Source organism: Undibacterium sp. GW821-FHT11H02, assembly GCF_058808015.1.
In genome coordinates, this window is the sequence record NZ_JBXARG010000019.1 from 57,672 (window position 1) to 104,969 (window position 47,298).

Genomic DNA, 47,298 nt, shown 5'->3' on the forward strand with positions numbered 1-47,298 from the left:
ACAGAGCGTTAATAAATTAATCAAGAACTAGGCTAGAATTGATCAGCTATTGGGATAGTGCCATCCAGCTTTGCCGCTGCGGACCCTACTAAGCTAACGACATTAACGAGGCTAGGCTATGAGTAGTTTTTTGGATTTTCAAATTGATGAACTTGAAGCACGCATACGATTTGCTGATGGCTTGCAGGCGGTCAGTAATAAGATACATGGGGCTGATCGGTTCGATCACATCTTGTCTGAATTATCGCGCGATATCTGCGATTTGTTTTCGTGTGATCGACTCACGCTGTATATCTTGGGCGACGACGCTAAAACCATACGTTCTATCATTACCACTGGCATTAATTCTAGCAAGAGCTTGACTTTGCCTATCAATAAACACAGCATCGCTGGCTTTGTGGCGCTCACAAAAAACGCTATTAATATTGCTGATGTACACGATCAGGCTGAGCTTGCGCTGATTGATCCCAATTTACGCTTTTGTAATAAAGTTGACCAACTCACTGGCTACCGCAGCACGCAAATGATGGCGGCGCCTATCTTACAAGCCGATGGCACTTTGCTCGGCGTCGTTCAATTAGTCAATCACGTCGCAGACAAGGCGTTTGTCAGCTTTGCGCAAGATGGATTGACTAGTTTATGCACTGTTTTGGCGATCGCCTTACGTCAACGTCTGAAGTCATTAGAGCAAGAACTCACCAAAACACAGCAAGCACCATCGTCCCCTTCGCGGAAAGAGGAGCTGATCACGCGTCGCAGTTTTGCCAAACAGTTGCAAAACCTGAGCAACCGTATTCACGCCACTGAGCACATCGATGACATTATGCTGGAATTGGCACCAAGCATTTGCGCTCTATTCGCCTGTAGCCGCCTAACGCTATATGCAGTAAGCGCCGATGGTAAAACGATCTTTTCTAAGATAAAAACTGGGATACGGTCGAGCAAGGATCTTAGCTTACCTATCGATACGCGAAGTATTGCGGGCAATGTTGCGCTCAACAGACTTGGTGTCCGCATTAATAATGTTTATGACGCCGAAGAACTCAAGCAATTTCAACGTGACTTAGTTTTTTGTCGCAAGATTGATGAAATTACTGGCTACACTTCACGTCAAATGATGGTGCAGCCTATACTCGATAGCGAACACGGCTCATTATTGGGCGTGGTTCAGCTCATCAATGATCATGTGGGTGGTGAATTCTCAGCCTTAGCGGAAGAAGGTCTATGTGATTTATGCGAGGCACTGGCAATCGCCTTCGCTCAACGTATGCGGGCACCGCCTATACGCTCGAAGTACGATGCGCTGATTGCCGATGGTGCAGTGTCTAGCGCGGAACTTGAGATGGCTATCGCTTGGGCGCGCCGCCATCAAATTGATCTTGAAACGGTGTTGATCGAGGAATTCAAACTGAGCACCACTGCCATTGGACGGGCGCTGGCACGCCATCATTGTGTGCCCTACGAAGCATACCGGAAAGATCTAGTGATACCCAAGGAGCTGCTTTGTGGCAGGCCCCGTAGCTTTTTTGAGAAATATGAATTTCTGCCCTTGGAGAAGGACGACATCGGCGTCACCATCGTGTGCTTAGATCCTGGAATGCTAGCAAAATGCGGCATGCTTAGGCGTCTATACCCCTACAATCAAGCCCTGCTTCACGTAACGAACGTAGGTGAATTTCATCTCTTTTTGGATCACGTTTGGCCACCTGCATAACGACGATGGTCTAAGAGAAAATCAGTACAACTAAGTATCAGACCACAGTACTGGCACAGCACAGTTTTGTCACACTCAATACTTGATAAAAATATCCACTCTGTGAACGGCTTGAACATACGCCCTAAGACTTGCGCCGATTGGCCCTCGGCCATTCAAGACCCAGCGTGTAAAGTTGAATTGAAGGCTGTAAATCTTGCCGCCTTCGCGGCTTAAAAAAACGCGCTGAAAGTCAGCGTATTTCCACTGCAAATTCAAACAAAAACAAAGTGAGTTATGGCTCGCTTCGTTTTTGCAATTTGATCTAAGTTCACAGACTTTTTAGACTAAATTGATCACGGCAATCATTTCGCCATCTTCATCTAATCCGATTTCCTTGAAACCAAAACTGGCATAAAAGGCCTTGGCGAGAGGATTTTCGGGATGATAGCAAATCGTGATGCGCTCTACATTCGGGATATGTCGGATTTCAACTAAGGCTGCTTGCATTGCGCGCCGCCCTATTCCTTGACCTTGATAGCGATGATCAATCATAAAGCGGTGTATGCCAGTTTGATGTGCGACATCACAATCCAAAGTGTTGTACATCAAAAACCCCACCAGTTCGTCGTCCGCATAAATCGCACGCGGATGATAATCGGAATCAAACTTCGATTGCGCGATCGAATAGACATTACTCGCCAGATAGTTCTCTTGATGCTTCAACAGTTGTAATTCTACGACGGCATCAAAATTGTCATAGTTCACTTCTTTCAATTCAATTTTCATCTTAATTCTTCACTCCCTAGATCATCAAATTATACGCCGCCTCTGTTCTCGTCACCGAACAGGGTGAAACCCTGGGGCTTGCAAATCGAAATCAGAACAAAGGAGCGGTCCCCAATTTCCACGATCTAGGTAGAAAACTCGCTCGTCAATTTAATCAAAATATCCTACAATCCAACACAAAATTCAGGTAAGAAAAATGTGCTTAGGCGAACAGAATCGCTGCTATTCCAACACCAAATCGATCAGCTATCGGGAGGAAAACATGGCCGTCATCACAGTTCAAAGTGAAAAAATTATCGCGCGACCGATTGCGGTAGTCCAATCCCAATTCGTGGATATGCAGCGCCACGCAACTACTGGCGTTCATGCCGATCTGGCCGTGAGCAATGTGCGCGCTCAGGAAGGTGGCTGTCGTTTTACTGGACGCCGGCGTGTATTCGGTTTTGTTCAAGAGGACGAGATGGAAGTGATGCGCGATGTCGCTGGCAATTCCACGCTGCGCAGCATTTCTGGTAGCAATGTGGGCCTAATAATTTCTCAACAATTTAAATCCGTCAATGCCGATCGCACGCGCGTACACATTACTGTCGACATGCCAGTGCGCGGTGCGCTTGTGCTACTCACGCCATTATTGCGTTTAGCTTTGAAACGTGATCTCGAAGTCGCCCTCGAAGAAGATCGACGTGATTTAGAGGAACATGGCTATGACATTGCGTAATAAGTAGGCAGCGAGGGCAATGTAGAAAAATCTGCCTTCTCGGCCCTGGTTTTAGGTATTTTTTTGGCGGTCGGGAATTTTGTAAAGGCTGATCAATTCACTGCTAACTTGTTGGTAACTATTTCGAAGCTAGTTTCTTACTTATTTGTTGTCTTCAACAAGCTTAGATCAAAGACATAAACCTCAATAAAGTCAAGATTGGCTATGTCCCTACAAAACGACGCATCTTCGACTGACTTCTCAGCTAGATACGAATAATAGAAATGCGGGTACAGCGGCCTAGCATAACATGGCAATAATTAAGTCAGCCCCCACAATTTATAAGCCCGATTATCGTTGATCCTATTCGTATTCATATAACCCGAAGAAACGAGGAAATTCTGCACCGCCTGACCATACCATTTTGCGATGATATAAATATTACCTGCCTGACCCTGTGCGTATAGAGAGCCATTCTCAAGTGAGACGTATTTGTTTGCCATGCCCGCCGTCGCTCCTGTAATCGCATTTTCGTAGGTCGCTCCGTGACGCGTATACAAATCTTCGATTACGGCATTTTTCCCTGGAAGCCACTCGTTAAAAAAACGATTCGCCCTATCTTGATCGCTTACCCTGCCATCGCCGCCAAAATAAGTATCCGGACTCACTACGGCGGCACCAAACGCCGCTTCAACATGATCCCGTCGTATGTCATAGCCTAAGTGAGTTTTCCACTTCCAGGGTTCCGCCTGATCTGGATTGGCAACATTTCCCAATCGGAGACAATGCTTTTTGAAATGTTCTTTCTTATTCTCGGCGACTCCACCGGCGTTTCCAGGCCCCCATGCCAAACCCGGTAAGGCCGCATCACGAGGATAGACGGCTCTTGCGGCTTGGACTATCTGTAATTGCAGGTCTTTTAAATCAAAATTATCGAAGTGATCTCCTTCAGTATGAATATCATCAGAAGTAGCACGTAAATCATCCACATTTGGCTGTCTGGTGGCGGATTTCAAGAGTTCGTAAAATCCCGTCGCCGCAGATCCCATTCGCCGCGCACCCGCAAGCTGACTCCCGGCGAGCGGCGAAATCGCTGCATGCACGGTATTCAATCGCGCTGATGACGCCTTGACGTTTGCCACCTTCAATTCTAATAAGCTGGTTCCAGCCATATTATTAAACCAAGATAAACGCCCATAACGATGCGCGAAATTGCCATCGTCGAATGCCAAAAATTCGACTAGACGTGTCAACCCAGCGCTTCTGCCTTCAGCTGCGGCAGCTAACCAGCCACTAATTTCCCCATTGTTTTGCGTAATAACTAAATTATCAGCTGCCGCTCGCGCAGGGTAAAGCCCGTCTAATTCTGCGGTCGCCTGACCAGCCAGATCACCGGTTTCCGCCGCAGTGACAATTGCGTGGTCGGCTCGTAATCCATCTCTTTTTGCTTTCGAGAATTTACCCACCAAATAGCTTGACAATCGATTGGCGGCATCGGCCGCTGCAAACAGCGCTGTCGTTTGTGGCGTAGCTATCCCTAAACCATTCAACAAATTCTTTCTGCCTTGAAAAGCTAGTTTGTGCGCCGCAAAGGCATTTTTTGATTGAGTCATTTCCAGCTTCATCGTATCGGTGATGGCCGACTTATAAAAGTCGCTACCATCCAAGGCTGTGTCCAATCTCATTTGAAGCGGTGCTATTTGCTGCAATTGCGCCAGCGATGCCGAGGCATTCATCATTGTGGATCGCAGGCTTAACTGCTGCTTTTGAGTGCTGCTATTCGCGCACTCCTGATGACGACGTTGCATTTGCATCGCAGGCCTATCATCGATCATGCTGAGCGGTGAATTACTGCGCGCTTGTGCAGAATGTTGTGCCTCCACATTCTGTGTCGTCTTCGCTGAAATGGGTATCGTTGTCTGCATATACTTGATCAATCACACGGGCACAAAAACTAAAGCAATGATGTTGCCTTCATTAAAAACAAGAGGCGTCAAATGCTAAAAGACCTAATCAAAACCGCGCCGCATCGGCAGCCACCGCGAGATTAAATAAGCCTATCGCGGCGCGCATCTGAGCTCGTCTGGTGGTGAGATTTCCCGGGGTTCTTCCGTGCGCAGATGTCTCTTCTGCGATACCTTGCGAGCCGCCACCGGCCGTGTAGGTGTAGGTATTAGCACTGTGGCCTCCAGTATTTACCGGCCCTGTCACAGTGCCATAGGTCGTCGCCATATCCACTAACATAGGATGAAATTCCCCCCATGTTAGTGCATTGGCATCGGCTGGGTCGCGCACTCTTGCATTGATATCGACACGAGCAGCAGCTCGTAGTCCCGCCATAGAATTGGTTAGGGTTACCACTTGTGGGGTCACATAAATATCTGCTTCCACTTGTTCAACAAATGCCTCAGCGGTTGGGAGCCCGGCAACCTGCGCGACTAATGCATTCCACGCGGTCGCTTCAAGATTGGTGAATTGGGTAACATGGGCTGCATAATATACAGTACGCTGTATAGAGGCATTTTGGATTCCTATGGAAGGTGCCAGCGATTCTTGTCTTGCAAGTTGAGTAGCTGCACCCGAATGGAGGCTTTCACCTGTTTGCATGGCCTTTGCCCCCATCACATCGGCTTCTGTTTCCAAGCCCACATCATCATTGATGGCAATCCCTTTTTTTAATTGCATAGTTGGTTTGACCCGACCTTGCGCCTGCTGTACTACGTGCCAGGCTTCATGGGGGACATGCTGTTCCTGTCCGGGTGCGACGTGTATCTCGCTGCCTTGCGCATAGGCATGCGCGTTCATTTGCGCGGGTTGTGGTGAGTTGTAGTGCACTTTGACATGATCCATGCTCATGCCTGAGAGTGATTCAATGCCAGACTTTAGTTGATTTGACAGGCCAGTATTATTGGGCTGAGCGTTTTCTTTTCGTTGAATTGCTCCTGAATCTGTTCCGAATTTACCCTGCAGCGGTTCTTCCTCTTCCACTCTTTGCACTGCGTCGAATTTACCTTGCAGTGGCTCTTCCTCTTCCACTCTTTGTACTGCGTCGAATTTGCCTTGCAGCGGTTCTTCCTCTTCCACTCTTTGTACTGAGTCGAATTTACCTTGCAGTGGTTCTTCCTCTTCCATTCTTTGTACTGAGTCGAATTTGCCTTGCAGCGGTTCTTCCTCTTCCACTCTTTGTACCGCGTCGAATTTGCCTTGCAGTGGTTCTTCTTCCTCAACGCGCTGAGTAAGCTCCGCTTTACCTGCCATTTTTTCCTGCAATAACATCAGTTGGCTAACTGCAGAACTATGACTCGCAGTGCTTTGCGCTTGGCGTTGTGCAAACTGACTGTCTCGGGTATCAAGCACGTGCGCCGCATTCTGTTTTAATTGAGTTGAGTTGCTCGCTTGATGAGAGCGCAATTGTTCTGCTCGCAGAGATGAACGTGTTTGCATGATGATTCCTTTCACTTAGATCTAGAGAAGGCTGACATTTTCAGATTGTCGCAATTAGCTGAGAAAATAAAACTCACATCGCAGCATCTGAATTTGTCGACGTCGTGCTTGTAAGGTAGATGAGTATAGCCACTTACAACTTACAATAAAACAGTTATTTTTTTACATGTAAATTTATGGAATTGACGCTGTCAATCTAGCTTTTACATGCCAATTCATCGAACAGGCACTCAATTCCTGGCATTCTTAAATACTCGACCCTAAGTGAGAAAAATTGAACACTATTTTCATACGTATAAAAAAAGCACGTAAAATACTTATTCCGCGATTTCAAACAATTCGTCATGAAATAGATCAAATTTATCGCTGCTTTAAGTACCGCAGGCACTTCCTTGGCTAGAAAAAATATTTGAACTGAACACAGTGAAATCATGCCAGTGATTGACAGCAGCATTGACGATGCCTTAATTAAAAAGATGTGAGCATGATGAAAACCCAGAACAGAATTTTTACGATGTTACTGATCAGCGTGTCCTTACTATTGAGCGCTTGCTATAACAAAACTGAAACGACCGAAGTTATACCCGCACAGCTAGAATTGGTATGGGAGCAGAGTATTGCCCCTGATAGCTCGCAGAATTTTCGCAACACTATTCCAACAGAGTTGGCACAACAATTGAGGCAAATTGGTGAATATAGCTCTTCCGTGCAGATCTCCTTCAATCAGCAAACCGCTAAAGCCGAATGTAAAATTCGTTTCTCAAAAGAGATCAAATCCACAGAAGTGGCTCGCTTGCTGCCTTTGCTGAAATCCATCTTCAAAGAAAAAGCGTTTCGAGCGATTTTTCATGGAGAGCAACAAAAGCACGTGACTCAAGTCAAATATGGTGTGTTCGGGCGCACGACCTCTGGGACTATCCATTCTTACGTCGTGCCATCGACCAAAATACTCGCACAAACAGTGCCAGCCGAGAGTAAACGCAGATTAAGCGCAGACTAGGCGCAACCTAAACGCAACCTAAGCGCAAACTCAAACCAAGCGGAAACTCTGATTAGTTGACACACCAATTTAACGGCCACATCCGTCCGGTTTCATTGAAATATTTTCGGTGACGCAAATGGCAGTGGAAGAATATTCCAATTGGGCTACACTATGTTTTTTCCTCACATAATGTTGCTCATGCCTGCTACCTCCACTCACCTCGCTCGCTCTTCTACATCCACTTCTCTGCAAGGGTCTGCACTGCGCCTTATGCGTCTGCCTGCCATTGCTGCACTCAGCATCAGTATCGCTAGCTTGAGCATAGCTGCTTGCTTTGCCGCGGATCAACCTAGTGCTATGGCGCAGCAAACGGCGCGCTATGCGGTGCAAAAGTATGAGCGAGATATGATCAAGACACTGGCGAAAATGGTGAGCTTTAATACGGTTGCCAACCCCGCCATCCCCTTTGAACAAAACTCGGAGCATCAGGGTTTTAAAAAATACTTGAAATCGGAAGCGGCGCGACTAGGCTTTGATTTCACAGATCATGGTTATATAGTCGTGATCGGTTTTGGCAAGGGCGGCGAGCGTGTTGGTGTCATCACGCACGGCGATGTACAGCCAGTCGATCCCACTAAGTGGAAACAGTCACCATTTCAACTCGATGCGAAAAGCGAGCCCGGTCGCTTATTAGGACGGGGCACAGAAGATGATAAAGGTCCGATCGCAAGTGGCTTGTACGCGATGAAGGCAATCAAAGACAAAACAGTGAGCAAGAAACTCGCATTGAACAAGCGCATAGAACTGTATATCTACATGGCAGAAGAGTCCGATTGGGCGCCGTTAGAAACCTTCTTGAAGACGCATACGCCGCCACAGATGAATATCACTTTAGACGCAGAATATCCCGTCGTGATTGCAGAAAAAGGTTATGGTACCGTGCAATTAACAGTACCACCGCAGCAACCAAGCATAGCTCCCAATGAAACCCATTTGACAGCCTTTGGCGGCGGTTTTTTTGGCAGCCAGATTCCAGAAGACGCCTACGCCAATATAGCCAATGCGACACCTGAGATAGAACAAGCGATCAAACAACGTGCGGCCAAGCAAGCCAAGATGCAGTACAGCTACCATTGGCAAGATCATCAATTACAGATCAAAGCGCGTGGCGTCTCGGCTCACTCTTCCAAACCGGAAGATGGTGTAAATGCGATCGCTATGTTGGCCGACGCACTCAATCTGCGCACGTGGCCAGAGAGCACCGCGGGCAGCATGGTGAATCTGATTAATGAATTAATAGGAACCAGCCTGTATGGCGAAAAATTTGGTACAGCGGCTTATCATGACAGTTTCATGGGTTCGATGAGTGTCGCCCCCACTGTCATCAAACAAACACCAGAAGGCATACAGCTAGGTATCAACATTCGTCGCCCTCAAGGAAAAGCAAGCGCACAATTGCAGCAAGAAATGCAAGCCGCACTCGATGCCTGGCAAACAAAGCACGTAGCCTTGCGCAATGTCACTATAGAGTTGAGTGATCCTTGGATACGCAAAGAGGTGCCACAATTGCCGACTTTGCTGTCTGTGTTTTCGCACTACACAGGAATCAAGAACGCACAGCCGATCTCCGTTGGTGGCGGCACCAATTCGCGCTTGTTTCCGAATGCCGTAAGCTTTGGCCCCACCATGCCTGGCAAAGTTTATTCAGGGCACTCGGAGCACGAGTTTATTTCTACCAAACAGTTGCTATTGAATTTGCAGATGTATACCGCGGTGCTGGTGGAATTGGCGAAATAATCACCATCCATGCGCACTGCAATTAACTAGGGTTGACAGGCGCAACCGATGTCTATGAAGTCCTCATTGATGTGCGTTGCGCTGCATTCTATTTTTTAATATTCTTTCTTTTTGCTTAATTTTTAGCGTTAGAATAGCCGCTTCTTTTGATAGCATTTTCTCTATGCGAGGCGATTCATGAGTTCGGCTGCTCTGACACAACAAGCGAAAGCAAACTCTGCATCAACAACCGCCCAACACAGCAGCCAATTAGCCACGCATCCGCAAGCAGACAGCACGATAGAAACTCACAGTGGGCTGTCCGACTTGCGCTCCTTCGCCATGACGCAGCGCCAACAGCAGCACGCGGCCAATCACAACGCGCAAAACCTGCAACTCAAATCCTTGCAGCACATGGTGCAAAACAGTGCGCGTGCAATGCAGCTCAAAAGCATGAATCCAACTGCGGTGCAGCGCATGGAGAAAGAGCAAACCTGGCAAGCCGAATCGCTAGATGAATCAATGCAAGCTGAGGGCTTGGTTGATGAGCCAAAAACACAGACCCCGAATAATACCGGGCTGCCCGACAATCTCAAATCTGGCATTGAATCACTCTCAGGCATGAGCATGAATCATGTCAAGGTTCATTACAACTCGTCGCAACCAGCGCAGCTCAATGCCCATGCCTATGCACAAGGCAGTGAAATTCATGTGGCGCCGGGGCAAGAGCAACATTTGCCACATGAAGCCTGGCATTTGGTGCAGCAAGCACAAGGAAGGGTAAAGCCGACCATGCAAATGAAAACGGGTGTACCGGTCAATGATGATCAAGGATTGGAGCATGAGGCAGATGTGATGGGAGCAAAGGCTCTGCAAACGAAATCCACATCGAGTCCCAGAGCTACCTCAAATAGCGACCGAAAAACACAAAAGAGTGGAAGCCCTTCCGCACAAGGTGGCGGCGTTACGCAGTTGCTCGGCAAAGCGGGATCCATAGCGGTTGGCGCCATAATTGGGACCATCGTTCCGGTACTTGGCACCATCATAGGCGGGTATATTGGCTATAGGCACTGGAAAAGAAAACAAAGACAAAACGCACAAACAGGTACTTCTGTTCCAGTCAGTACCCACATACAAGCACCTCCCGAAGAGATGGTCGCCCCTATGGAAGGGAAATCCTCAGAAGAACTCGAGGGGCAAAGAAGAATGTTGGAAGAAGAAGCAGCAGAATTTGAGCGTCAAAGAATAGCCTACCAAAAACGCAAGTATGGAGCAGAAATAGCCAGACCAAACGCGAAAGAACTTGGGGCACTCATCGATAGAGCACGAGGTGCTTACCTAGCGAAGAAGTATCAAGTAGCATTTGAACTGCTTAGCGATCGCGATGCGGCAGCGAGTATAGGTATCGATCTTCGCACAACGGAAGAAGCCGTGACATTAGATTCCGATACCAGTTACCGGGAAGTCGCGAACGCCTTGGCAACCGGCGAGAATATGATGTTTTTTCCTGGCACGAATAGAATCAATCTACGCATTCCTTTGCCAACTCAAGGCGATCAACGCCTCCAACTCGCGGAGGTTCCCGAGCTCGCCAATTTGATGCTACCCATGTATCTTGAAGAATATGTACACGCCCTCCAACATTGGACCCAAAGACATTTTTCAAAACATGCCGATGCATTCGCTAAAGAAACTGGCGCCGGCGACGATCCGGAACAAGATATGGATGAAGTCGATGTCATGGCACTTTTCCATGATTGGGGATTTGATATAGAAGGAATTGACTACGTTGGGCGATACAAAGAACGACAGGATTATTGGCAATGGCTGAATGCTAAAAAAGACTGAGTGTTTCCTCACGCCATGCAGTTGAGCCGATAAACTGAACTAGCTGTAAGTATGTCGTTCCTACGAGGGTAGAAATTCTTCGACGTAAATGCCCAGAGACACTAGGTGAAAATAGCAGTCCATCTTGTCGAGCATTTAATGGGCTCCATTACAACTTAGAGTTAGTTCTGACGTCGTTGAGGCAAACGCCATTCTGCAAAATCTATCAATATTAGCGCATAACTTGGGCATTGCAGCCCAAGCTAGTACGCCATGTTCTTCTAGGGCAAGGCTATTTTTAATATCGCATCGTCGGCAGTAACATACAGAGAATTTGATCCCAACCAGGTCATGCTTGTGATGTGATGCAGTCTGGTATTTTGTAATTTTCCAAGTTGCATTCCACACTGCCCAAGCATACCGGCGATCAAGGTTTCAACACCTGAAGAACTAATTTTATACAATGCGCAAGCATAAGAAGAATACACATTCCCTTGCTCATCGGCCAGCATCTTGTTACCCAAATAGCGACCGGCATTATTCAATTTAGTGACAGCACCTGCGGCTGATCGTCTGTAAATACCCGGATCACTACTAGGATCGCGGGCAAAATACAAATTGCCTTTACTATCGAAAGATAAAGCACTTACCGGCCCCATAGCTTCCATTCCAGATAATTTTGTCATACTCCCATCAGCGTGCAACTTATGCACAGCACCGCCATCCGCGACCAATAAATTGTCTTTACCATCGAAAGCGATATCGCAAACCCTCCATTCACTCGCGCCAGAAGGGCAATCTGCAATTTTTGTAGTTATCTTAGTTAGCTTACCTTCTGGGGAAATTTTCCATATGACATTTTCGCCAAGGGGAGTTGGTCGAACATAAGCACTACCCACCATCAACAGTCGATTAAAAATCCAAATGTTCGACTCGTTATCGACAACAAGCTGAGAAGGCGCAGTAAATGTTTCAGCGATTTGCTTATTGTCGACTTGCCCCCACCAAACACCCGGCGCAGATAATGTCGTGACTAGGCCGTCTGGGGATATCTTGCGTAAAGTCAGCGCATATTGTTTCCAAGCTTGTCCGTAAGAATCTAGACGGTCTGCTGTATCCTCCATGACATATAGATTACCTGCGCGATCTTTACTCATCGCGTACGGGCGCAGGAAACGTGCAGCATCGCCTCGTCCATCAAGGCGACTACCTCTTGGTTTTGAATCAAGCATGCCAGCGAAAACACTGACACGTCCCTGTGCCGCTACCCGAATGATTCTATCCTGATTAGGATCTGTCAGATAAATATTGCCCGCTTTATCTGCCGTTGCATCTGGCGTATCAAATTCAATGTTTTTGCCGGGAATGAGCTTGGCATCATTAATCGGCGTGAAACTCCAGTTACCGTCCATCTGTAATTTGTGTATGCCATTGCGATCCAAGACTGTAGGCAAACTCCCAGAGTTAGGAATGATACGGGCTGGAGATTCAAATTTCGCCGTGCTCAGCGTAGTAACCACACCCTCTTGTGTTATTTGTCGTAATTTAAATTTGCTACCAACGAGTTCCTGATCCAATACATAAATCATCTTATTGGGAAACACCACCATATTACTGATTGAGACAAATCTCGCGTCACTGCCGACACCATCTTGCGCTACTAAGGCCGGTTCATGACCAGCAAGTATCACGCCATTTTTGGCGACAACACCTAAACTTTTCTCGTAAAAATGCGGTGCACGATGATAGACATTGCCGTCAATATCGCGATTGGCAACTATCTCAGGTAACTCAAGGTAATCAATCGGGACTCTACGACCATCAGGGTAAATTAATTGAGCTTCGTCGGCCTGATTTGTAAACCTAAATCTGCCAGAGAAATAGCGCAACTTAATCCACAATTTGTATGACGAAGTGACTGAACTTAAAATTGGAGCAAAGCTACTGACCATCCCCTCTTTCGTCAAACGACGAATGCGATTATTTCCTTGATCCCATACATACAAATTGTCATCCGCATCCGCCACGATATCGCCAGGAAAAGCAAATCGTGCCGCATTACCTGCTCCATCAATCATGCCCCAACCACGAATCGCTCCTGCAAAGGCATACGCACCACTGGCGCTTGGGCGTAACACCAGCGTGATGGATTTACTCACAGAACCTACACTTGCGGTGACTTTGATATTCCTCACCGTGTCGACCGTACCTAGCGGTGGTGGGATGTATTCAACTGTATTCCCAGTGTTTGAACTAAGACTCCCCAGGCTGCCCTCAAGACTCCAGTTCGTAGGGCTACTGCTCCCGTTCACGTCCGCCGAAATCAATAAACTGGGCGCACCAGCCTCGACTTCAGGATTCACCGCAGTCACATTGATTTTTACAGGAGAGACTGAAGACGCCGACGTATCAGAACCACCTCCGCAAGCATTCAGAAACAAAACCATGGACAGACAGAAGATGCATCTCCAATTAATAAGGAAAGTCATTGCTTTCAAAATCGTAGCAGTTTGTAAAATCATAAACGAGTAATAGGAAGAGGATTATCAGGGGAAGCAAGATGCGGATCTATCAAAGTAAAATAACATCTACGCATTCATGCATCATATCATCGGAATTGTAATAATCTGCAGACTCACGCATCAAGGCATGCCACAAGCGGCTGATTGTTCTGGCTCGGAATCAATCCAAGCGCGCCTACAATTAGCTAAATGAGCGGTGCCGTTTTACTCCGAAGAAAATTGTATGTCATCGAATAACACAAGCAATAATATTGAATAGATGTAGGTCGCACTGCGCCGCCCTCAGCATAGGCGCGAGTTACCCCACGGGCTATCTCTAAGGAATGCGATTCATGCAGTGCTAGGCAAAATGTGCCTACGTTAAAGCATCGTTCGCTTTTATGGTTGAATAATGGCCGTAACCCGACGTCGCGCGCGTTCACGCATAGAACACTCACGCAAGGTGTCAGCGAGTGCTTCTAAGTTTCTAATGCCATACAAGTGCAGTTGCGAATAGCTGGTGTCGGACGACCTGAGTTGCAATATGCAATAGCCCATCAGACGCATGCCAAATGGAGAATTCAAGTCAAAATGTTCTATCGTGAAAAGTTCAACGTTATCTTTGACTTTAGAAAAAATACCGCGTTCTAGCTTCACCCTTTGTGTCGTGATTTCATAATGAAGTCCGCGCGCTTTGAACCAGTAATATAGGTAGCCAATACCGAGCGTCAGCACAACCGCTATCCATTGCCAAGCACTAGCAATAGTAGCGGGGTGTCCAGCAAACAGAATTTTCTCCGCATCATGTTCAGTATGAGCCACATATGCCTGTAAATCAGTATTGCAGAAGCGACATTTAATCGCGACCGCTTTGATGGTCTCTCCACAGACTGGACAGTCTTTGGTGTCGCGATTGTCTAGGGTGTCATTAGCGCTCATGGTGTCTATAGTCTCTTTGATTCAAAACAAAGTACATAGTCTGCCATAAAGTCCCCTTGATAGCTAATCAGAACTTATATTGCATGCCGACTGATGGGAAAATCGGCATTTGAGCTTCTGGTTTGCGCGTCTTATAGTCGGCACTATATTCATAGCGTCCCACATTACTGCGTGCATAGGCATTGATCAATTCCGCGTAGTAAGACAACTTATCGCTGTATTGATAATCGACCCGCAAATCTAAGCGATGATAAGCCGGCATACGTTCAGAATTGAGCGCACCAAAGAGAGGACGGACACGACCATCAGCATCCGTGCGTGTGCCTATGATGGGTGTGTCTGGATGTCCAGTGTGATAACTCCAACGCGCCCCGTATTGCCATTTTTCCGATGCTTTGTATTGCAGCACGGCGTTGGCTATCACCGGTTGATCAAAACCAAAGCTAAAGTTTTCTCCGGTCACATCATTACGACGCGTAGACTTCGAAACACTGAGCGAGACAAAACCAGACAATCCGTATCCCATTTCCTTTTTCACCAAGACTTCTAAACCACGTGCGCTACCGCTCGCGCCGTTGCGATAATTTTGTAGCGGATCACTCACCACGAAATTGTCAAAATCTTTGTTGTATAACTCAGCGCGCCATGACCATCCCTGTTCCAAATCTTGCGTCACACCGAACACGACTTGTTTGGAACGTATCGATTTCAAATACGGATTACCGATTTCACTCAGACTTTGCTCTCTCGATGGTTCTTGATGATGTCGGCCCAGGCTGACAGAAAATACAGTTTGTGGTGAATAGCGGTACTCAAGGCCTAGGCGCGGATCAAGCACGCTTTCCTTCAGATAATCGTCACGAGTAGCGCGCAAGCCGCCTGTAAGCGTCCATTGGGGCGACAAACTCCAACGGTCGTTCACATAGACCGCCGCGCTATTATCTCGTTGACTGCGCTTAGTACGCGAAATATCAGCACTGGTGGCATCACAATTCGGATCAAACTCTGTGCAACGTGGATTTTTAATATTCACGTCTAGGTCTAGTGTATTGGAGCTCAGATCAACACCTGCGGTGAGCTGGTGATGGTCAAAAATATTGGTCGTAACTTGCTCTTTCAGGTACTTGAGGGTAGACCTAGACGCATATGCACCCGCGCTGCCAATTTTGGTTTTTTGATGTGTGACCATTTGACCTAATGCGACTTGATTACTGGTCTTTGCACCAAGGTCTGACTCTAACACAACAGCCATGTTATTAAACGAACTGCTCTCAGCGCTCTTGCCTAGCAAAATTGGATCGTGTTGCACGTCGATGGAATCTTTTTTCAAATTAAATTTAACTCGGTCTTGCGCTGTAGAGAGATCAAAACGAAAACGATTCTTGCTATTGATGTTCCACAAGAATCGCCCTTGTACATCACTATAAGATGGGAAAGTAAAACTGGTACCTGCCTTTTCGTCCTTAATCTCTTTCACAAACAAATCGATCAGGCTACGACGTGCCGACAAAAAGAACGAGGTGTTCTCGGACAAAGGGCCCTCCAATAACACACTGGCGTCTAAGGCCCCGGTACGAATTTTCCCACCCACACGATCCGTTCTTGGATTGCGTAGCGAGGCGTCAAAGACGCCGCCGACAACATCACCATATTGCGGGCTCCATGCCGCGCTATACAAATCAAAACGACGAATCAAATCGGCATTAAAGACACTCACAAAACCGCCCATATGAAATAGATAGCCTACCGGTAAAAAGTCCACATAATAAGCATTGTCTGAAGGCCTGGCACCTCGAACCGCCGCACCGCTGTTGCCATCATTATTGCTCGCTATGCCAGGCAAGGTTTGTAAGGCTTTAAGCGGGTCTCCGCCAGAGCCCGGCATTTTGAATAGTTCTTCACCAGTGAGACTGATCTTCTCATTCGTACTTTGCACGGATTTGCTGGCATGTACTTCGACTTTCTGTGTTGGTTCAAGGGGTTCTTTTTTATTCGTTTCTGTCGCTTGCTGAGCATTAGCGCTGGCGCTCGCACAAGCCGCTGTAAGAACCAACAAGGCGCTAGCAAAATGGCGCACAAAAGTAGCTTGACGACACTCTGGTTTTGAAAGCTGACGCAGTGGATAAGCCAATGTGCGGGACGAGGTGTCGCTTGATAGCGCATAGAATTTTTTCATAAACAGGCAGGAGAAAATCGAAGAAAACAGGATTAGGAAAGCACGCTAACTTAATCGACGAACTTGGGATGACCAAAGGTGCGGCATCAAAAGTAATCACCAGGCTTGAAGCAAAAGGATTGGTGTCGAAAGCTTATGCGGCAGACAGCGCACGCGAGCAAGTACTTTCATTAACACCAGTTGGTAGGCGATTGCTGCCAAAACTCGCTGCCGTGGCAGACGAGAACGATGATTTCTTCTTTGGACACCTGAGCAAGTCAAGTAGAACGGAATTAATGTCTATGATGCGAGACCTGGTTCAGCACCACGACATGAAAGAACTACCTACCAAATAAATAGGCTTTGTAATCAAATTAGTCTGCCGTAGATCACACGGCTCGCTGACCATGTAATAAGGCTATGCGCCCCTAACAGAACGATCACAATTGGAGAAGATCATGAACACAAAAGAAGCCGTGATACATCAAGCTTTCGAAGCATCCCAAGCTGGAACCATCCATTTCGGCCAAGTAATCAGTGCCTTGTCTGACATTGATGTTGAATCCTATTTCGTCGATTACCGCACCCGCCGTGTGACGTACTACTTCCCCTCCGACGAAACAGTTTCATTGACCTACGACTCAAGCGATGACGAAATAGCAGCGAGGTTTTCCCAGACCGATGTGAAATCAGCGATCTTGGGAGCACAACGGGGTGAGGTCATGTATCCCGAGTTTAAAAGACTATCGCAAGCAGCGGGCTGCATAGCTTATTTTGTGTGGATCAAAGGTCGTCATGTTTCATATTTTGGTCGTCAAGGCGAAACGCATATTGAACATTTTCCTGACTAATATTCCAAAAAAAGGGGATGCCAGATGAGCTGAAATCATGTCAAAATGTGCCAATTGCCAAGCTTTTTTCGGCGCATTTTTTGGGGAACTAGATATAGAATATATGGCCTATTGTGCACTACGACGCAGGGTCAAATTTTGACAAACGTTGCAACTGATTATCACCAATCTCAACGCTAAATAAACAGCCTCACTGCAAGCACATCACATATTTTCATGGACTATATTTTCGGCGCAGGCGTATTCATGTTGATCGTGGGGGCAATTATAGCCTCGCTGAGAAACATCAAAAATTCGATACCAATTGAGGTCTATAGATCTCAAGCAAAAAAGCAGTTCATGGAGCTTCAGGTGCGATCTCACACACCACAACTGGCCTTCTCCGGAGCACAAGCTGAAATAATTAAGTCAGACGAATCGCTTATCAAAGAAGGTGATTTCATCGACTCTTATTCTCTGACCTGCTATGCCAGAAATGACCATGGCGAGTATTTTATGTTCGTCTCAAATTATGGGGCTAGGGTCTGTTGACCTCTATTTTAGCCAAGCGTTTCAATCAAAACGCAGGATGGCAAGGCGCATCTCGCCGCTGCGGCTGGGCGCCCCAGCAAGAGATGCAACGCTGTCCATCGTGCGTTTTGATTGAAACCCTTCGGGAATGGCTCAAATGAGCACATGGCGTTGTTGCAATCTGCTTATAGTGCTCGCACTACCGCGCAGCTTGCGCCTAGCCCTGTGCTCATTTGCGCGCATTCGCTTGGCTAAAATAGAGGTCAACAGACCCTACCCCTTTTTCAAACACATCAGCCATACCAACGCCAAAATCTTATTCGGCGATGACTATCGTGAACCAACCTAGGCAGATACCAACTTCCCCCCCGGCCTATATCCTGCAAATTGCTGAGATAGAACGCAGCTCATCTTCCATAAGTTAAAATTAAACCAGTAAGCGTTTTTCACAAAAAATGGCAACTGCTTTTCTTCAATAAAGTTAAACAATAATGAATACCTCCACATTAGTGGCAATTAAACGCGTTGCCAAACAAGTCTTGATCGGCTTATTTGCAATCGCATGCATATATGGCACGATCATTTGCTTTCCCTCTTTTCTTTACCGGTATCAGTACCAAAATGAAAATGTGCGCATCTATAGTGATCAAGAATTACCCGCCAACATTGAAGATCTCAGCCAAACTATCTTGGCGAGAATAAAGAGATCTGCCTATTACAATGCGCACGATGTCTACAAAGTGTTTATCTCGAATGAGAATTGGCGCTGGCGTTTGGTCGCTAACCTGAGGCCAAATGCGGGCGGATTCAATATAGAAATCTGTCCCAACAATTCTTTTATACGACCCAGTATCATCGCTGAAAATCGTATTATTCCACCACGTGCAACGATGGCTGATGCGGAAGAAAGAGATCTGGCTTATTTTATTTCACACGAGATCACGCACGGCATGATGGTCAACCACAATGGGCTGTTCACTTCATTATCGAAAACCCATAGCTGGATCAAAGAAGGCTACGCCGACTTGATAGGAAAAAAATCTTTCGATTACGCGGGCAACCTGGTGCAATTAAAATCGCATGAACATAGGCTGCAGCTCGCTTCCGGACTCTATGTTCGCTATCACCTCGCACTAGTGTATTTGCTGGAAAAAAAAGGCCTGAGTTTGACCGACATTGTCGAAAAAAATCCACCGCTGGAAACAGTGATAGAAGAGATGTTGGCCTCGAAATAGTAAGCACGTCTCCAAGTCTTTGCACCACTAGCTAGTTCATACGCGCATCTCGTACTTGACCTCCGGCACTACTGCTGGCACACTCACGTCTCTATCAACCACCACAGGAGAAAAAAAGCATGAAAACAATAGATATTGCCCTCCTGTCGGCTGTCTGATCTGAGTACATCACTGCCTAACTCATCTTCTGGCGTATTACGAGTACTTTAAGTGCTCAATCTATACCTCGCTAGTGTGTTGATGCGAGTCTGATCTGGCGCCGACTTCCATTTTCTTTTATTCCTTCCTGTAGGCCGTGGCTTTGTCACGTCGACAGGTTTACTTTGCGCATCGACAAAAATTTGCGCAGCTTGAATTTGGATAGACACACATATCATGATCAATTTTGATTTCGCTTCACTGCGCCTGATTGGCTTAAGTCCCGCCATCGGCAATCAATTACACGCCTTGGCAAGCAGTTTCATTGAAGACCCCACGCTACAAGTCGCGCGCATTACCGAAGTACACCGTGATTGCCTAGGGCCTGTTGACATACATTTTAGTCAAGCGTTTCAATCAAAACGCAGGATGGCAAGGCGCATCTCGCCGCTGCGGCTGGGCGCCCCAGCAAGAGATGCAACGCTGTCCATCGTGCGTTTTGATTGAAACCCTTCGGGAATGGCTCAAATGAGCACATGGCGTTGTTGCAATCTGCTTATAGTGCTCGCACTACTGCGCAGCTTGCGCCTAGCCCTGTGCTCATTTGCGCGCATTCGCTTGCCTAAAATGTATGTCAACAGGCCCTAGCTCCACAATGGAAAAACCAGCCTGCAAGGTCGCGCCTTACCGCGCCTCTTGCATGAACTTGCTGTGGACCAGCTAAGCCTGGCTGTGGGAGACTGGGGCTTGCTCAGCGGCACCGCAGATACGGGCTACAACTTGGTCGCCCGCATGCCTGCAATGACCCACCTGACTCGACGTAATAATGAAGGTCGATTGCAAGCCTTGGCTAGCAATATCGACACCGCTTTATTAGTGATGGGATTGGATAATGACTTTAATCTGCGCAGGCTGGAACGTTATCTGGCACTGGTGCAGGCCGCAGGAGTTACGCCGCTTGTGCTCTTAACCAAGGCAGATATGCACGCAAATGCCACTGCCCGCCAAGCAGAGGTGGAGCAACGCCTATCGGCCAGTGTGCCCGTATTTGCCGTCAACGGATTGAGCAACACCACAGTGGATTTGCTGTCACCTTGGATGTCGGTCGGGCAAAGCCTGATACTACTAGGTTCATCCGGTGCGGGGAAATCAACACTGACCAATACTCTGACAAGTAGTCAGCAAGCGACTGGTGCGGTACGCGCAGGCGACGATCGTGGTCATCACACCACCACGGCACGCTCGCTACACCTATGCCCAAGCGGTGCTTGCATCATAGACACTCCCGGCTTGCGTAGCCTGCAACTCAATCTGGATGAAGAAGCACTGAACGAGAGTTTCACTGACATCGATGCCTTAGCCAGCGCTTGCCAATTTCGTGACTGTAGCCACCAAAGCGAACCGGGTTGCGCTGTGCGCGCTGAAGTGAATGAAGATAGGCTCAAAAACTACCAAAAGCTATTACGCGAAACCCGTCGTAATCAACAAACCCCGCTCGATAAAATTGCAGCAAGGTCAAAGTGGAAGGTGTTGGTGAGGTCGGTTAAGGAAAGGGATAAGCGCAAACGCAATTTGGAATAGTCTATGTCTGCGAGCCTGAATTGGCGCAGTTAAAGTTGACTAGCATTCAGTTTCACCAAAATGGTAGTCAACTTTCCGAGCAAATTTATCAACCAAGTGATCAAACAAAGAAACATCTAAACGTGTACCATGACCACGTCCATAGGGCGTGGTTTGGACGTGCTTTTTGACTTATTAATCAGAACATTCGTGTCTTGCCGAACTAGCTTCTGCTGTTAAAATTTCACGATTCGATGTTGCCCACCTTACTGTTTGGAGTTCCGTATGAAAGATCGTATTGAGAAACTGAGTCAATTAGCGCTGCAATCGGCTAATAGTGCGGGCCGTAGTTTGCTCAATGTGCAAGCCAAGGCTCAGGATCTGGGACAGGTAGTGTCTCAGGCGGTGAGCAAAGAAGCATTGAGCAAAGCGAATGCGGCAACATCCATGGCAATAGCCGCGAGTAAATCTATGCAACAATCTTTGACCCATGTTATCGAGCATGAAACGACACAGGCTTTGATGGAGCAAGTCAAAGAAACCAGTCAACATATAGCAGATAATGCGGCGCAAGGCGCTAAATTCGTCGGCAACCAAGTCGTCGATGGCGTAAAAAAGTTAGACGATAAGCTAGAAGAGAATCACCTCGAAATTAAAGAAAAAACGGAGACTGTGTCTATGGGTCTCGGTATTGCCGCAGGCGTCGCAGCAGGCGCAGCGATGATAGGACCGCCTATCGTCGTCGCAGCGGCGCCAGTCATTGGTGTTGCTGCAACCGTGACTGGCGCGGTGGCTGGCACTGCCTATTTTTACTCTAAATGGAAGACGAAGAAAGATCTGGTAGAGACAGAAAACAGTGCTGATTCAGTATCTGCAAAGTCCGAAGATATTCCACCAGATCGATAATCCTAGATTCCTCAGTTGAGCGCTCAATTTCGTCTTGGAAGCCTCATGGACCTTAACTTGCACAGTGTTTTTGCCATTCACCAAATGGGTGCGAACGTTACAGGCTCGATTGCCCACTTTTCCAGCCCTCTGGACTTCGTTACTCCTCCTAGCAACGTGGAGCTTGCACCGTCGTCGCCCTTGCAGGGCGCATCTGTGCTTGTAGGTACAGACCGTTGCGCTGGCGAGCAGCATGCTGCTCAAATTCCCAGCTTCACCCTCGCCAGAGTGACGAAAAAATGCACACCCGAACCGGTCCAACTAAGGAAGTTAGGATAATTTGAATGAGTGCAATGCAGGCGAATTGCATCACTATTCTCACTCAACATTTCATAGTAATTGTCTAGGCCATGAGATAATGCCGTATCTCAAAATCAAAAAAACTCATGGCAATTTTCGATCAACTTCTGCTTTTGTTTAGTGGTCTAGGTGGCATACATGGCTTGATTCTTGCCGCTTATTTATTCTTCCGTAAGCCGGGCAAGTGGAGTAACCGTTTTCTCGCCGGCCTCATTTTTATGTTGAGTATTCGGGTACTGAAATCGGTCTTATTCCATTTCAACCCTGCCATAGGAAAACAAATTTTGCAGCTAGGCTTGTCTGCCTGTTTTCTGATTGGCCCGCTGCTTTATTGTTATAGCCTCCATTTCCTTGGCGTTTTCCGCCCATCATCACTTCAGCGTTTGCACTTAATCATTCCTGGCTTATTGCTCATCGTAATTGGAGGACTGTTCCCCTATCACTTGCATCCACAGCTTTGGGGTGGGCTATTTTACAAAATCATTAATTATGCGTGGCTAGCCTATACCTTGCTTTCGATCTTTGTATTATGGCCAAAAATTGTCTCCGTCAATGTAAGCAACTGGCGGCAACAAATCGACGTCGTCATAGTGCTTGCTATTGTGTTTGGAAGCGGACTTATTTGGTCTGCCTATTATTTTGCGAGTTACACCTCCTATATCTCGGGTGCTTTAACTTTTACTTTTTTAATCAGTGTAGGGATATTGACGGCATTTCTGCACATTCAACAGCAAAAGAACAAAACACTTATCCCCTACCTCAATAAGAAAATAGCTCAGGAAGATGCCGCCCCCTTAATCAGCGAACTAAGGCAATTCATAATTGATCAACAAGCCTTTTTGGATGCGAATTTGGCCTTGCCAAAGTTGGCAAAAATGTTAGTTTGGTCAACACCTAAACTGTCGCAATTATTGAATGATAATCTCCATCAATCCTTTAATGATTTTGTAAATAGTTACCGGATTGAACATGCAAAAACCTTATTGCAAGGCGACACAGCCATGAAAATGGAAGACTTGGCAGAACGTTCTGGCTTCAACTCCCTTTCCACTTTCTATACCGCATTCAAAAAGCACACACAGCTGACACCCGCGAAATATAAGGCTTTGCAGGCAGACAAGAATTCCGGAATTATAGATTCGTAATCCGAAATCGTAATCCACGCTAGCACCTCGGCCAAGTAAATCTTATTGTTGCCCCTGGTTTTCCCTCACTTAAAACAGGAGCAACAATGCGTTATTTTTTTGCACTACTCATTTCTATTTTCATTCTGACATCCGGCTGGGCATCAGCGCTTGCGAACAACGACCAAGCAAGTGTCGATGCCATCCAACAAGTATTGAGAGACTACATAGAAGGAACTTCGTATAACAATAAGCAACAAATTGCACAAGCATTCAACCCTGCCGCAGATTTACTCTTAGAAAAAGAAGGTCAGCCATTTACCAAAGTCTCAGTGAGTGACTATCTCAGTTGGTACAAATCCGAGAATCAGGGAAAATTCAATGGCCGTATAGGTGAAATTCTTCAAATTGACGTCAGCGGTGACCTGGCGACGGCCAAGGCAGAAATCATTATCCCTGGCCAACAACGCCGCTTCATCGATGTTTTTCTGTTGAAGAATATCGATAGCCATTGGCAAATCATCAGCAAAGCTGCGGCAAAACAAACATCAAAACAAAATGGGGTACGCATCTTGTTTATCGTTTCAAACGCCCATTTTCATGGCACATCTAAATTGCCCACAGGCGCCAGTTTTTCAGAAATCGTGAATGCCTACCATACTTTCAAGCAGGCCGGATACACCGTTGAATTTCTCAGTCCAGAAGGTGGTGCCATACCACTTTCCTATATCGATACTTCGAATGCCCTGCATAAAGCGCATTTGTATGACAGTGAATTTATGTTTGCCCTAAAGAACACCAAGAAAGCGACACAACTGGTGGCAAAGGATTATCGCGCAGTGCATTACATAGGCGGGGGTAATGCCATGTATGGCGTAGCAGATAATGCAGAAATTTCGCGCTTGGTGATGGAAATTTACGAACAACACAAGGGCATTATTTCCGCCGTATGTCACGGCACAGCGGGCATCGTTCATCTGAAGACAAAAGATGGTAAGTACCTGGTCGATGGAAAGAGAATTAGCGGCTATCCGGAAGATTTTGAAAAGACTTCGGCTGAATACTTTAAACAGTTTCCCTTCTTAATCAAGCAAACCATACTCAGTCGCAATGGAACATTCCGCTTTGGAAAACCGGACGATGCTCATATTGAAGTCGATGGACGTGTCGTGACAGGACAAAATCATCAATCCTCAGCCTTAGTGGCAGAGGCAATCATTCAACAACTGCAAAAGGAACAGGTAAGCGCCAAGTAAATTGCTCAGTGGTATATGGCGACTGCAAGTTGCACGACTTGCAGTCATTCCACTCGAAAATTACTTTAGCAAGGGATCGGAATTGACCAGTTTTACATCATGCATCATATTCAAATAGGCCTCAAAATAGCCTTTGTGTGAAGCACCAACGATAGTGAGTGTGCGTTTGCCGGGTGTGGTACCCAACACCTCGCGGATATTCGATGCCATGCGCAGATTACGAGTCTCCCAATAGGCTACATAAGCACGTCCAACTTGTTTGACAGAACGATCTTTGATCGCAGCGCCAAAATCACTTTGGTAGACTAACATGGCCTGATCAGCGCGATTGTATGCGCGATACATCGCAAGCACCCCTTCAGCACTGTCCAATTTTTTGTAGAGCGCGTCACTCTCTGTTTTACGCTGAGCGGATGCCGGATTATTCCAGAGGCTTTGCATAATCTCGCCAGCCGCTTTGTCTTCCGCTTCATCGCCTGAAGCCGTGTCAGCTGTGTGATCATCAATAGGATAAACTCGTTCTAAGCCAAGACGCGCAGCCAATGGTGCTGCGATTTGAAAATCTTCATTGCGTTTAACACTTAAATCTTGCAGACGCTTCACCAAGACTTTATCGAGCCCATCTTGTTCTATTTGCTCAGCGGCTGGTAATCGCAACCACTGTACCAATGCCGAAGCCTGTTCTCCCGCCGCCAAAAAAACCGCAGCTAAATGACGGCGCTGTGCAGCAGCGGGATTGCTTGGCCAGGCGGCTAGTAAACGATCGACCTCTGCCGTCGCGGCAGGCACATCGAGACCGGTCGCCATACGGGCAGGTGTCGTGTCCCAGCAGTAATATTTAATAGACTCAGCATAACGGGCAGTGTAGCGACGCATACTATCGCACTGCATCCCTGACAAGGCCTCGACCGTAATAATTTGCGGCTTCCATGCTTCAAGACGGGTCAACAAAAGCGTCAAAGATTTAGGGGTAAAACTCGCAGGCAATTCGGAAAGATGGGGCGTACCAAGCACCAACACTTCATTGGGCACACTTGCTTGCGATGCTTTTAGACGGCTTGGATCAAATTTTGATTTGTAGTCCGATGCGCCCACCGTTGAACTGGAAATAAGCGCCGCAATAAGCACTATCCATTGATTTAACATAGTCTATTCCTCTCATAAAAATTCATACGAAACATGCACGCTGATTTTCTCCTGGCCGTCACACAGGTCTTAGCATCGAAAATGACTATGCATGAAAACAAAGAGCATATTCAAATTAAAGCCATTTTTTTCTGTCATGAAGACGATCTGCAGAAATAGAGGAATGAATTGCCGATTGGTGGTGGAATTTTGAACGAGCAAGGAACTTAAGCGCTGGAAAAACACTGGCTGTCTGTATTTTGTTGCCACAATATCGTCAACTCATACCAAAATTTTCCGGTTTCATCACATACTTGCATCGCTTTCTTTGCACTTTCAGTAAAGTTCTTTTTTGAATTTTCTTGAGCTAACAAAATTGCGCCGGGATCATAACGAGGCAGAGTCAGTAAGAAAACCTCTACGTTAAGCTACAGATGCACTCTTGATCGAGCACTACCACGTCGTTCCATTTTTTTGAAAGTATATATATGCGTCGATTTATTACTGGCATTTTCATTCTCTGTGTAGTATTCGCCGGCGGTGTAAATGCGCAATCCTTGGCCGATGCGCACAGCGCTTTCGATAAAAAGGACTATGCAACTGCCACCAGCTTGTATAAAAATTTAGCAGAAACTGGGGATGCGTCGGCGCAACATAGACTGGCATTAATTTACTTTAACGGGCTCGGCACACCCAAAAATTTTCAACAGAGTCTGTACTGGTTTTCGCAAGCAGCCGAACGCGGTGTGATTTCCGCGAACTACAATATCGGTCTACATTACGCCAATGGTTTTGGTGTTCCCGTCGACCAGGCCTTAGCGCTTACTTACTATTTGAAAGATGCTGAACAGGGCTTAGCGATGGCGCAATCAAATGTCGGTCAAATGTACGAGAATGGGGTTGGCACGCCTATCGATATCGCTCAAGCACTTAGTTGGACACGGAAAGCAGCGGAGCAAGGTCTAGCCGCCGCACAACATAACTTAAGTACCTTTTATATCAACGGCAAAGGTGTGCCCAAGGACTTCGATCAAGCGGCAATATGGGCAGCCAAAGCTGCCTTGCAAGGCGAAGCAAAAGCACAGAACAATATAGGCTCATTCTATAGTGCTGGCTTGGGATTCGCGAAAGATGATGCGCAAGCATTCAAATGGTTTGGCAAAGCCGCCGATCAAGGCTTAGCCGATGGCCAATATAATTTGGCGCGCTTTTATGATGATGGTCGTGGTACTACAAAAAATGTTTCGCAAGCTGTGATCTGGTATCGCCGCGCCGCGCAGCAAGCTCATGTTGAAGCAATGCACAATTTGGGAGTGATCTATTTCGAGGGGCGCGGGATACAGAAAAATACTGAACAGGCGTTCGATCTATTTAGCAAAGCGGCAGCCAAGGGATTTGCTGACTCGCAAATCAATCTGGGCATGATGTATGGCATGGGTGCGGGTGTGAAAGCCGATATCGTAAAAGCGTATTTCTGGTTTTCGTTGGCCGCTGCACAGAATAAGCCTGTCGCCATCGAGAATCTGGCGCTGGCTGAAAAACAAATCACAGCTAAGCAACGGGCTCAAGCGCAAGAAATGCTAAAAAAATGGCAGAAGTAATTTTGACAGAAATAAGGCGAACTACTTCAATCCGGGCGTGAAATAAACGGTGAGTTCGCCTTACGCCACAATAAAAACGCATCTGTCTGCATAGGTTTTGCGGCGAAGTAGCCTTGTATGTAGTCGCACTGTAGTTGTTCTAATAATGCCCATTCAGATGCCGTCTCCGCGCCTTCGGCGACTACCGACAAGCCCAAGCGATGCGCCATTTCTATAGTTGACTTCAACAATACCGCTGCGTCGCTGCCGGCCACAACATCGCGCACAAATGAGCGGTCTATCTTCAATTCCGCAACGGGCATTTTTTGCAAATAGGCGAGCGAGGAATAGCCAGTACCAAAGTCATCAATGGATAAACTAAAGCCGGCATTCTTGAGTGCTTGCATAATCTCGATAGCGGTTCTGGGATCGTGCATAGCGGCGCTTTCGGTCACTTCTAGCCGAATGTCTTCAGGATGTGCGCCGAATTGAGTAGCAAGATTCTGCAAGTTATGCACAAAATTTGATTGATGCAAATCCACCGCTGAGATGTTCACAGACAATTGCAAAGGTGAACCTGCCGCTCGTGCCTGCGCACAAAACTTCATTGCGCTGGCAATCATCCATTCCGTGATTAAACATATTCTCCCCGTCTGTTCTGCGAAAGGCACAAATTCAAAGGGTCCCACCAAACCGCGAATCGGATGTTGCCAGCGCACCAAGGCCTCTGCACTCACCACCAGACCATCTGTCAAGCGCACCTTGGGTTGCAAAAACATACGCAACTCAGCTTCCTCAACGGCCCGGCTCAATTCGGACAATAATCCAAGATCAGCGCGTCGACCGGCCTCAAAGTCAACACAGTATTCCATCCATGCTTTGTGCTGCGCACGTCCCGTCTCTAATGCAATCTCAGCACGCCGCAATAGCTGCGCCATGCTGAGTCCTGCCTCATTGGTATTCACGATACCAATCGACAAAGTCAAATCAACCATTTGACCATGTTCATCTACTGGATGCGAAAAATCATTTTCTATCTTCGCCCGTAGTGTCGCAATCTGGGACACATCGGTCCATAACAAACAGAATTGATCGGCATGCAGACGGCCTACTTGCGCACCTTCGATTGCCGTCAAACGATTGCCCGCGACGGCCAATAGCTTGTCTCCAATCTCAGGACCCAGGGCGCCATTGATCGCACGAAAGCGATCTATATTCAGCACCAGCACAGCAAAACTTTGACCTCGTTGTAGCAGTTGTTCACCCGCACGCCTTATCATTTCGCGATTGGGCAGGCCAGTCAAAATATCATAAGACATCAGACGTAATGCCGCCTGTTTCAGGTTTAAGGTACGCACTGCCAGCGCCACGCAGAACAACAATGGCAACACCAGATCAGAAGTCACGCCGAGTATGCTGCTTAAGGAAGGGCTCACGATTAACCACGCGAAAAATGCAGTAGGCCATAGCTCATTGAGTTGATAGGGTCCCCAGAATGTAAAGATCATGATGTTACTCAGGAGGAGAATTCCGGCCGCACTATTGCCTCGCCGCCATGCGTACCAACAGCCCAAAAAGAGTAAGGGATAGGCCGCACAGATAATCAAAGCAAAATTAATCGTTTGACCTAGGCTTCCCTGAACAAACCATAGAGGTATTTCCAAGATAAACAACACCGCAGTCAAGCGCGATAATTGATTGATGCGAGGTGCAAATTGTGCAAAATCAGCGATACGGGCAAATGACAACATCCACACCGCATTGATCAAAGGGTACATCGCCCGTGATACCCAGCGTGCATAGTCAAAATTCGAGCTTAAATTGAAAATCAAGGGTTCGAAAGGATTGAAAACGCGGATAACAACGCTCAAATATAAATACGTTGCCATCCATGCATATGCGCTATCGCGAAGTGCAATCCCAAAGACGGTGCAAAAGAATGCCGCCACCAAAACAGCAGTTGCAACGGCCAAACTAATATTGGCACTAGCACGGTCATGTTCTATCAATGCCGCAGTTTCTTTCGCCTGAATGCTTATGGCTAAGGGGATTAGCACGCCTTTTGATCGCGTCGACACTTTGAGATACAGTGGCAAAACCCACGCTGGATCATTAGCAAAAATAATATGATTGGTACTGAGAACGGCATTGACACGCGTCCCCACTCTTTCGCCACGCGCTAGCAAGTTTCCATAGGCATCAAATAATTGGAGATTGGCCCAACCGTTTTCTACAGTGAGATGTTGCGGTGCTAAAGGTAATTGATTGATCCGCACCCAGCATGTATCAAATCGAGGATCAAGCGGCACGATATCAGTTTGCGTCCTCTGCCAATCAAGCACAGTGTTTTGGGTCACGGTACCGGAAGGCGCTTGACCGCACCAGAAATCGATAGGCAATTGTGCGGCATGACCAGTAGCACAAAAAAGCGAACCGAGAACAAATACCCATCGTAAGTAATTAACGACAGCGTCAATTGATCGAATTAACATGGTTGCGCATACTCTCGTGATCGAGTGGGTAGAAAAGCCATACACGGACTGCAGGCCAGTTTCGCATAAAGGTCGCTCGCATTGTTCGTTTCCACTTTAGCATAAGCCTATTAACAATGTCATCATGTTATTCGGAAGCACCGACGGCGCAACAGGACCTAGCGCTTTGCTTGCATTACATCACGTAACAACAAGCTACTACTTTCTATTTCTTGTTCAGTCAGCGATGAAAATCCCAACAATAGTCCAGGTGAAATCGACGCACCCATCTCATAGGCGTCAGGCGATAAAAAATACGAGAGCGGTCGTAGCTCTAAGCCTGCGGCCAAACCCGCTTTAACCACGGCGTTCTCAGAGCGATGCTTTCTAAAATGGACTGCGAGATCTAAACCGCCATCGCTGGGACCACAACTGAGGGTATCCGCAAGATGCGTTTGAATTGCATGCATTAATGCAGCCTGACGTTGGCCGTAAAGTTTGCGCGTACGTTTGATGTGCCGGCCAAAGTAGCCTTCTGCAATGAAATCAGCCAAGACCATTTGCGGCACAATCGCGGTATGTCGATCAACAATCGCTTTGGCCTGAGTGACCGGAGTGACCAGTGTGGGCGGCAGCACCATATAGCCGAGTCGCAAACCGGGAAATAAGACTTTCGACATGGTTCCTACATAAATGACGCAATCATTTTTATCCAGGCTTTGCAATGACGCGATAGGCGCACCGTTGTATCTATATTCACTATCATAATCATCTTCTATCACCCACGCCGACCGCTGCTTCGCCCACGCCAATAAGGCCAAGCGTCTTTGTAAGCTCATGGTCATTCCCAAGGGAAGCTGGTGCGAAGGCGTAACATAAACTAATTTTGCCTTGGGATAGTGAAGCGCGCCCCAGTCGACATCCAGACCATCTCTATCGACCGGTACATGACACACTTGTGCCTGAGCTGCATGCAAGCTCGCAATCACACCTCGATAGCCGGGCGACTCTACCCATGCAGCATCGTCAGGATCGAGTAGCACGGTCGATAATAAATACAAAGCTTGTTGCGATCCTGAGGTAATAATAATCTGCTCAGGATTGCAAACCACCCCTCTGGCAGCCCTTAAATACACCGCCAAAAGTTCACGTAAGCGAGCGTATCCGGCCGGATCACCATAGCCTAATTTATCTTCATGATGGCGCCAGCGGCGCGCCTCTAAGCGTGCCCAGACATCAAATGGAAAGACATCGAGACCTGGCATACTCACTCTGAATGCTCGGGTCTTTTCTTGATGCACAGGTACAGGTCGGGCGCAATCAACAAATTGCCTGCCTCTTTTTGAAAGCGCAGGCGTAGTTCGCTCCACATTGCGCGTGGGTGCTGCGTGCGGTCTGCTTATGATTGCAGTAGCGCTAGTAACATCGGGCAGATCGACATTGACATAAGTGCCCTTGCCTACCGCGCCCGACAAATAGCCTTCCGCCAGCAATAATTCATAGGCATTCAACACGGTTTGCCTGGAAATCAATAAACGTTGACAAAACTCCCGGCTCGGAGGCAACTGCATACCAGCAGGTAGCGCCCCCGTCAGTATTGCCTGTTTCACCGCTGTATACAGTTGACGAAATAGCGGTCTATCTGAGGTTCTATCAAGTTGTAATGAATCGAGGAATAAAGACATAGGCGTATTCTCAAAGGGCAGGACTAGCATTGATTCGAATTTAAATTGGTAGCTCAATATTACTTCTTATTGGCACTTTTAAACAACCAATCGAAAAACTAAAATGAGGGCATCGATACCACGAAAGCGTCCTATGCAAGATATCAAATACCACTTTGATTACGAACTTACAGCGATTCAGCTCGCTGACATTTTTGACCGCGCTGGCTTGAAACGTCCTACTGATGATTTAGCGCGAATGGCGCAAATGCTGGCTTATGGCAATCTCTTGATCACCGCTTGGGACGCTGACAAATTAGTCGGCGTGGCGCGCTCTTTAAGCGATTTTTGTTTTTGCTGTTACTTATCGGACCTGGCGGTCGATGAAAACTATCAGCACCGTGGCATAGGCAAACAATTGATCGCATTGACCCAAGAAAAAATAGGGCCAAAAACCACTTTACTACTACTCGCCGCACCCGCAGCAATGGCCTATTACCCGAAAGTGGGATTCGAGGGCGTGCCGAATGGATGGACGATCAAACGCACGCAATAACTTAATCAGACTAGGGCCTGTTAACATTTAAATTGGGAGATGCGTTCAAGCCAAAAGGCGGGATGGCAAGGCGTAGTTCGCCGCCGAGGCTGGTGCCTCGGCAAGAGCTGCAACGCTGTCCATCGCGCGTTTTGGCTTGAACCCTTCGGGAATGGGTAAAACGGGCACATGGCGTTGTTGCAAGTCGCTTACAGTGCTCGCACTGCGGCGCGCCTTGACGCCTAGCCCTGTGCCCGTTTTTCCGCATTCGCACTCCCAATTTAAATGTTAACAGGCCCTAAGCAAAATCAAGCATCGCCTCTTTTAGACATAAGCACATGTACACACCCAAACATTTTGATGAAACAAATCTTGCCTCCATGTTTCAACTGATACAGAGCTACCCTTTGGGTGCTTTAATCAGCTTAGATCAGGGTGGCATCAACGCTAATCACATACCATTTGAAATCATCGCACCCACCAAAGATGCGCCATTTGGCACACTCAGAGCCCATGTAGCGCGCGCCAATTCCGTATGGAAAAATCCCGATCTCTCACACCACGCTTTGGTGATATTTCAAGGACCGCAAGCCTACATTACGCCTGCCTGGTATGAAGAAAAAGCACTCAGCGGAAAAGTGGTTCCCACCTATAACTACGCCGTAGTGCATGGTTACGGAAAATTAAGCGTGAGAGATGATGCGCAGTGGCTACGACAACATCTTGAAAGTCTAAGTAGTCAACAAGAAAGTACGCAAACGACACCATGGAAACTCAGTGAGGCACCGGACGACTATATCCAGAAATTACTGAGCGCCATCGTCGGCATAGAAATTCCATTGACCCGCTTGCAGGGCAAATGGAAAGTGAGTCAAAACAGGTCTGAGCAAGACCGTGTCAATATTGTGACCGGACTCAGATCAAGTCAGAATCACACTGCGCATGCCATGGCAACACTAGTTGAGAAATATCAGAAAAGCGAAGTTATTGTTTAGCGAAAAAAATACGCATCAAGATTACTTCCTTGGTTAAATAGAAACCAACAAAAAGACATGAGCTAGCACTGTGCTATAAGCTAAATTCAACATTCAAAAAGGGCTACAAATGCGGCAATTCATTACGTCCGGTGATGGACTTCCTAAATGGTCTACACCGATCAGCCATGCAGTTGTGGTTGATAACATCTGCTATTTGAGCGGCCAGCTTTCCATTAGCGAAGATGGACAGTACATTCCGGGCTCTGCAAAAGAAGAAGCGAGTCGTGCTTTTGCCAATCTTTTTTCAGCTATCAAGGCCGCAAATTTCTCTATCAGTGATTTAACCTTTGTCGATATTGCCTTCACTGACTTAAACGAGCTTAGCGAGGTCAATGAATTGTATACTGAGCTTTTCCCGGAGGGTCAAAGACCCGCAAGAACGATTTATCAAGCTGCCGCTTTACCATACGGCGGGAGGGTGAAAGTGATGGGTGTTGCCATCAAAGAACGGGGGCGCGAAGCAGCGAATTAAACGGTAGGCCCTAAGACATGTTGACACTATATTTTGGCAATGTGTCCTACCTGGCGCCATTCGCTTAATCAGCCCAGCGGTAGCTGCAAGCCGACTTTCACGGCCTCCATCACTACCGTAGTATGGAATTTTTGCACCGCTGCATTGCTATAAAAAAGACGATGGGTAAGTAACTCGTATTCACTCATATCTTTAACAGAAATAATCAATACGAAGTCTTGATCGCCTGCTACTGCATAACATTGTTGCACTTCAGGCGCTGCACTCATCATCTTCTTAAATTGTGCATTAGTCTCGGCCCTGCCTATCTTTAGGCTCACCGACACAATCAAAGTCAAGCTAAGGCCAAGTGCTTTAGGGTCAATCCTCGCTTGTTCGGCGACTATCACTCTTTCGTCGCGCAATCGTTTTATACGCCTCTGTATCGCGGTGGTGGACAAAGCGACTTTTTGCGTCAATTGCTCGGAAGTTTGGCGACAGTCATTTTGCAATTCGCGCAGTATGATTAAATCAAAATTATCTAGCTGATTCATTTTTGCAGGATTAGGGCGTTTTTAGAAAAAATTTAATGTTTCGCGGCATTGATGAAGTTTTTTTGCAGTCCTACTACACCCACCCAGCGCTATGATATCGCTGCATGCAAGATCTTAGCCATCATTCACACCACGCAAATTGTACATTGCTAGACTACGAAGGAAAAAAATATGAAATTAGTGCTCTACTCTGGCACAAAAAATGCCTCCAGCTGGGCGATGCGCGCCTGGCTAGCATTGAAAGAACAAGGTTTGGATTTTGAAGAACGGGTGGTTGACATACGTCGTCCACAGCGCTTCAAAAATCTCGCCGCCATCGCTACTTTCTCACCTCCAGGTGCAGTTCCTGTTCTACTAGCGGATGATGAAGTGATTTTTGACTCCCTCGCGATCATGGAATTAGCGAGCGAACTTGGTAGTCAGCCGCTTTTGCCGCAAGACCTCATAGAACGTGCCCGCGCCAGATCGATGCTCGCATGGCAGCACAGCGGCTTATCGAATATTTGTCAGCGCCTATCGTTTGAAAGCGCTTTTTATCCTGAGAAGCGCGCACTAAGTCAAACGGAAAAAACACAGATCGCTTTTCTATTTGAGGTGTGGGAGAAGCAATTATGCAAAAGCACCGGACCTTATTTATTTGGCGCTCTGTCGCTAGTTGATTTAAATTTTGTCCCTGCGGTATTGCGCCTATTCCGGCATGATCCTGATCTCACCGCCTTCCCACTGGTGGCAACATGGGGTGAGCAATTATTACAGCGTGCTAGCGTACAAGAATGGTTATCAGAAGCCGATAATCTGGAGCACGTCTGGTATGACGATTATTTACTAACTGAGAAAAACTAAGGATTCAGCTCTCAATCCTTCGCGTTGACACCTTAATCCCATTAAAAAACGGAATCGAATCTCGATTCCGTTCTTGTTTCACTTTGGCTTAGGATCTGCCATCAAGTCATACGTCTGAATTCCATCCCTTTAAACACCAGCCTTGCACAACCACGTTCCAACTTGTGATGCGCATTTCTTAGTTCGCTTCGTTGTTGCTGACCACGTTGTTCATCAAGTTCAATTAGCTTTTTTTCGATCAAGAGTCTGGCTAATTTTTTATTGGCAAATTGACTGCGTTCAGTCTGCACCTTCACGCTGATCCCCGTCGCTACATGCGTCGCCCGTACTGCACTATCTGTCTTATTGACATGCTGCCCTCCCGGGCCACTGGCACGACAAGTTTCATAGTGAATGCTGCTACTGTTCTCTTGTTCTGCAAGGTGAAATAGGCGAATGCTGATAAACCAATTTTTACGTGGATGACGCGCTCGGTAAGGACTTTCACATATCCATTGCAAAGTCCCTTGCCAGGTCGAAATCCAATCCAAATGACTAGCGTCATTTTGACTACTATTGGTAGCAGCCTGAACACTCAATAAAACGGACTTAAAGGTGACTGGACTTGCTGCGGCTTCCGCTTCTACAAGTATGAGTTCACATTGATTAATGCGCGCTTCAACTTGTAAAGCTTGCCAAGCTTTCGCAACGGCGAGACAGCATTCTTCAGGACCTTGCCCTGCACTGATTTGTAACAAAATCATACGCAGCACCCTCCTGATGTTTTATAACTAAGCACTGGTTTGAGTCTTGCGACTAAACGAATCAAGCCTGTTTCTAGCAAGGATGACATAATCGTATCTATGGCTTTATAGGCTTCCGGTGCCTCTTCAAACAGCAAGGCTTTGTCTTGACACACGACGTGGCTACCAAAATGCGTTCTGGTCAATTGCGTCGTCGTATAGCGTTTATTTAAACGCGCTTCACATTCACTTCGCATCCACTTTCTACCAGCACCATGCGCCAATGAAAACAAACTTGCGATAGCAAATTCAGACTCAAGTGGCTGCACCAAATACGAGTAATCACCGCGAGATCCCGGAATAAGAACTAGGCCTTGATCGGCTGGTGTCGCACCTTTTCTGTGTAAGTAACCAGTCTCATTTTCAATCACCACTTCACTCAAAAAATTATGATGAATATCGAGTATGGTTTCGGCATGGGTAGACAGATTCGAACAAATGCGTTCTGCGATTAACTCACGATTGGCTTTAGCGAATGTTAATGCACGCGCGTGTTTCTCTAAGTAGGCTGTGGCAGATGAGGTACCTGCCAGCAAACCAGCATGTCCGTGCAGATCAATATGTTCACGCAAAATTTGCCCCCCAAAACCCCGCGAACCACTATGTACCAACAGCATAATTTGCTTAGCATCGAGTCCATGTTCAGCAAATAAGCTGCTATCAAGCACTTCATCGAACTGCTGTAATTCTGCAAAATGATTACCAGCACCTATCGTACCTAAGCTCTGCTCGAAACCAGTGTCCGCTAATTGAAAATCGGCAACCCGTTGTCGCCACCCGTCACTGAGCGAGACCAAAGGTGCATCAATATTGCCGAGACGTTTCACTAATTTGGAAACCGATAATTTGGCAGTTGAGATATCCGTTTTAAGAAAACGCATACCACAACCTATGTCTCCACCGATTAAGGCTGGATACAATCGACCAACAGAGAAAAATGCCGCGCCCACAGGATAACCACGCCCAGGATGTAAATCAGGCATGCCCGCTACCCGGCTCATGCCAGGTAGTTTTGCTGTAGTTTGTAATTGCTGGATTGCGCCTCCTTCAATCCATGTTTTTGCTGAGGCGATCACAGAAATATTTTCTGCGATGATTTGTAAAGAAGAATTGCCCATAAGGATCAACCTGTAAAAAAATGCAGGTCATCGTCAGGACGGGTGTGCAGCGTGTCGGCTGAATAGCTGCGACCTCAATCGAGAAGTAACAGATACAAAGGAAAAGCTGTTATGCCTGACGCAACCCGCTATCAATAAAAGCGTGTTGTAAGTGCAGGTTGGATGGGTTCATGGTGGACTCCTTATTTTTATTATTGACAGTCTGAGCGTGCTCAATAGAGGTGCGCTATCGGAATTATTTAAGCGCTAAAGCACGTCGAGGAAAATGAATCGCAATTAAATTAGCGATTCGTTTTTTTATTGTAACAAGCTTTTTGCAAATCGCAAAACTCAGACTTCTCTATTTTCCTGCAACGCAAACTTCTAAGCAGGAGTAGAATTCGCACATCTGGACTGCAAATATTTCATAAGGAGCGACTCATACTGCCACTTAAGTCAGAGAATCTATTTCAAGAAGAAATTAGACTGCCTCATGTTTTGATCTAATTCAGTGTAGTGGTTCTTGAAATAGCTTTTTAAACTTCAAGGAAATAAGATGAACGGATCTATAGGAGAAACACTGCATCAAATTGTGATTGTAGGTGGCGGCGCAGGTGGATTGGAACTTGCAGTGCGCTTAGGTAAACGGCTAGGTAAAAAACGTAAAGCGCGTATCACTTTGATTGATGCGAGTCGTACCCATTTATGGAAACCTTTGTTACATCAAGTCGCTGCTGGCACTTTAGACAGTCATGCGGATGAACGTGAATATTTTGCCCTGGCTCGCAGCAAGCACTTTGATTTCCGTCTCGGTCGCATGCAAGGCTTATCGCGTGAAAAGAAAGAAATTTACCTTGCACCAACGATAGACGAAGACGGCAATGAACTTTTACCGCAACAAGTTATTCACTATGATCAACTGGTCATCGCTTTAGGTAGCCAGACTAATGATTTTGGTACTAAGGGTGCTAAAGAAAACTGCATCATGCTTGACTCACTACAAGCGGCAGAACGCTTCCATCACAAACTCATCAATTGTTGCCTGCGTGCGCAGTCACAAAACCAAAATGCGGGCGAAGGCCGTTTTACTGTCACTATCATCGGTGGTGGCGCCACTGGTGTGGAGCTGGCGGCGGAACTGCATATGACCACCAAGATTTTATCCAGTTACGGATTGGTAAATTTCCATCCTGAAAAAGAACTGAAAATCGTCATCGTCGATGCTTCACCACGCCTACTACAGATGCTGCCCGAGCGCTTATCCGATGCGGTGGCTAAAGAATTGCGCAGCATCGCCATTGAAATTCATACCAATGAAAAAGTGGTTGAAGTCAGCAAAGAAGGCGTCGCGATGGCGAGCGGTAAATTTATCCCTAGCGGTATCGTGGTGTGGGCGGCAGGTATTAAGGCGCCCGACTTTTTAAAGGACCTCGATGGTTTAGAAACCAATCGACTTAATCAACTGGTGGTACACAGCAATTTGCAAACCACGCTCGATCCGGCTATCTTTGCTATCGGCGATTGTTGTGCATGCCCACAAGGAGAAGGTCTACCGAATGTGCCACCGCGCGCGCAATCTGCACATCAACAAGCGTCTTGCCTGGCAGATTCTTTATGTCGCTCGCTAGCCGGAAAATCACTCAAAGACTTCGTGTACAAAGATCACGGCTCACTGGTCTCATTGGGTAATTACAGCACTGTCGGTAGCCTGATGGGCGCGATTGCCAGCGGTTCTGTGTTTATCGAAGGTACATTAGCGAAATGGATGTACTGGTCGCTACACAAACATCATCAGGTGGCAGTCAATGGCTGGTTTCATACCTGGTTATCGACCTGGGCAGAGACCATAGACAGAGTGCGCAATCCTAGGATTAAGTTGCATTGAGCTGCATTGAGCTGCATTGAGCCGCATTAAGTAGCGTTTAAATTTGAGATGCAAAGTGATGGCAAATCAAGCAGCTGCCATCACGTACGGTAGACACGCCCCCTACTCGCTTGGTGGCCTGTGCAGAATATTCGCCCCCTCGCCCTCGCGGCCTTGAAAAAAGCTAGCTGAGGCCTGCTCTGCGCAATACATGCGCACGATCTGCATTGCAATCCATGCTTGCTTGGTTTGATCGAGCTTCACTATCAGGCGCACCTCAGCATAAACTTTCTCACCAGCTTTGTTGGTCATCACGGGATAAGGGCGATAACGTGGCTGCACTAGCCAGTTCTCTGCCTGATCCAATTGATCCAATTCTTGTTCGCTAGGACTGATACGTAAATCTTTGCCGCCACAAGAGAAAATATTTTTTGCGACCAGTTGCCGCGCAGCTAGGTTTAGGTCACGCCACTTATGCCCTCTGACATTCTCGGGCTCAAAAGGAATCTTAATTTCTGAAGCCAAGCCTTTGTGCACCAAAAAATACCAGGCAGGATGGCTATGCCAATTGACCTTAGCAGCCTGTAGCTGTTTGAGAAAAGCATCATTATCATCGAGTTCGCTCAGAATCAAACGATTAAGGATCTTGTCATGCTGAATGCGTTTGCCGTTCTGCTTTGAAAATAAAAGCCCATCGGCATTGATCTCGATTTGATGTGGTTCGACGATGGGTAAATTCCATAGCACAGAAGTCGCATGCAGATCAAAAAGTGTGCCGCGTTGCCAGGGCTGATATTCCAACAGCGCTGGATTGTCGCCACCTGCTACCCAAGCTCGGCAAGTTTGCAACCAATCTGTATTTCCACTTATTTTCTGCCACGGCGGACAATCCGCCAATTGCGGCCATAACTGACTATGTGCTTGATGCAGTCTATAGCCCATGGTCAACAAAGAAGTGAAGGCTTGGAATTCAACTAAACGAATATCCCAAGCATCAGTATCCCCTTCCTCATCGAAAATAATGGCGTAATCGACCGTCAGCACATCAGCAGCACTAGCGTGTTGCCACCCCTTGGTGCGCATAGGTTCCGCTTGCAAATTCGGCTTGAGAATGTCGCACAAAGCCGCAACTCGCTTCGTTAGCATATCTTGCAGACGCTGCGATGCGATCAGCGGCCATTCTGAAAATAGCACTGGCTCCGCAGGCAGGTGACTGCTACCTGCACATTGCGCCCACAGATGATGAATGCTTTCTTTCGATTGTGCTGCGCTCTTCTGTAGCTCGAAACTCAGGGCATGGAAAGGATGATCAATTGCCGGCATAGACTTATTGCATGTAACGCCCAGGTGCAAACTGCGCTCCCTCAGTCTCATGGATCAGATGTTGTACTAAGCTCTGATAATTTTCCGAACGTTTAAAAATGCCTCGTTGTATATCAGCAGAAGCACCTTGTATGAACAGGGCTGCCAGTTTTTCACGCAGACCTTTCAGTAATCCCAGCTCTTCAGCAGCAGGTGTCAGGCGTAACAACCATTGATCAAAATACTCGTGCAGGCTGACCGGTGTTTCGCTATACCAGTCTATCAAAGTCGCTGCCAGACCACGGCGGCGCACCCGCCATTTATTCTCCTCCAGGCAAGCACGTGACAGCGGTTTTGGTAAACGTCCACGCTGAAAATCCTGTACTAGGGTTGCGACTTCACATTGTAGTAAAGCAGTGATCAACCAAATATGCTCTAAGGACGGCGTAGCGTCACAAATCCTGACTTCTAAGGTGTGATAACGATGATGCAATCGTAAGTCTTCCCACATGCCATGTTGTGCTTCCAAAGTACCGACCTTACGCAATAGTTCTATATGATCAAAATACGCTTCTTCAGATTGCCAAATGTCGGGCGTCCCCATGCGAGGTAGACGGTCTAGCATAGAATGACGCCAACTCTGCATGCCAGTATCACGACCTTCATAAAATGGTGAACTAAGAGAAATCGCAAGCACGGGAGCTAGGCTATTGCGTAGTGAATTGAAAATCGCCATAGCTGGTATACCTTTGGGCAAACCCAAATGCACATGAAAGCCGTAAGACACCAAGCTACGCATAATGTCCGCATACTCATCGACTAAACGAATGTAGTGCTGATGTTTATCGGAGTCTTTATTGATTTCTTGTTCTTTCCAATTCGAAAATGGATGCACACCTGCCGACAGTATGCGCTGTCCCTGCGCCTGAGCGCGCAAACGAATGATGTCGCGCATATCACTGACGCTAGCAACGATCTGATCAGGCGTATGACAAATCGGTGTCTGCAACTCGACAACCGCTTTGTGCAACTCACAAGAAGAACTGCCATTACGATCCGGAAAGTCAGACTGACCGCGTTCGAAATCATGCGCAGCTAACTCCAGACTGTGTTGATCAACAATCTGCAATTCTTCTTCTGCACCCAATGTAATCCAATTCGGCATCTCTTAGGTCCTTAATAAAGTTACTAGCAATGGCGGCTTCCAGACTTGAAGTAAACAAGGCAAAGGCAAACTTATGCTTATTAGCAAACATGGAAATAGTCTTAGCAACACTGTAGTCTGAAGCAGTTAGTTTCAATTGATGCATTAAAGGGCAATATAGGTTCCAGTTTGAGGTTTTGAATGTCGAATGTCTGTGAGCTATGGCAGCGTGCAACGGCGTGACAAATCATTACCGAAATGATTTATAAGTCTTGGCACCCTGGAATCAAGCGTTCTACAATGTGATGCCCACATCACGCTAAATTCAGGAGCGCACTATGCATCCGATTCTAAGAAACATTTTGGCTATCATCGCTGGCGCTGTTGTCGGCAGCATGGTGAATATGGCCTTCATCACGATGAGTGCAGTCATCATTCCTCCGCCAGAAGGCGCCATAGTCACGACGACAGAGGGCCTAAAGGCATCCATGCATTTATTTGAAGCCAAGCATTTTATCTTTCCGTTTATAGCGCATGCTACGGGTACTTTGGTCGGCGCGCTCCTGGCTGCGCTGATTGCAGCCAGCCATAAAATGCGATTTGCTTTGGGGATAGGCGTGTTGTTTTTGGCGGGTGGCATAGCCAGCGCATTCATGCTACCTGCTCCGGTCTGGTTTATGCTGGTCGATATTGGTTTTGCTTATCTACCTATGGCGTTTCTGGGATGGAAGCTCGCCATCAAGATCGTGAAATAATCCTAAAAAAATATTACTTTCCTAAATCTTCCTTTCGCTTCCACATTATGACACTCAATCGCCGCCAATTTCTGGGATCTGCCTTACCACTAGTCGCTGTAGGATCTGCTGCGAATGCCGCAAAGTCGTCCAACTATGCTAGCAGCGCGGAAGCCGACACCCAGGTATGGCTGGCGGGCGATTCCTTGCCCTATCCAGTTGAAAACGAAGCGAGCAGATTGCAAGGGCTATTACTCAAGCACGCCAAAGTCGCTGACTCCTACCTTGGCGGTGGAGCGGTCGTCGCCTTGGAAGAAAAATTCTCTAGCTTACTGGGTAAAGAAGCTAGTGTATTTATGCCGACCGGAACTATGGCAAATCACATAGCGATCCGTATCTTGTGTGGTGAAGCTAAGCATGCACTGGTACAGCAAGAAAGCCATGTGTACCGCGACGAAAGTAATTGTGTCACGACACTCAGCGGTATTAATATGGTGCCACTGGCAGCTGGCAAAACAGCACCCAGCGTAAGTGAAATAAGCGATGCAATAAATCGTGCAGAAATCGGCCCCTATCCGATTAAGGTAGGCGCGATTTCGCTGGAAAGCCCCGTGCGACGTACGCAGGGTGGCACACTGAGTATGGAGCAGATAAGAGAAATTGCTAAGCTGGCGCGCAGCAAACGCATTCCCATGCATCTGGACGGCGCTCGCCTGCTTCTGATGTGTGGCATGCCGGGTTTTGAGGTCAAAAAAATTATTGCGCGGCTTTCGATACCGTGTATGTCTCACTATATAAATATCTGGGATCACCCTACGGCGCTATACTTTCTGGCACAAAAATTCAGATGGAGAAAGCGCGTGAACTAAGGCATATATTGGGTGGCACGCAGTCCACCGGATGGCATGCCGCGCTTCCTGCCTTAGACGCACTTGATGGGGTCGAACAACGATTCACTGCAGTTCGTCATGCTGGCGAAAACCTGTTATCAGGATTAGAAAAATTGAGTGGATTTACGGTCCATCGCGTTGAGCAAGGCAGCAATATCGCAACACTGGAAGTATCGGCAAGTCGTCAAGCAGGATTAGAGCAAAGGCTTAAAGAAGCCAACATACGCGCCAGAAAAGTTATCGATGGCAAACTGAGTTTACAATTCAACGAAAGCCTGTTACGCCGCGATACTGGCTTTCTGGTAGCAGCTTTTGCGGGTAAGGATTAAGTAAGCAATAAAGTTATCGATCTCCGGCACATTGCGCCGCGCGCACCGCTGGGCAGCTTACTCATTCACGTTCGCTGCCTTTGCATTCTGAGCGTCCCCACTCGACCCACACTCGTCCCCTCTCTTCATCCTAAAAAAAGCCCTAGCCATCCATAACATTAGCCCTTTCATCGCACCGCGATTTTGCGCTAAAAAACCCTGGGATAGGATGAAGTACTTTCTCTTAACTCTGCTCGTATCCTCTCAACGGATTAGGCAATTTACTTGAGAAGTCATCATTTACGCCCTCTATTGCTTAATTTATTTTTGAAGGAGAATCATGCTTCTAGAAACTTTGTTCATGGCCGCCATTTTAAGTACACCTAACGGCAAGCTAATCAAAAACGAAACCACCTGTTACACCACGACTGTACAAAAAGCCGAGAAATCTGAAATCGTCGGCTACACCTTGCAAGCTATCGAGCGCAGTAAAGTGGGCGATCGCGAGGTCTTTAAAATTCTTATACATCAGCGTATGTTCGGTGGAAAATTTGATATGCGCGACAGCTTTATAGTCGATGCACAAGACTTGCGAGCGATTGAATTTATGAATGAGCGGCAGGGTAAGCAACACGTTCGTCTGAGCTACGGCAACGACAAAATTCGTGGTACACGAATGAAAGCCGATGGTGCTACTGAAGCGATAGAAGTAGCGATACCGGGGCCCATTTGGGATGCAAATTTATGGGGGCTCACATTTGCGGCGTTGCCACTAGAGAAGGGTGCGCAGTTAAGTTTGCCTACATTTCACTATGATAAAGGACGGGGTGAATTCAACATCAATGTTAAGGGACTGGACGCAGATATCTGGCAACTCGAAGTCGGCGCAGAAGGCCAACCCAAAGCGCACTATCAGATAGGACACTCGCCAAGGCGCGAGCTTGGCGTCAAAGCAGGTCCATACTCTAGCTTTATCGGTGGAGATTGCACTGGTCTAGGGCCTAGCACAGCCAGCAAGCCTTTGATGTAAGGCCCGCAGCAAAGTTGGAGAAATGCGTAACTAAGGTCTCCGCATTAGCTTGGCCTGGTATTAGATGGCGTCGCAAAGTCGATCGCCATCTGATGCCGCCGCTTGATTTGCAAAATTAAACCCTAAGTCTGCAATATCAAGCTAAAAATTCTCAGACATCTAACCATTTGATGGCGGCCATTTGAATGTCGTGCTTCGCTGTAAAATCGGCAGCGGCTTCATTGAGCCAATTAATCACATCTAGCACCGCCGCGTCGGCCGGGCTTTTGAGATCCGACAAAATATAATAATAAAACTCAGTCTTTAATCCAAAATCGGACAATCGTCTTAAGGCGCCGCTCTCTATCTTATCAGCGACCAAGCTATGTCGTTCAAAAGCAATGCCATGCCCATGTTCTGCTGCTTGTAACACCAAATTGCTATCATCAAAACTGATACTACGACATTCAGCTGCCGCATCGATATTTAATCGCTTAAATAAGTGCGCCCAACTCGACCCTGCGCCTTGTGTATTTATGTGCTGCAATAGAGTGTGAGCGAGCAATTCTTGTGGTGCTGCCCAGTGAATATTCTGCCAACGATCTGGCGCTGCGACGATGTAATAAAATTCTTTTAGCCATATGTGGACCTTCAGCTTAGACCATTTTCCTATATCTTTACCGAAGCGTATCGCGATATCGACGCCACGCTCACCAATTTCAGCTAAATCCACACTGGCTTGAATTTGCAAATTAATCTCTGGATATTTTTGATAGAAATCATGCAGCCGTGGCAGCAACCAATAAGCGGCAAAGCTCGGCAACACGGATAGTCTGACCAGCTTCTTTTTCGAGACATGATGTTGTGTGATGCGAGCAATTCCTTCATTTAGTTGAGTCAGGCTAAGGCTGACCGTGTGGTGTAATTCGCGCCCAACGTCGGTTAGCTGAACACCATTTTGGCGCTCGAATAAGATTAAGCCTAACTGATCTTCCAGCGATTTAATTCTATGGCTCACTGCACTATGTGTGAGGTGTAGCTCATCGCCAGCCTGACGAAAATTTTGCAGACGTCCGGCCACTTCGAAGATACGCAAATCATTGAGGCCGGGAATTTTTTTCATGGTGATTTTGCAGTTCAAACTACGTGGTTAATTTTTCTCAACAGGCTGTTCAAAATTTGTCGCTAGTGAGCCATCGCATGGTCATTCATACTAAGGTTTTTAACTCAGAGGCGCAAGCGCATGAAACATTTCTATTCCGGCATGAACACAATGGCACTCACCTATTTTCAAACCAGGTTTAGTTTGCTTTTTTTCGTCATGGCTATATTCACACTCTCGCCTGTTGTGATGGCGCAAGAGCCTAGCCCGAGCAAGATTCTACATAAAGAGGCCAGATTACAAGATGTCACGAGTATAGACGGGCTGATGAAAGCCTATTACGAGGTCGTGTCTGGTGCGGCCAATACTCCGCGCGATATCGCCAGAGATAAATCCTTGCATCACCCCAATGCCCAGATATTTCCATTAGTACACGATAAAGAAGGAAAACCACAATTACTGGTTTTTAACGTTGAATCATTTCATCAGTGGAGTAAGCCTGTCTATGATGCTGGTTTCTACGAAACTGAAGTTAAACGCAAAATCAGTTCGTTTGGACGCACCTTCCATGTCTGGAGTACCTATGAAACGCGCAGCACACCGAACGGCCCGGTAACCGGTCGAGGGATCAATAATATTCAACTTTATTTCGATGGTACTCGCTATTGGATATTGTCCGAAACCTGGGATTCTGAGCGCCCCAATAATCCTATGTCTGAACCTTAAATACTTTAAGTGAACTAAAGACTTGCAAAGCGAATTGCCTAAGTCGCATGTCAACATATGTTGTCTGGCATATGTTAAAATTTTTTCGGAATTTCTATCATAAAAAATTAGGCGCTGTATGATCCGATCTGCCGACAAAGATGATTTCGATTTCATCTATGGCCTTTATATGCACCCCGATATCAACCCATTTTTATTGTATGAGTTGATGGATGAAAATAGTTTTAGACCTATCTTTGAAGGCCTGCTCGCGGATGCTGTGTTGTATGTCTTTAGTGCATCCGATGACAGCACCTCGCCGACTGGCATGTTCAAGTTAATTCAACTCAAACATCGCACTTCACATATTGCCTACTTGGGTGGCGTTGCTATTCATCCCAAATTCGCAGGCCAAGGTCATGGCGTTCGTATGATGCAAGAAATTATTGCGCTCGCTAAGTCTAAAGAAATAAAACGTCTTGAATTAAGTACTGGCGTGCACAATCTTCGCGCTGCTGCATTGTACGAAAAATGTGGATTTCAACGCGAAGGCATTTTGCGCCATTTCACTTACCTCAAAAGTGAAGATAGTTACATCGATGAAATTTTGATGTCCTATTTGTTCTAATAAGCACATTCCCCGAATCTGCTCTTTAAGCCCACAGCTTCGGCGACTCATCACAGAGTCAAGCCTGTGAATCTCAAGCTCAGCATAATGACATCTCAAAACTTTTTTTCAGGAGATGTTGATGAACAAACTTTGGCGTGATTTTCCTTACCTGAGCGTAGCACACAGCTATCTGATTTTTCGCTGGACTTTGGCTGGCCTATTTATGGCGCATGCAGTGCTACGCTTTACAGTGCCAGATTATTTCCATACTTTTGGAGACTATCTTGAAAAACGCAATGCAATACTGCCGTATGCCTTGCCCTACATCGCGACCGCAATAGAAATTGTCGGTGGTCTGCTATTGGTTTTCAATCGCATGGTGAAATGGGTGGCCTTGGGATTTTTTGCTATCAGTTTTGGTGGCATACTGACGATACATGCGCGCCTAGGTTGGTTCGTTGGCGAATGGGGTCAAGGTGGTTGTGAGTACAGCGTTGCCTTGTGCGTGATGTGCCTATTGTTGGCGGCAATGGATAGAGATAAAGAGAAAGAGAAACGAGAAGAACACGCATATGCGGACATCGCAAAAGCGCTCTGAATTTTGAGCTTAAATCAGAAAGATATTTAAACTCTAAATAAAAACAGGTGTCACAAAAGATTTGTGGCACCTGTTTTTATACTTTAGTTAAGACCACTAGTGTCCGGTTAAAAATCGAATAAATTCAATTGGTTAGCGGTGGGTGCTGTTTCAGAAATGTAGCCATCGGTC

The 47,298-nt window shown here is 46.9% G+C and carries 42 protein-coding genes; 27 read left to right on the forward strand and 15 right to left on the reverse strand.

The features are described 5' to 3' along the window. Positions 1-118: 118 nt before the first annotated feature. Positions 119-1,714 carry a GAF domain-containing protein gene (locus AC1RR2_RS17005; RefSeq protein ID WP_493223465.1) on the forward strand — a complete coding sequence of 532 codons (1,596 nt, stop codon included), beginning with the start codon at positions 119-121 and terminating at the stop codon, positions 1,712-1,714. 321 nt (positions 1,715-2,035) lie between these two features. Here AC1RR2_RS17005 and AC1RR2_RS17010 read toward each other — a convergent pair whose 3' ends face one another. Next, positions 2,036-2,482 (reverse strand): GNAT family N-acetyltransferase, encoded by a 447-nt coding sequence (locus tag AC1RR2_RS17010; protein ID WP_493223466.1) that lies wholly within the window; start codon positions 2,480-2,482, stop codon positions 2,036-2,038. Between the two features lie 262 nt (positions 2,483-2,744). Here AC1RR2_RS17010 and AC1RR2_RS17015 point away from each other — a divergent pair, with 262 nt between their 5' ends. After that, the gene (locus AC1RR2_RS17015) at positions 2,745-3,200 is read left to right on the forward strand and encodes a hypothetical protein (protein WP_493223467.1); all 456 of its coding nucleotides are present in this window, start codon (positions 2,745-2,747) and stop codon (positions 3,198-3,200) included. A gap of 299 nt (positions 3,201-3,499) precedes the next feature. Here the strand turns inward: AC1RR2_RS17015 and AC1RR2_RS17020 are convergent, their stop codons facing one another. Beyond that, positions 3,500-5,104, reverse strand: a complete 1,605-nt coding sequence (locus AC1RR2_RS17020) for a hypothetical protein (RefSeq protein ID WP_493223468.1) — start codon at positions 5,102-5,104, stop codon at positions 3,500-3,502. 88 nt (positions 5,105-5,192) lie between these two features. Then, complete coding sequence (locus AC1RR2_RS17025; RefSeq protein ID WP_493223469.1) at positions 5,193-6,623, reverse strand: eCIS core domain-containing protein; 1,431 nt, start codon at positions 6,621-6,623, stop codon at positions 5,193-5,195. A 514-nt stretch (positions 6,624-7,137) separates the two neighbouring features. Here AC1RR2_RS17025 and AC1RR2_RS17030 point away from each other — a divergent pair. The 3 genes from AC1RR2_RS17030 to AC1RR2_RS17040 all read left to right on the forward strand — a co-directional run bounded on the left by AC1RR2_RS17030 (position 7,138) and on the right by AC1RR2_RS17040 (position 11,229). Next, entirely contained in the window at positions 7,138-7,623 is a 486-nt protein-coding gene (locus AC1RR2_RS17030) for a hypothetical protein (RefSeq protein WP_493223470.1), read from the forward strand. A gap of 153 nt (positions 7,624-7,776) precedes the next feature. Next, on the forward strand, positions 7,777-9,402 hold the full coding sequence (locus tag AC1RR2_RS17035) for a dipeptidase (protein WP_493223471.1): 1,626 nt from the start codon (positions 7,777-7,779) through the stop codon (positions 9,400-9,402). Positions 9,403-9,579: 177 nt separating this feature from the next. After that, the gene (locus AC1RR2_RS17040; RefSeq protein ID WP_493223472.1) at positions 9,580-11,229 is read left to right on the forward strand and encodes an eCIS core domain-containing protein; all 1,650 of its coding nucleotides are present in this window, start codon (positions 9,580-9,582) and stop codon (positions 11,227-11,229) included. Positions 11,230-11,489: 260 nt separating this feature from the next. On the opposite strand, the gene AC1RR2_RS17045 is transcribed toward AC1RR2_RS17040, so the two are convergent. From AC1RR2_RS17045 to AC1RR2_RS17055, 3 genes are all read right to left on the reverse strand, one after another. Then, positions 11,490-13,655: an NHL repeat-containing protein gene (locus AC1RR2_RS17045; protein WP_493223473.1), complete on the reverse strand. Its 2,166-nt coding sequence runs from the start codon at positions 13,653-13,655 to the stop codon at positions 11,490-11,492. A gap of 453 nt (positions 13,656-14,108) precedes the next feature. Further along, positions 14,109-14,648 (reverse strand): PH domain-containing protein, encoded by a 540-nt coding sequence (locus tag AC1RR2_RS17050; RefSeq protein WP_493223474.1) that lies wholly within the window; start codon positions 14,646-14,648, stop codon positions 14,109-14,111. Positions 14,649-14,715: 67 nt separating this feature from the next. After that, positions 14,716-16,824 carry a TonB-dependent receptor plug domain-containing protein gene (locus AC1RR2_RS17055; protein WP_493223475.1) on the reverse strand — a complete coding sequence of 703 codons (2,109 nt, stop codon included), beginning with the start codon at positions 16,822-16,824 and terminating at the stop codon, positions 14,716-14,718. A 68-nt stretch (positions 16,825-16,892) separates the two neighbouring features. Between AC1RR2_RS17055 and AC1RR2_RS17060 the strand changes: the two genes are divergently transcribed. The 9 genes from AC1RR2_RS17060 to AC1RR2_RS17100 all read left to right on the forward strand — a co-directional run bounded on the left by AC1RR2_RS17060 (position 16,893) and on the right by AC1RR2_RS17100 (position 24,722). Then, positions 16,893-17,159, forward strand: coding sequence for a MarR family winged helix-turn-helix transcriptional regulator (locus AC1RR2_RS17060; protein WP_493223476.1), 267 nt, complete (start codon positions 16,893-16,895; stop codon positions 17,157-17,159). A gap of 102 nt (positions 17,160-17,261) precedes the next feature. Next, complete coding sequence (locus AC1RR2_RS17065; RefSeq protein WP_493223477.1) at positions 17,262-17,654, forward strand: DUF1398 family protein; 393 nt, start codon at positions 17,262-17,264, stop codon at positions 17,652-17,654. 216 nt (positions 17,655-17,870) lie between these two features. Then, entirely contained in the window at positions 17,871-18,185 is a 315-nt protein-coding gene (locus AC1RR2_RS17070; protein WP_493223478.1) for a hypothetical protein, read from the forward strand. A 470-nt stretch (positions 18,186-18,655) separates the two neighbouring features. Then, the gene (locus AC1RR2_RS17075; RefSeq protein WP_493223479.1) at positions 18,656-19,399 is read left to right on the forward strand and encodes a hypothetical protein; all 744 of its coding nucleotides are present in this window, start codon (positions 18,656-18,658) and stop codon (positions 19,397-19,399) included. A 375-nt stretch (positions 19,400-19,774) separates the two neighbouring features. Beyond that, the gene (locus AC1RR2_RS17080; protein WP_493223480.1) at positions 19,775-20,044 is read left to right on the forward strand and encodes a hypothetical protein; all 270 of its coding nucleotides are present in this window, start codon (positions 19,775-19,777) and stop codon (positions 20,042-20,044) included. Between the two features lie 204 nt (positions 20,045-20,248). After that, positions 20,249-21,118, forward strand: coding sequence for a ribosome small subunit-dependent GTPase A (rsgA, locus tag AC1RR2_RS17085; RefSeq protein ID WP_493223481.1), 870 nt, complete (start codon positions 20,249-20,251; stop codon positions 21,116-21,118). Between the two features lie 264 nt (positions 21,119-21,382). Beyond that, entirely contained in the window at positions 21,383-22,003 is a 621-nt protein-coding gene (locus AC1RR2_RS17090; protein WP_493223482.1) for a hypothetical protein, read from the forward strand. Positions 22,004-22,626: 623 nt separating this feature from the next. Continuing rightward, complete coding sequence (locus AC1RR2_RS17095; protein ID WP_493223483.1) at positions 22,627-23,487, forward strand: AraC family transcriptional regulator; 861 nt, start codon at positions 22,627-22,629, stop codon at positions 23,485-23,487. Positions 23,488-23,573: 86 nt separating this feature from the next. Then, a complete protein-coding gene (locus tag AC1RR2_RS17100; RefSeq protein WP_493223484.1) occupies positions 23,574-24,722 on the forward strand; it encodes a nuclear transport factor 2 family protein in 1,149 nt (382 codons plus the stop codon). Between the two features lie 60 nt (positions 24,723-24,782). Here the strand turns inward: AC1RR2_RS17100 and AC1RR2_RS17105 are convergent, their stop codons facing one another. Continuing rightward, the gene (locus AC1RR2_RS17105) at positions 24,783-25,868 is read right to left on the reverse strand and encodes a DUF5694 domain-containing protein (protein WP_493223485.1); all 1,086 of its coding nucleotides are present in this window, start codon (positions 25,866-25,868) and stop codon (positions 24,783-24,785) included. A gap of 467 nt (positions 25,869-26,335) precedes the next feature. Between AC1RR2_RS17105 and AC1RR2_RS17110 the strand changes: the two genes are divergently transcribed. Then, positions 26,336-27,448: an SEL1-like repeat protein gene (locus tag AC1RR2_RS17110; RefSeq protein ID WP_493223486.1), complete on the forward strand. Its 1,113-nt coding sequence runs from the start codon at positions 26,336-26,338 to the stop codon at positions 27,446-27,448. A gap of 26 nt (positions 27,449-27,474) precedes the next feature. Here AC1RR2_RS17110 and AC1RR2_RS17115 read toward each other — a convergent pair whose 3' ends face one another. Next, a complete protein-coding gene (locus tag AC1RR2_RS17115) occupies positions 27,475-29,919 on the reverse strand; it encodes a putative bifunctional diguanylate cyclase/phosphodiesterase (protein ID WP_493223487.1) in 2,445 nt (814 codons plus the stop codon). A 158-nt stretch (positions 29,920-30,077) separates the two neighbouring features. Further along, positions 30,078-31,613 (reverse strand): MocR-like pyridoxine biosynthesis transcription factor PdxR, encoded by a 1,536-nt coding sequence (gene pdxR / locus AC1RR2_RS17120; protein WP_493223488.1) that lies wholly within the window; start codon positions 31,611-31,613, stop codon positions 30,078-30,080. A 103-nt stretch (positions 31,614-31,716) separates the two neighbouring features. Here pdxR and AC1RR2_RS17125 point away from each other — a divergent pair, with 103 nt between their 5' ends. From AC1RR2_RS17125 to AC1RR2_RS17135, 3 genes are all read left to right on the forward strand, one after another. After that, the gene (locus AC1RR2_RS17125; RefSeq protein WP_493223489.1) at positions 31,717-32,118 is read left to right on the forward strand and encodes a GNAT family N-acetyltransferase; all 402 of its coding nucleotides are present in this window, start codon (positions 31,717-31,719) and stop codon (positions 32,116-32,118) included. A 317-nt stretch (positions 32,119-32,435) separates the two neighbouring features. Then, complete coding sequence (locus tag AC1RR2_RS17130; protein WP_493223490.1) at positions 32,436-33,092, forward strand: FMN-binding negative transcriptional regulator; 657 nt, start codon at positions 32,436-32,438, stop codon at positions 33,090-33,092. Between the two features lie 109 nt (positions 33,093-33,201). Next, positions 33,202-33,606 carry a RidA family protein gene (locus tag AC1RR2_RS17135; RefSeq protein WP_493223491.1) on the forward strand — a complete coding sequence of 135 codons (405 nt, stop codon included), beginning with the start codon at positions 33,202-33,204 and terminating at the stop codon, positions 33,604-33,606. Positions 33,607-33,674: 68 nt separating this feature from the next. Here AC1RR2_RS17135 and AC1RR2_RS17140 read toward each other — a convergent pair whose 3' ends face one another. Beyond that, positions 33,675-34,139, reverse strand: coding sequence for an Lrp/AsnC family transcriptional regulator (locus tag AC1RR2_RS17140; RefSeq protein ID WP_493223492.1), 465 nt, complete (start codon positions 34,137-34,139; stop codon positions 33,675-33,677). Positions 34,140-34,310: 171 nt separating this feature from the next. Here AC1RR2_RS17140 and AC1RR2_RS17145 point away from each other — a divergent pair, with 171 nt between their 5' ends. Continuing rightward, positions 34,311-34,982 carry a glutathione S-transferase family protein gene (locus tag AC1RR2_RS17145; protein WP_493223493.1) on the forward strand — a complete coding sequence of 224 codons (672 nt, stop codon included), beginning with the start codon at positions 34,311-34,313 and terminating at the stop codon, positions 34,980-34,982. A 101-nt stretch (positions 34,983-35,083) separates the two neighbouring features. Here AC1RR2_RS17145 and prfH read toward each other — a convergent pair whose 3' ends face one another. Together prfH and AC1RR2_RS17155 are read right to left on the reverse strand one after the other, a co-directional pair. Next, the gene (gene prfH / locus AC1RR2_RS17150; RefSeq protein ID WP_493223494.1) at positions 35,084-35,725 is read right to left on the reverse strand and encodes a peptide chain release factor H; all 642 of its coding nucleotides are present in this window, start codon (positions 35,723-35,725) and stop codon (positions 35,084-35,086) included. After that, complete coding sequence (locus AC1RR2_RS17155) at positions 35,722-36,882, reverse strand: RNA ligase RtcB family protein (RefSeq protein ID WP_493223495.1); 1,161 nt, start codon at positions 36,880-36,882, stop codon at positions 35,722-35,724. Before AC1RR2_RS17155 ends, prfH begins: the two co-directional genes overlap by 4 nt. A gap of 535 nt (positions 36,883-37,417) precedes the next feature. Between AC1RR2_RS17155 and AC1RR2_RS17160 the strand changes: the two genes are divergently transcribed. Beyond that, the gene (locus tag AC1RR2_RS17160) at positions 37,418-38,746 is read left to right on the forward strand and encodes an NAD(P)/FAD-dependent oxidoreductase (RefSeq protein ID WP_493223496.1); all 1,329 of its coding nucleotides are present in this window, start codon (positions 37,418-37,420) and stop codon (positions 38,744-38,746) included. A gap of 102 nt (positions 38,747-38,848) precedes the next feature. On the opposite strand, the gene AC1RR2_RS17165 is transcribed toward AC1RR2_RS17160, so the two are convergent. Beyond that, positions 38,849-40,048: a hypothetical protein gene (locus tag AC1RR2_RS17165; RefSeq protein WP_493223497.1), complete on the reverse strand. Its 1,200-nt coding sequence runs from the start codon at positions 40,046-40,048 to the stop codon at positions 38,849-38,851. A 4-nt stretch (positions 40,049-40,052) separates the two neighbouring features. Beyond that, a complete protein-coding gene (locus AC1RR2_RS17170; RefSeq protein ID WP_493223498.1) occupies positions 40,053-41,192 on the reverse strand; it encodes a carboxylate-amine ligase in 1,140 nt (379 codons plus the stop codon). Between the two features lie 317 nt (positions 41,193-41,509). Here AC1RR2_RS17170 and AC1RR2_RS17175 point away from each other — a divergent pair, with 317 nt between their 5' ends. From AC1RR2_RS17175 to AC1RR2_RS17190, 4 genes are all read left to right on the forward strand, one after another. After that, positions 41,510-41,926 carry a hypothetical protein gene (locus AC1RR2_RS17175; RefSeq protein ID WP_493223499.1) on the forward strand — a complete coding sequence of 139 codons (417 nt, stop codon included), beginning with the start codon at positions 41,510-41,512 and terminating at the stop codon, positions 41,924-41,926. Between the two features lie 47 nt (positions 41,927-41,973). Then, complete coding sequence (locus tag AC1RR2_RS17180) at positions 41,974-42,774, forward strand: beta-eliminating lyase-related protein (RefSeq protein ID WP_493223500.1); 801 nt, start codon at positions 41,974-41,976, stop codon at positions 42,772-42,774. Beyond that, positions 42,684-43,124, forward strand: coding sequence for a hypothetical protein (locus AC1RR2_RS17185; protein ID WP_493223501.1), 441 nt, complete (start codon positions 42,684-42,686; stop codon positions 43,122-43,124). Before AC1RR2_RS17180 ends, AC1RR2_RS17185 begins: the two co-directional genes overlap by 91 nt. 319 nt (positions 43,125-43,443) lie before the next feature. Then, the gene (locus tag AC1RR2_RS17190) at positions 43,444-44,133 is read left to right on the forward strand and encodes a DUF3108 domain-containing protein (protein WP_493223502.1); all 690 of its coding nucleotides are present in this window, start codon (positions 43,444-43,446) and stop codon (positions 44,131-44,133) included. A 151-nt stretch (positions 44,134-44,284) separates the two neighbouring features. On the opposite strand, the gene AC1RR2_RS17195 is transcribed toward AC1RR2_RS17190, so the two are convergent. Further along, positions 44,285-45,235: a LysR substrate-binding domain-containing protein gene (locus AC1RR2_RS17195; RefSeq protein WP_493223503.1), complete on the reverse strand. Its 951-nt coding sequence runs from the start codon at positions 45,233-45,235 to the stop codon at positions 44,285-44,287. A gap of 120 nt (positions 45,236-45,355) precedes the next feature. On the opposite strand from AC1RR2_RS17195, the gene AC1RR2_RS17200 reads away from it, so the two are divergent. The 3 genes from AC1RR2_RS17200 to AC1RR2_RS17210 all read left to right on the forward strand — a co-directional run bounded on the left by AC1RR2_RS17200 (position 45,356) and on the right by AC1RR2_RS17210 (position 47,127). Continuing rightward, positions 45,356-45,940 carry a hypothetical protein gene (locus AC1RR2_RS17200; RefSeq protein ID WP_493223504.1) on the forward strand — a complete coding sequence of 195 codons (585 nt, stop codon included), beginning with the start codon at positions 45,356-45,358 and terminating at the stop codon, positions 45,938-45,940. 118 nt (positions 45,941-46,058) lie between these two features. Next, the gene (locus AC1RR2_RS17205; protein WP_493223505.1) at positions 46,059-46,547 is read left to right on the forward strand and encodes a GNAT family N-acetyltransferase; all 489 of its coding nucleotides are present in this window, start codon (positions 46,059-46,061) and stop codon (positions 46,545-46,547) included. 121 nt (positions 46,548-46,668) lie between these two features. Further along, on the forward strand, positions 46,669-47,127 hold the full coding sequence (locus tag AC1RR2_RS17210; RefSeq protein ID WP_493223506.1) for a DoxX family protein: 459 nt from the start codon (positions 46,669-46,671) through the stop codon (positions 47,125-47,127). Positions 47,128-47,298 lie beyond the last annotated feature (171 nt).

Bases quoted from the DNA above. Each gene is read 5' to 3' on its own strand.
- AC1RR2_RS17125 (WP_493223489.1), top strand. From the start codon at position 31,717: ATGCAAGATATCAAATACCACTTTGATTACGAACTTACAGCGATTCAG.
- AC1RR2_RS17175 (WP_493223499.1), top strand. From the start codon at position 41,510: ATGCATCCGATTCTAAGAAACATTTTGGCTATCATCGCTGGCGCTGTT.
- AC1RR2_RS17205 (WP_493223505.1), top strand. From the start codon at position 46,059: ATGATCCGATCTGCCGACAAAGATGATTTCGATTTCATCTATGGCCTT.
- AC1RR2_RS17015 (WP_493223467.1), top strand. From the start codon at position 2,745: ATGGCCGTCATCACAGTTCAAAGTGAAAAAATTATCGCGCGACCGATT.
- pdxR (WP_493223488.1), bottom strand. From the start codon at position 31,613: ATGCTAGTCCTGCCCTTTGAGAATACGCCTATGTCTTTATTCCTCGAT.
- AC1RR2_RS17030 (WP_493223470.1), top strand. From the start codon at position 7,138: ATGTTACTGATCAGCGTGTCCTTACTATTGAGCGCTTGCTATAACAAA.
- AC1RR2_RS17180 (WP_493223500.1), top strand. From the start codon at position 41,974: ATGACACTCAATCGCCGCCAATTTCTGGGATCTGCCTTACCACTAGTC.
- AC1RR2_RS17170 (WP_493223498.1), bottom strand. From the start codon at position 41,192: ATGCCGAATTGGATTACATTGGGTGCAGAAGAAGAATTGCAGATTGTT.
- prfH (WP_493223494.1), bottom strand. From the start codon at position 35,725: ATGATTTTGTTACAAATCAGTGCAGGGCAAGGTCCTGAAGAATGCTGT.
- AC1RR2_RS17005 (WP_493223465.1), top strand. From the start codon at position 119: ATGAGTAGTTTTTTGGATTTTCAAATTGATGAACTTGAAGCACGCATA.
- AC1RR2_RS17140 (WP_493223492.1), bottom strand. From the start codon at position 34,139: ATGAATCAGCTAGATAATTTTGATTTAATCATACTGCGCGAATTGCAA.
- AC1RR2_RS17105 (WP_493223485.1), bottom strand. From the start codon at position 25,868: ATGTTAAATCAATGGATAGTGCTTATTGCGGCGCTTATTTCCAGTTCA.
- AC1RR2_RS17210 (WP_493223506.1), top strand. From the start codon at position 46,669: ATGAACAAACTTTGGCGTGATTTTCCTTACCTGAGCGTAGCACACAGC.
- AC1RR2_RS17195 (WP_493223503.1), bottom strand. From the start codon at position 45,235: ATGAAAAAAATTCCCGGCCTCAATGATTTGCGTATCTTCGAAGTGGCC.
- AC1RR2_RS17145 (WP_493223493.1), top strand. From the start codon at position 34,311: ATGAAATTAGTGCTCTACTCTGGCACAAAAAATGCCTCCAGCTGGGCG.
- AC1RR2_RS17050 (WP_493223474.1), bottom strand. From the start codon at position 14,648: ATGAGCGCTAATGACACCCTAGACAATCGCGACACCAAAGACTGTCCA.
- AC1RR2_RS17035 (WP_493223471.1), top strand. From the start codon at position 7,777: ATGTTTTTTCCTCACATAATGTTGCTCATGCCTGCTACCTCCACTCAC.
- AC1RR2_RS17020 (WP_493223468.1), bottom strand. From the start codon at position 5,104: ATGCAGACAACGATACCCATTTCAGCGAAGACGACACAGAATGTGGAG.
- AC1RR2_RS17040 (WP_493223472.1), top strand. From the start codon at position 9,580: ATGAGTTCGGCTGCTCTGACACAACAAGCGAAAGCAAACTCTGCATCA.
- AC1RR2_RS17055 (WP_493223475.1), bottom strand. From the start codon at position 16,824: ATGAAAAAATTCTATGCGCTATCAAGCGACACCTCGTCCCGCACATTG.
- AC1RR2_RS17200 (WP_493223504.1), top strand. From the start codon at position 45,356: ATGAAACATTTCTATTCCGGCATGAACACAATGGCACTCACCTATTTT.
- AC1RR2_RS17115 (WP_493223487.1), bottom strand. From the start codon at position 29,919: ATGTTAATTCGATCAATTGACGCTGTCGTTAATTACTTACGATGGGTA.
- AC1RR2_RS17130 (WP_493223490.1), top strand. From the start codon at position 32,436: ATGTACACACCCAAACATTTTGATGAAACAAATCTTGCCTCCATGTTT.
- AC1RR2_RS17190 (WP_493223502.1), top strand. From the start codon at position 43,444: ATGCTTCTAGAAACTTTGTTCATGGCCGCCATTTTAAGTACACCTAAC.
- AC1RR2_RS17075 (WP_493223479.1), top strand. From the start codon at position 18,656: ATGAATACCTCCACATTAGTGGCAATTAAACGCGTTGCCAAACAAGTC.
- AC1RR2_RS17090 (WP_493223482.1), top strand. From the start codon at position 21,383: ATGAAAGATCGTATTGAGAAACTGAGTCAATTAGCGCTGCAATCGGCT.
- AC1RR2_RS17135 (WP_493223491.1), top strand. From the start codon at position 33,202: ATGCGGCAATTCATTACGTCCGGTGATGGACTTCCTAAATGGTCTACA.
- AC1RR2_RS17065 (WP_493223477.1), top strand. From the start codon at position 17,262: ATGAACACAAAAGAAGCCGTGATACATCAAGCTTTCGAAGCATCCCAA.
- AC1RR2_RS17045 (WP_493223473.1), bottom strand. From the start codon at position 13,655: ATGGTTTTGTTTCTGAATGCTTGCGGAGGTGGTTCTGATACGTCGGCG.
- AC1RR2_RS17100 (WP_493223484.1), top strand. From the start codon at position 23,574: ATGCGTTATTTTTTTGCACTACTCATTTCTATTTTCATTCTGACATCC.
- AC1RR2_RS17110 (WP_493223486.1), top strand. From the start codon at position 26,336: ATGCGTCGATTTATTACTGGCATTTTCATTCTCTGTGTAGTATTCGCC.
- AC1RR2_RS17160 (WP_493223496.1), top strand. From the start codon at position 37,418: ATGAACGGATCTATAGGAGAAACACTGCATCAAATTGTGATTGTAGGT.
- AC1RR2_RS17080 (WP_493223480.1), top strand. From the start codon at position 19,775: ATGATCAATTTTGATTTCGCTTCACTGCGCCTGATTGGCTTAAGTCCC.
- AC1RR2_RS17025 (WP_493223469.1), bottom strand. From the start codon at position 6,623: ATGCAAACACGTTCATCTCTGCGAGCAGAACAATTGCGCTCTCATCAA.
- AC1RR2_RS17155 (WP_493223495.1), bottom strand. From the start codon at position 36,882: ATGGGCAATTCTTCTTTACAAATCATCGCAGAAAATATTTCTGTGATC.
- AC1RR2_RS17070 (WP_493223478.1), top strand. From the start codon at position 17,871: ATGGACTATATTTTCGGCGCAGGCGTATTCATGTTGATCGTGGGGGCA.
- AC1RR2_RS17060 (WP_493223476.1), top strand. From the start codon at position 16,893: ATGACCAAAGGTGCGGCATCAAAAGTAATCACCAGGCTTGAAGCAAAA.
- AC1RR2_RS17165 (WP_493223497.1), bottom strand. From the start codon at position 40,048: ATGCCGGCAATTGATCATCCTTTCCATGCCCTGAGTTTCGAGCTACAG.
- AC1RR2_RS17010 (WP_493223466.1), bottom strand. From the start codon at position 2,482: ATGAAAATTGAATTGAAAGAAGTGAACTATGACAATTTTGATGCCGTC.